This window comes from Modestobacter sp. VKM Ac-2979, assembly GCF_026967995.1.
In the GTDB taxonomy this organism is placed as follows: Bacteria; Actinomycetota; Actinomycetes; order Mycobacteriales; family Geodermatophilaceae; genus Modestobacter.
This window is the reverse complement of the sequence record NZ_JAPVBO010000005.1, coordinates 425,280-480,768: the sequence shown is the minus strand read 5'-3', so window position 1 is coordinate 480,768 and position 55,489 is coordinate 425,280. Positions and strand designations below refer to the sequence as shown.

Here is a 55,489-nt window from a genome sequence, read left to right as displayed (position 1 = left end):
TGTGATCTATGATCCGACGAACCCGACTGAAGTAATGTCATCCTTCAGCGCCAGATTGGACGATTTAGGTATTGAGCCCTCGGGTGCAGTCGTACTCGCACGGGCGAATAGGGTTGTAGACCTTCTGAACGGTAGGGCGTCTCTTGATGAGGTGGGGGAGCGCGTGGCAGCCCTAGGGCGAGTCCTCACTGGTCACGTCGGAGGGCGGACCTTGTCGCTACAGGATGTCCGGACGATCGAAAAGGTGCTTGTCTACTGCGCTTGGGGGGAAGACTTGGGGCACATAGAGCCAGAGCGGCGCTGGCAGCTGCGGCAGGCGTGCATGCACGTGCTCGACGGAGTGCCAGCCCCGAGTCTCCCAGCCAAGGCCTGGAATGTTCGAGTCCGGACGAAAGTCGCGTCTGCGGTGGCAACTCTTACCAGTCAGCCGGCTCATGCTGCGGGCCCCAGTCTAAGGAGCACCGGACTACCCGAGTCGATCGCAGCCAGCGAGTTCTTCGGGTCGCCCAGCTCATCAGTACTGGTCGCTCAAACCGTCCACGATGTAAAGGGTGAGAGCCGGGAGGCAGTCATCGTCGTCGCGGACCCCCTCAAGGGTAACCGGCGGAATCCGGCACAAGGTGACGTGTGGAGTCAGCCGCTTATGGCCGAAGGTGGGTCCACGCCCACTGATCCGGAGGAGCTGAGGATTGTCTTCGTGGCACTCAGTAGGGCTCAGCGGTACTGCGCGCTCGCGCTGCCGTCGCATACGCCTCAGGAGGTCATTGATCGCTTCGTCGGCGGAGGCTTCCAGCTCGCTTAGTCGGTGCTAGCCGGACGCCTGCTCGGATGGGTCGGCGGCGCACGTCGTGGAGACGATTCCGAATGCTCCTGCGAATAGCAGCGCCAACGGCACATGGCCGGCCAACCTCGCACTTCGTGCGGCAGGCGCGGGGCTGAGCCCGGGGATTGGGCTACTCGATCGACATGCGGTGGCACGCACCCATCGGGTGGACCCGCCCACGGCACTTTTCGAGCCCGATCGTGCGATTAATCGTGCCGGCCAAGCATCGTTTACTCATCGAAAACGTGTCAAGACGAGCTCATGCAGCCAGCGTCGGCCAACGGACATCTGCTGGTCAACTCGCCTTTCCATGGTTTGTCATCGTTGATCAACTAGGTCAAGATCAAATCGCAGGGTTGCAGTGGCAGTCTTGATCACGGAGCAAGCAGAGGCTCTGGCCGGCGGAGATGCTGCTCGGTGGCCGTCGCGATGTCGAGGGGTGACCATTCACGTCCCGGTCTGCTTGGTGAAGTCGCCACCATGCCGTTCTCATCAGGCCTGCCGCGACTCCAGCGCCGCCAGGTCCCGCTCGGCGAACAGTCGGTGATGCCACTCCTCGTTCAGAACGATTTGCAGGCACTCGCGAACGAGGTAGCCCTGCGGCTCCGGCCAGCCAGGTGCCTCGACAGGTTCGGTCGTCGCCGCCAGTGACGAGTCCGTGAGGTCGTCGAGGACCCGGCGGACCGTGGAAATCCGCTGGCGGCGGAGCTCGAGCACCACCTCCAACGACGGCTGGACTTCGCGGGCGCGAGGGATTCCCGGCATGTCCGGCATCTCGTCCCAGGGCAGATCCAGCGGATCCCACGGGGCAGGGTCACCGAGCAGGACGCGGCCGATCCAGGCGTCCGTCGCGAACACGAGGTGGCGCAGCGTCTCGATGAACGACCACTCCCCGTCGACCGACTCGTGGAGCAGCGGCAGATCGAGTTGGCGGGCCCGCTCGACGGTCTCCGTCCAGCGCCGTTCCACGACAGCCCAGGCCGTGCGGAAGCCGGCGGGGTCGGTGGGCCGCATCACGGCGCGCTCGGGGTCCCGCCGGTCCAGTTCTGCATCCACCAAGGGCGCGACGTCGACGCCGTTGATCGTCAGGTTGGCGATCTCTCCCTGGATGTCGACGTTGACCAGTTCGACGCCTCGCAACACCATCCCGTTCATGGTGGCCCCGCGGAACTCGGCCCCGGTCAGGTCGACGGCGCGGAACTCGGTGCCACCGAGATCGACCCTGGTGAAGTGGGAGCCGCGGAGATCCAGCCGTTCGAAGTCAGCCACACAGCGACGCTAGCGCCGCGGGTGGACGAAGTGGCGGTTGAGTACGCCGGCGGCTGACGGTCAGCCGGCGAGAGGGACGCAGTCCTCGCTGATCCAGGCGGCGGTGTTCGCCGGCAGCGCCACGCTGCCCGGCGACTGGCGCGCCAACGTCGACGACGCCAGCAGCACCTTCCCGGTCGTCCGCACCAGCACGGTCTCGGCCTTACGCTCGGAAGATGCCGTCCAATCGCAAGCCACTGGACGACCTCCGCGAGACCGTCGGCCGCCTGGGCGAGCAGCTCCCGCGGCCCGGTCTCCGCGGCGTGGACGACCTGATGAACGACCTCTTCGGCGGCCGCCCCGGCCCGGCCCGACCCCTGCCGGTGATCCAGGCGGAGCTCGACGGGCTCATCGGGCTGGTCGCGGTGAAGGAGCAGGTGCAGGCGCTCGTCGCCTTCCTGCAGGTGCAGGCCCGCCGCAAGGCGCACGGCCTGCCCGAGGCGGCGACGTCCCAGCACCTCGTGTTCCTCGGGAACCCGGGCACGGGCAAGACCACGGTGGCGCGGCTGCTGGCCGAGATGTACCGGGCGGTCGGCTTGCTGCAGAAGGGCCACCTGGTGGAGGTCGATCGGGCCGCTCTGGTCGGGCAGTACGTCGGTGCGACTGCGATCAAGACCGACCGCGTGATCCGCCGGGCACTCGACGGCGTCCTGTTCATCGACGAGGCGTACTCGCTGTCCCCGGAGGGCGACGGCCGGATGGACTTCGGGCCGGAGGCGATCGAGGTCCTGCTCAAGCGCATGGAGGACCACCGCCACCGCCTGGTGGTGATCGTGGCCGGCTATCCCCGGCTGATGGAGCAGTTCCTGCTTTCGAACCCCGGCCTCCGCTCACGGTTCGCCCGCGAGATCGAGTTCCCCGACTACTCGACGGACGAGCTCGAAGCGATCTTCACCAACGTCCTGGCCCAGCACGAGTACGTGCTGGAGGCTGGCGCCGAGGTGACCCTCCGCCGCACCCTTGGCGGCCTCACCTCGGATCAGGAGTCAGGTAACGCCCGCTTCGCTCGCACGCTGTTCGAGCAGGCGCTCAACCGCCAGGCGCTGCGGCTGACGCGCAACGCGGGCCGGAGTGTGGATGCGCTCGACCGTGCCGACGTGTCGACGCTCACCGCGAGCGACATCGCCGAGGCTGCGCACACGCTGGGCGAGTAGCCGACGCGCGAAGCCTGAGCGCATCGGTGCCGGTGCCCCGCGCGCGGCCCCAGCGGGAGCCGGCGTCAGGCTGGTGACCGTGATCGACGAGCCCGGCCCGCCCGCCGCCCTGCCGGTGGACTTCTGCGTCCGGGTCCGCGGCGCACGCGAGCACAACCTGCGCAACGTCGACGTCGAGGTGCCTCGGGACGCGATGGTCGTCTTCACCGGCGTCTCCGGCTCCGGGAAGTCGTCGCTGGCGTTCGGCACGATCTACGCGGAGGCGCAGCGCCGGTACTTCGAGTCCGTCGCCCCGTACGCCCGCCGGCTCATCCAGCAGGTCGGCGCTCCGGCCGTCGACGAGATCACCGGGCTGCCGCCCGCCGTGGCGTTGCAGCAGAGCCGGGGCGCGCCCAGCAGCCGCTCCACCGTCGGCACCGTGACGACGCTGTCCAACTCGCTGCGCATGCTGTTCTCCCGCGCGGGCACGTACCCGCCCGGGACGACCGAGCGGTTGGACTCCGACGCCTTCTCGCCGAACACGTCCGCGGGGGCCTGCCGCGAGTGCTCGGGCCTCGGCCGGGTCCACCTGGTCACCGAGGACTCCCTCGTGCCCGACCCGTCGCTGAGCATCCGGGACGGCGCGATCGCCTCCTGGCCGGGCGCCTGGCACGGCAAGAACCTGCGCGACATCCTGGTCGAGCTCGGGCACGACATCGACCGGCCGTGGCGGGACCTGCCGCAGGCCGAGCGCGACTGGATCCTGTTCACCGACGAGCAGCCCGAGGTCACCGTGCACCCGGTCCGCGGGGTGGGCCAGGTGCAGCGGAACTACCAGGGCAGGTACACCGGAGCGCGGGCCCTGGTGCTGCACACCCTGGCGAACTCCAAAAGCGCGACCTTGCGCCAGCGGGTGCTGCGCTACGTCCGCACCTCACCCTGTCCGGCGTGCGGGGGCAGCCGGCTCCGGCCCGAGTCGCTGGCCGTCACCTTCGCCGGCAAGAGCATCGCCGAGCTGGCCGGGCTGCCACTGTCCGCGCTCGTCGAGACCTTCCGGGCGGCCGCGCAGGCGCCCGGCACCACCGCCGCATGGGCGGCGGCGGACTCGGGGGAGACCACCGACGTCGCGGTGCGCATCGCCGCCGACCTCGTCGCCCGGATCAAAGTGCTCACCCGCCTGGGCCTGGGCTATCTCAGCCTGGACCGGACCACCCCGACGCTCTCCCCGGGCGAGCTGCAGCGGCTGCGTATCGCCACCCAGCTGCGGTCCGGCCTGTTCGGCGTGGTCTACGTGCTGGACGAGCCGTCGGCGGGGCTGCACCCGGCCGACGCCGAACCGCTGCTGGAGGTGCTCGACCAGCTCACCGCGGCCGGCAACTCGTTGTTCGTGATCGAGCACGACATGGGGCTGGCCCGGAGGGCGGACTGGATCGTCGACGTCGGTCCGCACGCCGGTGAGCGGGGCGGTCGGGTGCTGTACAGCGGTCCAGTCGCCGGCCTGGGCGAGGTCGAGGAGTCGGTGACCCGGCGCTTCCTCTTCGATCGGGGACCCGTGCCGAGCCGGCCGCGGCGGCAGCCCTCCGGACAGCTGCTGCTGCGCGGCATCGACCGGCACAACCTGCGCGACGTGGACGCCGACGTCCCGCTGGGCGTCTTCACCGCGGTCACCGGCGTCTCCGGCTCGGGCAAGTCCACCCTCGTCAGCCAGGTGCTCACCGACGTCGTCGCCCGGCGGGTCGGCTCACCTGCGACGTCTCCGGCCGACCCCGACGACCCTGCCGCCGACTCCGACGACGACGTCCAGGACACCGACGGGACGGCGATGCAGGCCGAGGGGCTGGACGCCGTCGACCGGCTGGTACGGGTCGACCAGAAGCCGATCGGGCGCACGCCGCGGTCGAACCTGGCCACCTACACCGGGCTCTTCGACGCGGTGCGCAAGCTGTTCGCCGGCACCGACGAGGCGCGGGCACGCGGCTACAGCGCCGGGCGGTTCTCCTTCAACGTGGCCGAGGGGCGCTGCCCGACCTGCCAGGGCGAGGGGTTCGTCACCGTCGAGCTGCTGTTCCTGCCCAGCACCTACTCGCCCTGCCCGACGTGCTCCGGCGCGCGGTACGACCCGGAGACGCTGCAGGTGACCCACCGCGGCAAGAACATCGCCGAGGTGCTCGACCTGACCGTCGAGGCGGCGGCGGACTTTCTCACCGATCTGCCCTCGGTGGCCACCAGCCTGCGGGTGCTGCAGGAGGTGGGCCTGGGCTACCTGCGCCTCGGCCAGCCGGCGACGGAGCTGTCCGGTGGTGAGGCGCAGCGGGTGAAACTGGCCAGCGAGCTGCAGCGGGCCCGCCGCGGGCACACCCTCTACGTCCTGGACGAACCGACCACCGGGCTGCACCCCGCCGACGTGGAGCTGCTGGTGCGCCACCTGCACCAGCTCGTCGACGCAGGCAACACCGTGGTGGTGGTCGAGCACGACATGGACGTCGTCGCGGGCGCCGACTGGGTCATCGACCTGGGCCCCGGGGCGGGCGACCAGGGCGGTCGCATCGTTGCCGCCGGTCCGCCCGAGCTGGTGGCCGTTGCGGCGGACAGCCGGACGGCCCGCTTCCTGGCTCCCCGGCTGCCGGCGTCCTGACCCCCGCCGTCAGCTCCTCGTCGTGCGGGCCACGACCGTCCTGGCGACTCGCTGGTGAAGATGCTCAGCCCCGTCTGGTCGTAGAAGTCCAGTCGCACGCTATGACCGTTGAGTGCAAGTGATCTTTTGTCGGGCCAAAGGTGAACAGGTCGCTGAACTGCGGTAACAGCTTTCCACCAACGCCAGCCAACGGACCAAGATCGAATCGTAGATCGTAGATCGAGTCTTGTCGGAGAGGGCCAGTCGGATGATGATCATCGATGCATTGCATCGCCGCGGGATGGGTGTACTTCGTCATGTTCCGATTAGCATCAGCGGCGACATGCCGTCAATCCGGCAAATGGCTAATCGGAGCGTTTGTGCAGGTCACGCGCACGATCTTCATCGTCATGGCGTGTCGCCGCCGCGGTTCTCAAAATTCCCGAAGTAAGTCTTTCGGCCTGATGAGTGCGCTGTTAGCGTCTGCGCACCGGCTGGGTGTTCACCCGCCGATTCCTGGGCACAAAGGAGTGCTGGAATGAAGCGATCAGCTTCCCGGGTTGGCGTACTTCTCACCGGCGCCGTGACCGCCGCCCTGGTCGTCCCGGGCGCCACGGCCTCGCCGCCCGAACCCGAGTCCACCGTGTCGGGTGCCGAAGCGGCTGGTCGAGGCCACCACGGGCCGGGGAGGACGTCGTGGGTGGGCAGTTGGGCCGCCGCGATGACCCCGGCCGGTGCGGCGGACACCGTCTCCGGTCAGGGCTTCACCGACACGACGCTGCGCCAGGTCGCGCACCTGTCCGTGGGTGGCGACAGCGTGCGCATCCGGATCAGCAACGACTACGGCACGACCCCCCTGGTGGTCAGCCAGGTCACCGTCGGTCCCGGTGCGGCCGGCGCTGCGGTCGACCCGCAGCAGTTGCAGACGGTGACCTTCGAAGGCAGTCCGTCGGTGACCATCCCGGCCGGTGCCGAGTGGGTCTCCGACCCGGTGCCGCTCGACGTGGCTGATGACTCCGACCTGGTGGTCAGCATGTACCTGCCGGGCCCGACCGGGCCGGCGACCGTGCACTCGTTGGGCCGGGCGACCTCCTACCAGGCGAGTGGGGATGCGACGTCCTCGGCTACTGAGGCGTTCGCGCCGCTCGACACCTCGCGGTACTTCCTGGAGGGGGTGGACGTCACCACTGCCGCCCTGGGCTCGGTGGTGTTCTTCGGAGACTCCATCACCGACGGTTACGCCTCCAGCATCGACGAGAACCTGCGCTACCCGGACCAGGTGGCCGACCGCCTGCTGGCTCGACCGGAGCGGCGCGAGTGTGGGGTGCTCAACGCCGGGATCAGCGGCAACCGAGTCCTCACCGATGCCGGTACGGCCGGGGTCTCGGCGTTGGCGAGGTTCGAGGACGACGTGATCGACCAGACGGCGGTCCGCAGCGTGGTGCTGCTGGAGGGCATCAACGACATCGGCAGGACCGCAGGCGCGCTGGAACCCGAGGAGCTCATCGCGGTGTACCAGCAGTTCATCGAGCGGGCGCACGACCACGGGATCCGCGTCATCGGCGCAACCATCACCCCCTACGAAGGTGCTGGTTACTACTCCGAGGACGGGGAGGCCGACCGTCAAGCCGTCAACGAGTGGATCCGCACCTCGGGTGAGTTCGATGACGTCGTGGACTTCGACGCCGCCGTCCGCGACCCCCAGAACCCGAGCCAGATCCGGCCCGACTTCGACCCGGGCGACCACCTGCACCCCAATGACGCGGGTTACGCGGCGATGGCAGCCACCGTCGACCTGAAGGAGATCTGCAGCCGCTGAGCACACACCGGTCCGCTCCCGTCGCGGACCACGGGTCAGCACACCGCCTCATCGCGCCACGGCGCGGTGAGGCGGTGTGCATCCCGCCCCGCACGTCACGGCAGGCGAGGGGGCCGGAGTAGTGCCACGGAGACGGGCGTGGCCCCCGGGGCGGACGCAGGAGCCGTACCGGGAGGACGACGGTGCTCGACGGCACATTGTGGTGCGTGACACAGTTCGGCCGAGTCGCTGCGACGAACGACCACGCGGCCGGCTGCCGTCCGCATCAGAGAGGAACTCGATGACCCTGTCGACACCGCAGGCCTCGACCCCTGCTGAGCCCGCCGTCACCACCGACGTCCTGGTCGTCGGCTCCGGCCCGGCCGGGGCGGCCGCGGCGCTGCTCCTCGCGACCTACGGGACGTCGACGCTGCTGGTCACCAAGTACGGCCGGTTGTCCGACACCCCCCGCGCGCACATCACCAACCAGCGCACGATGGAGGTGTTGCGGGACATGGGCCTGGAGGAGCGGCTCATGCGGGAGGCGACGCCCTGGGACCACATGGGGAACACGACCTTCTGCACGAGCCTCGCGGGGGAGGAGCTCGGCCGGATCCCCTCCTGGGGCACCGACACGGTGCGGCACGCCGACTACGAGCTGCAGAGCCCGTGCGCGATGGTGGACGCCCCGCAGACGATCACCGAGCCGATCCTGGTCCAGGCCGCGCAGGAGCGCGGGGCGCAGGTCCGGTTCGACACGAGCTACGTCTCGCACGTCCAGGACGACGACGGCGTCACGACGACGCTGCAGGACCGGCTGACCGGCGCCGAGTACACCGTCCGGTCCAAGTACCTGATCGGCGCCGACGGCGCGCGCAGCCAGGTGGCCGCGGACCTCGACCTGCCCTACGAGGGCCCCGGCGCCGTCGGTGGCGCGCTGAGCATCGTCTTCGAGGCGGACCTCTCCCGCTTCGTCGCGCACCGGCCGTCGGTCCTCTACTGGATGCTGCAGCCGGGTGCGGAGCGCGAGGGCGTCGGGCTGGGTGTGCTCCGCATGATCAAGCCCTGGAACGAGTGGATGCTCATGTGGGGCTACGAGGTCGCCGGCGGTCCGCCCGACCTCAGCGACGACGTCGTCCGGGAGCTCGCGGTCGCACTGGTCGGCAGCGACGACTTCGATATGCAGGTGAAGTCTCGTTCCCCGTGGACGGTGAACCACCACTTCGCCACCACGATCGCCCGTGGGCGGGTCTTCTGCGCCGGCGACGCGATCCACCGGCACCCGCCGACCAACGGCCTGGGCTCCAACACCTCGATCCAGGACGCCTACAACCTGGCCTGGAAGCTGGCCCACGTGGTGGCCGGGACGGCGGACCCCTCACTGCTGGACAGCTACGACGCCGAGCGGGCGCCGATCGCCCGGCAGGTCGTCGAGCGGGCCAACCAGAGCATCGCGGACACCGGGAGGATCCTCAGCGCACTCGACCTCGAGCACACCGAGGCGGAGGCACTGGAGCGTCAGCTCGCGCTGTGGAAGGCGCCCGGACCGGAGGGGGAGAAGATCCGCACCGCCCTCCGGGAGGCGATCGCCTACAAGGCGCACGAGTTCGACGCCCACGGGGTCGAGCACAACCAGCGCTACGCCAGCTCCGCGGTCGTCGGCGACGGGACGCCCATGCCGGAGTACCGCCGGGACCCGGTGCTCTACGCCCAGCCGACCACCTGGCCCGGCGCCAAGCTCCCGCACACCTGGGTGACGCAGGACGGGCACCGCGTGTCCACCCTCGACCTGGTCGGCCGCGGCCGGTTCAGCGTGGTGACCGGCATCGGCGGGGAGGCGTGGCTGACGGCGGCCCGCGCCCTCGGCGAGGAGCTCGGCCTGTCGATCACCTCGGTGTCGATCGGGCCGGGGCAGCCCGTCGAGGACCCGTACGGCACCTGGGCCGAACTCCGGGAGATCGAGGACGGCGGCGTGCTGCTCGTCCGACCGGACCTGTACGTCGCCGCCCGGCACGCGTCGTCCCCGGCGTCGGAGCAGGACGCGGCCGACTGGCTGTCCGGTGCCCTGCGCGCCGTCCTCGGCCGCCAGGAGAGCTGACCGCAGGCACCGGGCCCGCTCGTCCGCAGGTGGAAGAGCCTGCGCACGGCCGGGACCGGTGCACGTGCCGTGTCAGGGTGCGACGGGCACCCGGGCCGGACCGGGGAGTGCGCCGAACAGCGGCGTGCGCCGGAGGTCCGCCGTCCGGGGCGGGAGGTGCACCCCGGCGATCATGCAGCGCACGGACCCGCCCGCCAGCTCGATGGTCGGCACGGCCACCGGCAGGAGCCGGGTCGTCGCCTCGATCCGCCGGCGCTGGTCTGCGGTGAGGCTGGCGGCGGCCCGCGCGGAGAGCGCCAGCACCGGTCCGTCGCGGCCGGTCAGCTCGATGGCGTTGCCGGCGAACTGGCGGACCTGGTGCTCGGAGAGATCGACGACGTCCCGGCCGGTCGCAGCCAGCCGGTCGGTCACCCGGGCTCGATCGGCGGCCGTGCTGATCAGCCCGAGTCCGACGAGCGCCACTGCGCTGCCCACCGTCATCAGCACGTTGGTGTGGTAGACCGCCCGGCCCTCGGCGTCGGCCGTGTCGAACAGCACCGCCTCGTAGCCGAACGTCGCACAGAACCGCTCCAGCGCCTCGGGGTGGGCCCGGTGGGAGCGGGAGACGTAGGCGATCCGCTCCTGGTGGTCGAGCACCATCGCCCCGGTCGACTCGAGGAACAGCCCGTCCCGCTCCATGCCGGAGAAGTCCACGACCTGGTCCACGCGGTACCGCTCCTGGAGCAGCTGGACGACGTCGGCTCGCCGCTCGCTGCGCCGGTTGACGGCGAACATCGGGTAGAGCGCCACCCGGCCGTCGGGGTGGGTCGACAGCCAGTTGTTCGGGAAGACGCTGTCCGGGCGGTCGTGCGCGTGGTCCTCGAAGAGGTGCACGACCACCCCCGCCGACTCCAGCGCCTCGGCCAGCCGGGTCACCTCGTCGCGGGCCTGCGCGGCGACGGCGGCGGGGTCCGGCCCGGCGGGCAGTGACTGGAAGGCGTTGTCGACCCGGGTCAGCTCGTTGGGCCGGAACCGGTGCGGGCGGATGAGCACGACGGCTCCCGGCGCCTGCACGGGCACGGCCATCAGGCTCCGACCGGGTCGACGGTGATCCGACGGGCGGCGGCCCAGCGGTGCGGGACGTCGACGAGCGAGGTCATCCGAGCCTTCCTGTCAGGGTTGATCTCCAGGCTAGGAACGTACGATGTGCACGCGCAACGAACATCCAGTCCGATTCTCGGCGGCCAGCTGAGCAGAAGTTGCGGCCCGATTAGGCTTTCTGCATGAACGCGTTGACCGAGCTCGACCGTCGACTGCTCGCTGTGCTGCGCGAGGACGGCCGTGCACCCGTCGCTGAGATCGCCCGCCGGCTCGGGATCTCCCGGGCGACGGTCACCAGCCGGATGGACCGCCTGGTCGCGCAGGGCGTCATCGTCGGCTTCACCGTGCGGGCGCGGGAGGACGCGGTCGCCGGTGAGGTGCGCGCGGTCACGCTGATCGAGGTGGAGGGTCGCTCGACGGATGCGGTGATCCGCCGGCTGCGGGGCTTCACCGAGATCGACGCGCTGCACTCCACCAACGGGGGCTGGGACCTCGTCGCGGAGGTCCGCACCCGTGACCTGATGGAGTTCGACCGGCTGCTCGGCCGCATCCGCTCGATCGACGGCGTCGTGAACAGCGAGACCAGCCTGCTGCTGTCCTCCGTGCTGCGCTGACCACTGGCCGGCCCCGCCCCGGCGCAGCCGGAACCAGGAGCCGGCTGCGACGGGGCGGGGCCGGTGCATCAGTCCTCGGTGAGCCAGACGGCGGTGTTCGGCGGCAGCGCGATGCTGCCGGCCGAGGCGTGCACCCGCGACGTCGAGGCAAGCAGCACCTCACCGCGGGCACGGACCAGCACCGTGGCCGAGCCCATGTTCACCACGCAGCGCACGGTCTCCTCGTCCCCGACACAGCGGACGGTGAGGACGTCGCCGTCCGTGCGGACCGTGGCGTCCCCGGAGCCCAGGGCCGGGTGCGCCGCGCGGAGGGCGAGTGCCCGCCGGTAGAGGGTCAGCATCGAGCCGCCGTCCCGGGTCTGAGCGGAGACGGCGTAACCGCTCCACTCGGCCGGGATCGGCAGCCACGGCTCGGCCGCGCCGTCCGGGGAGAAGCCGACACCGGCGGAGTCGTTCCACGGCATCGGCACTCGGCAGCCGTCCCGGCCGGCGCGCTCGCCGCCGCTGCGGAAGAAGATCGGGTCGGTCTTCGCCTCGTCCGGCACCACGGCCTGGGGCAGTCCCAGCTCGTCGCCGGCGTACAGGTACGCCGACCCGGGCAGCGCCAGCATCAGCAGGGCGGCGGCCCGGGCGCGGGCGGTGCCGAGGTCGCCGCCGCCGAAGCGGGTGACCTGCCGGTCCTTGTCGTGGTTGCCCAGCACCCAGGACACCGGGGCGTCCACCCGCCCGAAGGCGTCGAGCGCGGTCTGCACGCCGTCGGCGAAGGCGGCGGTGTCCCACGGCGACTTGAGCAGCCGGAAGGAGAAGGACTGGTGCATCTCGTCGGGCCGCGAGTACAGCGCGACCTCCTCGAGGTCGGCCAGGCAGACCTCGCCGACCAGCATGGTGTCGGGGTACTCGTCGCAGACCGACCGCCACCGGCGCCACACGTCGTGCACCTCGGGCTGGTTCCAGGTCATCGCCTGTTCCGGCCCGTGGCCGAACAGGGTGGGGGAGTAGGCGCCCGGGTTGTCCCGCAGGTCGGCGTCCTTGAACAGGCCGTAGGCGACGTCCACCCGGAAGCCGCTGACCCCGCGGTCCAGCCAGAACCGCAGCGTCTTCTCGAAGTCGGCGGCGACCGCCGGGTCCCGCCAGTTCAGGTCGGGTTGCTCGGGGGCGAACAGGTGCAGGTACCACCGGCCGTCGGGGGTGCGCGACCAGGCCGGGCCGCCGAACAGCGAGCGCCAGTTGTTCGGCGGCTCCTCCGACGGCGGGGCGAAGTGGTAGCGGGCGGCCTCGGGGGAGTCCGGGGCGGCCAGCGCGGCCTGGAACCAGGGGTGCTGGTCGGAGGTGTGGTTCGGGACGACGTCCAGGACGACGCGCAGGCCGAGCTGGCGGGCGTCGGCGACCAGGGCCTCCAGGTCGGCGACGTCGCCGTAGTCCGGGTCGACCGCGCGGTAGTCACAGATGTCGTAGCCGCCGTCGGCCCCGCCGGAGGGGTAGTGCGGGTTGATCCAGAGGGCGTCGACGCCCAGCCAGGACAGGTAGGGCAACCGCGAGCGCAGCCCGGCCAGGTCACCGATCCCGTCGCCGTTGCTGTCGGCGAAGGAGCGCAGGTAGACCTGGTAGACCACGGCTGACCGCCACCAGGGCGACGGGGACCGCTGGGCCGCGACCTGCTGCTCGGTCGAGGTCCGCATCGTTGCGAGCCGACGTGACATGTCGCCATCATCGGCAGCCGACGGGCACGGCATGTGTTGCACGTCTCACGAACGAGGATCCCGCCGTTGGCTGATGTCGCCAAATCGCCCCCGGCGGTGGACGTGAGAAGGCTCGCCCGACGGCCGCCCGGCGAGCATCGCATGATTGGCTGGCTGTGGCGTGGGGCACAGTTGAGGCGTGGACAGCTACGCCGTCGGATTCGCCCGGCCGGATCGCCGATCCTGGGCCCAGCCGGTCGATCAGCCCAAGTCCTGGCACGCCGTCGAGGCGCACCGGCCAGCCGACGAGCTCGACGGGGAGGTGGAGCTCGCCGTGTGTGGGGCGATCGTGCAGATCTGGGGCGCGCAACGGTGGGGCCGGATGAGCAGTGGCCGCGACACCTGCGCCGAGTGCCGGCGCCGCACCGCGCCCGCTCTCCGCCAGGTGGGCTGAGCCGGCCGGTCAGTCCGCCGGCACCAGGACCACCGCCTCGGCGTCACCGCCACAGTCGGTCTGTCGAGTGCCGACCGGTCGGTACTCCACCAGCAGGCGGTCGTGCAGGAGGACGGCGCCGCCGGTCCGCTCCGTCACCACGACGTCCACCTCGGGTGGGCGGAGCACGGTGGTGATCATCACCGACGAGTCTGCCGAACCCGTCGCCGGACCGTCCAGGAAGCCGCACTCCGCTGCGGCCGGGCAGCTGACGGTGACGAGCATGTCCACGGCGGACGCCGGGACCGGCTGCAGGCTGACGTAGATCGCTGCTGGGAACGTGGTCGAGGGGCACAGCGTCCCGCCGCACCCGCTGCACGCGGCTGCTGTCGCGCAGAGACAGGCAAGGGCGCACGCCCAGCCGGGACGCCGGTGCGCAGTCGTCGGCATGACGCTCTCCGGTCGACGGGGCTCCGAGCATGACGCCGTTGCGGCGTCCGCGGAACCGGGGAGCGCCCCCGGCAGGGGCAGGGCGGGGGCGTTCCCGTGGATCAGCAGGCGCTGACCGGCATCGCACCGGCGCAGGTGTCGTAGAAGTACGGCACGCTCGGCGCCGCCGGGGTGGCGGCGGTCGAGTCGCGGACGACCAGGACGACGGTCAGGACGAGGGCGGCGATGAGGGCCATCGCCACGGCGAGGACCAGCGCGAGGTGGGTGGCTGCCCAGGCGCTGCCCGGGACGTGTGCGATGGCGGACATGGGGGGTCCTTCCGGCCGCCGGGAGCGGCCACGGTGAGTGGGGCGGACGCTCCGGTCCGGAGGGACCGACGCACCACCAGGCTGGCGCCGGCGCCGGCGCAGCGATATGCGTCTTCAGACGTATGTCGACGGCGCTCTGCCGGGCCTACCGTCGTCCGGACCGGCCCCGGTGCGGCCGCGAGGAGGGCCGATGACGACGAGCGAGCTGTACGCCGCTGATGTCGAGGCGCTGGTGGGCGTGCTGGACGACGCCCGCTCCGACGACCCCGGCCCGGCGATGCCCTGGGCGCTTCTCGAGGACCTGCAGCGGTTGGTCCCCTCCGACCTCGGAGTCAGCTTCCAGCACCACGAGCCGTCGGCGAGCAGGAGCCTGCTCGTCCAGGGCGTGGAGATCGGCGGGCAGCGGGCCGACATCGCGGGGCCGACCCCGGAGGAGCCCGACGACCCGTTCTGGCGGTACTGGTGGCAGGGGCTGTGCTCGTGGCCACAGCGCACCGGCGACCTGCGGCGCGTCATCCAGACCCGGGACTTCCTGCCGACCGAGCGTGACCGGCTGGCCGACCCGGTGTCGGAGCTCCTGCCGGAGCTCCGGGAGACCATGATCATCTCGCTGCCTGCCGCGCCGGGGGAGGCGCGGCGGGTCTGCTTCATGCGGCACGACGGGCCGTCGTTCACCGAGCGGGACCGGCAGCTCGCCACGCTCCTCCGGCCACACCTGCAGGAGATCTGGCTCGACGCCGAGCGGCGTCGGGCCGGGGTGCCGAAGCTGACCGCGCGCGAGTGGGAGGTGCTCGCACTCGCTGCGGCCGGGATGCCCTACGCCGTCATCGCCGCCCAGCTGTTCATCTCCGTCGGCACCGTCCGCAAGCACATGGAGCACGTGCGGGAACGGCTGGGTGTGCACAGCATCCCGGCCGCCGCGGCCCGGGCGATGCCGCACGCACCCGGCCGCCTGCGGACTAGATCGACTGCGGGGTGTCCGCCGGCTTCTCCTGGGCGCGGGGGGTCCGGCGGCCGGTGATGGCCGAGATGCCGGTGATGTCCCGGCCCACGATGAGCGCCTGCACGTGGTCGGTGCCCTCGAACGTGTAGATCGCCTCGATGTCGGCGTGGTGGCGGGCGATGTGGTGCTCGAGCAGGATGCCGTCACCGCCGAAGAGGTCCCGGGCGTCGGCCACGATCGCCCGGGCCTTCTTGCAGTTGTTCATCTTCGCCATGGAGGCCATCGCCGCGGTCATCCGGCCCTCGTCGGCCAGCTTGCTCAACCGCCAGCTCAGCAGCCGCATGCTGGTGATCTCGGCCAGCATCCGGGCCAGCTTCTCCTGCACCAGCTGGTAGCCGGCGATCGGCTGGCCGAACTGCTCCCGCTGCATCGTGTGCTTCAGCGCCAGGTCGTAGGCGGCCTCGGCGATGCCCAGCGCGCGCCAGGCCACGGTGTACCGGGTGCGGTCCAGCACCACCGACACGTCCTTGAACGAGCGGCAGTTGGCCAGCTTGTTCTCCGCCGGCACCCGCACCTCGTCCAGGGTGATCTCGGCCTGCCACACCGCCCGCAGCGCGGTCTTGCCGGTCATCCGGGTCGCGGTCCAGCCGATCGACCCCTTGGGGACGACGTAGCCGCCGACCGCGCCCTCCTCGTCCCGGGCCCAGATGAGCACCAGGTCGGCGATCGTGCCGTTGCCGATCCACTTCTTGGCGCCCTTGAGCACCCACTCGTCGCCGTCCCGGCGGGCGCTGGTCTCCAGGGCGACGGCGTCCGAGCCGTGCGCGGGCTCGGTCAGGCCGAACGCGCCGATCAGCTCCATCTTGGCCATCGCCGGCAGCCAGCGCTCGCGCTGCTCCTCGTCGCCCAGCAGCTCGATCGACTGCATGGCCAGGAAGCTGTGCACCCCGTAGAAGGTGCCCAGGCTGCCGTCGGCGCGGGCCCACTCGGCGGCGACCAGCCCGGCGGCGACGGCGCTCATGCCGGGGGAGCCGTACCCGGCGACGGTGCCGCCGGCGATGCCCAGCTCGGCGATCTTGGGGATCAGCTCGAACGGGAACTCCGCCCGCTCCCAGTAGTCGTTGATGATCGGCGTGACCTCGCGCGCGCAGAAGTCGCGCACCCGGTCGCGCAGCTCGATCTCCTCCGGCTCCAGGAGGTCGTCGAGGGCGTAGAAGTCAGGGGAAGCGTCGTTGCTCACCGTTCCGAAGCTACTCGCGGGTGGCACTCGGTGCCGTGTGCTCAGCGCCGCTCCAGGGAGCCGCGCAGGAGGGCTGCCTGCCCAGCGTGCTGGAGGTCGTCGCCGACGACGCTGAGCAGCCGGACGCCGAGGGTCACCGGCGGGTCCCAGCGCTCGTCGACCACCCGGTCGAGGTCCGCGGCGGAGAGCGTGCGCAGGAACTCGGAGGTCCTGGCGTGCACGTCGGCGTGGTACCCGATCAGCAGCTGCGGGTCGCTGACCTGCGTCCGGCCGACGTCGGTGCTGCTGAAGCCGAAACCGATGGCGGTGGGGTCGAAGGGCAGGCCGAACCGGTCGGCCCAGCCGTTGGCCGTGTAGGCCTGCTCGACCCCGGCGACCTCGGACACGTGGTCGTCCTGCACCCGGGTCAGGTGCCACACCAGCCAGGCGATGGTGTTCGCCTCCGGGTCGACGCGGGCGTTCAGCAGCTCCGGGTCGATCCCCTCGACCGCCCCGCGGACGGCCTCCTCGACGTTGTCGAACGCGGTCAGCAACAGGTCCCGGCTCTCCATGATCGCCGGGCTACCCGAGCCCACGCTCGCTCACTCGCCGGGCGGCTCGCTGGCCTCTTCGAGCTGTTCGACCTGCTCGGGGGTGGCCTGCTCCAGGGCGATGTCCCGGGGCTCGGGGAGGTCGTCGTCGGTCGGCGTCGTCATGTCGACACCCTGCCTGTCCCGCCCGGGGCCACGCTAGGTTGCCCCGAACACCCGTCCTGGCAGGAGTTCCGTGTTCTTCTTCTTCTCCCGGCTGTCCCGCGTCGTGGGCCCCCGCCTGCGCGGGTGGCGGCTGCCGCTCGTCGTCCTGCTGCTGGTGTTCCTGACCAGCTGGCCGGCGATGGCGCTGGTGGAGGGGGCCGAGAGCGACATCGCGGCCCCGGGCAACTACTGGTGGTACTTCGTCGTCACCGCCGCCACCGTCGGCTACGGCGACTTCTTCCCCGTCACCGCTGCCGGCCACGTGGTCGGCAGCTACGTCATCGTCGGTGGCATCGTCACGCTGACGTTGCTGTTCACACGGCTGTCCGACTACCTCGCGTCGGTCCGCAGCAAGCGCCTGAAGGGTGTGGAGGAACTGGAGCTGACCGACCACGTCGTCGTGCTGGGGTACTTCCCGGGACGCACCGAGCGGATCCTCGCCGAGCTCGCGGCCGAGGGACGCAACCGGGTCGCGCTGTGCGCCTGGGAGGACGTGATGGAGGACCCGTTGCCGGAGCGGACCGAGGTCTCCTTCGTCCGCGGCGACCTCAGCCACGTCGACGTCATGACCCGGGCCAACGTGGCGGCCGCCCGCGCGGTGGTGATCGACGGGCGGGACGACAACGAGACGCTGGCCATCGCGGTGGCGGTCCACCACGCCGGCCCGGACGTGCACAAGGTCGCCGCGCTGCGCGACCTGGACCGTCGGGACAACCTGCGCTACGTCGACCCCCGGATCGCCTGCGTGCAGTGGCACATGCCGTTCCTGATCACCGAGGAGGCGCTGGACCCCGGGCTCACCGAGGTCTACGGCGACCTCATGAGCAGCCACGGCCACGGCAACACCTACTCCGTCCAGCTGCCCTCCGGGCACCGGCTGGGCACCTTCGGCGACTGCCAGGTGCGCTTCGGTCAGGCCTTCGGGGCGACGGTGCTGGCGCTGCGCGGGCCCGCCGGCCTGACGGTCAGCCCCGCCTGGGACACCCCGGTGGGCGACGGGACGACGCTCTACTACGTCGGTCGCCGACGGATCGAGGCCGGCGAGGTGCTCTCCGCCCGCTGAACCGGCCGTTGCGTCGGCCGACCACCTCGTCGATGCTGGCCGCCGCGGACCCACCACGAGCGAGGAGCGGGCTCGATGCAGCAGTCGGCGACGCAGCGCAGCGGCAGCCGGGCAGTGCGGTGGCAGGCCCGGATGACGGCCGGCGTCGTCGGCTACCTGGTGTTCGTCGAGTTCACCAGCGGGGTCCTGCAGGGGTACTACATCCCGCTGCTCACCGACATCGCCCGGCACCTCGGCATCAACGACGCCGACGTCAACTGGCTCGAGGCCGGCCAGCTGATGCTGTCGGCGATCGCCGTCCCGGTGCTGGCCAAGCTCGGTGACCTGCACGGGCACCGCCGGATGCTGCTCTGGTCGGCGGTCGTCGTCGCGGTGGCCACCATCGTGCTGGCGTTCGCCCAGACCTTCCCGGTGTTCCTGCTGGCCTGGGCCGTGCAGGGCGTCTACGCGGCCTGGCTGCCGCTGCAGGTGGCGCTGATCTACAGCCGGTCCCGCGGGCTGCCGGACACCGCGGCCCGCACCCGGCGAGCCACCGGCCTCATCGTCGCCGCGCTGCAGCTGGGCGCCATCGTGGGCGCGCTCAGCGGCGGGGTGATCGGCGACCTGCTGGGCGACGCGCTCTGGCTGGTGCTGCTGGCCCCCGGCGTGCTGGTCGTCGGGGTGGTCGTGGTCGTCTGGAGGCTCGTGCCCGAGGGGACCGACCGGATGCAGGGGGTGGTCGACTCCGGCGGCGCCGCGCTGCTGACCGCCGTCCTGCTGGTGGTCACCGGGGGGCTGACGTTCGTCCGGCTCAACGGGGCGGAGCAGGCCTGGCCGTGGCTGGTGGTGGCGGCCGGCCTGCTCCTCGTCTGGCCGTTCGTGCGCTACGAGCTGCGGCAGCCCGACCCGCTGGTCGACTTCCGGGTGCTGCGCAGCTCGGCGATGTGGCCGGTGCAGCTGACCGCGGGGCTGTTCGGGGTCAGCGTGCTGGGCGCGCAGGGGCCGCTGTCCACGTTCGCCCGCACCGACCCGGACGTCTACGGCTACGGCCTCGGGCTGTCGACCAGCTCGGTGTCCCTGGTCATCGGGGCCTACGTGATCTCGATGCTGGTCGGGGCCAGCCAGTTCGCCCGGGTCTCGCGGCTCACCACCCCGCGGCTGACCCTGATCGGGGCCGCGGCCCTGGTCGCCACCGGCTACCTGCTGCTGGTGCCCTTCCACGACCAGCTCGGCCAGGTGCTGGCCGGCATGACGGTCGCCGGAGTCGGTTCCGGTGCGCTGGTCGCGGCTCTGCCCGCCGCGGCGGCCGCCGCCGCTCCGGCCGGCCGGACCGCCGTTGCCACCGGGCTCACCAACACCACCAAGGTCATCGGCGGCATGTTCGCCTCGTCGGTGTTCGCCCTCGCCCTCGCCGCCGGCGCCCCGCTGCTGGCCGGCGGGGTGGTGGGCACGGCCGGATCGCTCACCGGGTACGTGACGGTCTGGACCATCTGCGGCACCACGGCGCTGATCGCCGCCGTCGCGCTGGTGTTCGTCCCGCGGCTGGCCTTCGCCGACCCCGAGCAGACCGAGGACCGCGCCGCCGCGGTCCGGGAGGAGACAGCTGGATGAACCGGACGCTGCTGACCACCGGAGCCGCCGTGGGGGCCGGCGCCGCCCTCACCCGGGTGCGCCGCTTCCGGCCGCCGGCCCGACCGGATGTGCCGCACGCGGACGTCGGGGCGATCGACGCCACCCGGGCCGCCGACCACCTGGCACAGCTGATCCGCATCCCGACGGTGTCCCGGCGCGACCCCGAGCAGGTCGACCAGGCCGTCTTCAGCAGCTTCCGGGAGCGGCTGGCCGAGCTCTACCCGCGCACGCACCGGGAGCTCGAGCTGGAGCTTCTGGGCACCGGCGCGATGCTGTTCCACTGGCGCAGCGGGAACGGCGCGCAGCCCCTGGTGCTGATGGCGCACTACGACGTCGTGCCGGCCGACGGGCAGGCGTGGACCCGCGACCCGTTCGCGGGCGAGGTCGTCGACGGCGTGGTGCACGGCCGCGGGGCGATCGACGACAAGGGCGCCCTGGTCGCCGTCCTGGAGGCGGTGGAGTCACTGCTGCACGAGGGATTCCGCCCGGCCCGGGACGTCTACCTCTCCTTCGGCAACGACGAGGAGGTGGCCGGCACCGGGGCGCGGACGGCGGCCCAGACGCTCGCCGCGCGCGGCATCACGCCCTGGGCGGTCGTCGACGAGGGCGGCGCCGTGGTCACCGGGGTCTTCCCCGGCGTCCCCGGGCCGATCGCCGTCGTCGGCATCGCCGAGAAGGGGGTCGTGGACCTGGAGCTGACCACCGAGGACGCCGGCGGGCACGCGTCGTCACCGGTCCGCGGCGGCGCGACCGCACGGCTGGCCCGCGCGCTGGTCCGGCTGGACGAGCAGCCCTTCCCGGCCCGGGTGAGCGACGTGGTGCTGGCGCTCGTCGACACCGTCGGCCGGCACGCCCCGGCCGGGCACCGGGCGCTGTACGCGCACGCCGCGCTGCTGCGGCCGGCGCTCGCCGGCCTGCTGTCCCGCGCCGGTCGGGAGGCCAGCGCCCTGGTGCGGACGACGGTGGCGATCACCCAGCTGGAGGGCAGCCGGGCACCCAACGTGCTCGCGACCCGGGCCCGGGCGATGGCCAACGTGCGGGTGGTGCTCGGGGAGACGGCCGAGTCGGCGATCGAGCGCATCCGCGGGGTGATCGACGACCCGAGCGTGCGGCTGGAGGCGACCCGCGCCGACGACCCGTCGCCGGTGTCCCGGACGGACAACGAGGCCTGGGCGACGCTGACCGCGGCGATCCAGGCGGCCCACCCGGCGGCGACGGTCACCCCGTACCTGATGGTGCAGGCCAGCGACGCGCGCCACTTCGCCCAGATCAGCGACAGCGTCTACCGGTTCATGCCCTTCGACCTCAGCTCGGCGCAGCTGGCGTCCCTGCACGCCGCCGACGAGCACCTCACCGTGGCGGCGCTGGCCCGCGGGGTGGCGTTCTACCGGGAGCTGCTGCAGCGGTCGTGAGCTCGGCCGTCACCGCGGCGACCGCGGCAGCGGGGGAGGGCAGCCGGCCCGAGGCCAGCACTGCCCCGTCGACGATCAGCGACTCCACCGCGATCCCGGCCCGCACCGAGCGCCGCAGCGCCGCGCCGCGCAGCCCGCGGCGGCGCCCGTCGGTGACCAGGGCCGGGACCAGCCAGAGCCAGTTCGTCGGCGCGACGACCTCCACGGCGACGTCGTCGGGGAGTGCTGTGCGCAGCGCCCGATAGACCGCGCCGACCTCGTCGGCCGGGGCGGCGTGCCGGTGGCCGCCGCCCTCGTCGAAGGGGCGGGCGGCCCCGCTGCAGCAGCCGCCCGACCCCGCGGCGGCGCGGGGCCCGCGCACCAGGACGACGCGGTGCCTCACTGCCGGTCGTCGCGGGACGTCTGGCCCAGCTCCGCGTCGTCGGTGGGGGACGTCGGGTTCGCCCGGGCGACCGCCGGGTCGGACGTGCCCCGCGCCTCGGCGCCGGGCTGGGAACGCTCGCGGAACGCCGTCCGCAGCGCCAGGGCGGCCTCCACCATCAGCCAGATCGCCAGGAAGAAGATCAGCGCGTCCAGCGGGGCGAGCACCCAGTTGTCGGCCTCGACGAAGTTCCGCAGGTTGGCGATGAGCGCCCAGGAGGTCATCGCCAGCAGGAACACCAGCGGGATCAGCACGGCCAGCGGGTTGCGGCCCTGGCGGGTCACCCACACCGCGATGACCGAGAGCGCCAGCCCCGCGGTCAGCTGGTTCGTCGTCCCGAACAGCTGCCAGAGGACGCCGAAGGTGTAGCCGGCCTCGCCGCCGCCGGGCAGCAGCGCCATCGCCAGCGGGATGAGCACCGCGACCGTGGTGGCGAGGGTGAGGTTCCGGGCCAGCGCCCGCACCTTGATGATCTCGCCGATCTCCTGCACGACGTAGCGCTGCAGCCGCACGCCGGTGTCCATCGTGGTCGCGGCGAAGCTGATCACCACCACGGCGGCGAAGATGGTGGCGAGGTCCAGCGGGATGCCGATGTTGTTGGCGAACACCGCGACGCCGTCGACGAAGTTGCTGGTGGCGCCCCCGGAGGCGGTGGCGAAGTCGGGGTAGAGCGCCTGCCAGTCCGCCTGCGAGGCGGCCACGCCCGCGGTGGCGGCGAGCACGGCGCCGGTGGCCAGCGAGCCCTCGCCGACCGCGCCCATGTAGCCCACGTAGCGGGCGTCCGGTTCGGTGTCCAGCTGCTTGGACGTCGTCCCCGAGGAGACCAGGGAGTGGAACCCGGAGATGGCGCCGCAGGCGATGGTGATGAACAGGAACGGGAAGAAGCTGGGCGAGCCCTCCGGGACGTCGTTGACCATCGGGGCCTGGATGGTGTTCATCCCGACGATGACGCCGACCGCGATGACGGCCAGGGCGATGAAGAGCTGGTGGCTGTTGATGTAGTCGCGGGGCTGCAGCAGCACCCAGACCGGGATGCGGGAGGCGATCCAGGTGTAGGCGAACAGCAGCACGACCCAGACGTTGCGGGTCTGCTCGACGCCGAGGGCCTCGGCCAGGCCGTCGAGCTCGATCGGGAAGGCGTTGCCGACCAGGATCAGCGCGTACAGCACGATGACGCCGGCGATCGAGGGGATCAGCGCCGAGGAGCGGGTCCGGTAGATGTACTGGCCGATCAGCATGGCCAGCGGGATCTCGACCACGATCGGGATGACCGCGCCCGGGTTGGCCACGAACAGGTTGCCGATGACCACCGCGAAGACGGCGTTCACCAGGGTCAGCAGGAAGAAGATGATCGCCAGGAACAGCATCCGGGCCCGGCCGTTGACCACCTCGCCGGCCAGCGTCCCGATGCTCTTGGCCTTGTGCCGCACCGACACCACCAGCGACCCGAGGTCGTGCACGCCGGCGGCGAAGATGGTGCCGAGCACGATCCAGGCCAGCGCCGGGCCCCAGCCCCAGAACACCGCGATGGCCGGGCCGACGATCGGGGCGGCTCCGGCCACGGAGGTGAAGTGGTGGCCGAACAGCACGTGCTTGTTCGTCGGCACATAGTCGACGCCGTCGTTGAACTCGTGCGCGGGCGTGCGGAACGCCGGGTCCAGGACGTAGACCTTGCGGGCCAGGTAGCTCGAGTAGTACCGGTAGCCGAGGAAGAACAGCACCCCGACCACGGCGGCCACGGCGAATGCGGGCACGGACAACCCCCCACGTCCTGGGCGGCCGAGCGGCCACCGCAGGGCGAAGAGTAGACAGTTGCTGTGACCGGCACCACGACCCTGGGCGCGGCGGTCCGCTCCGCCGGCGTCGCCGAGCTGGTGTGGCGGCGCAGCGAGCAGCCACCCGGCGCACTGGGCGTGGTGCCGCTGTGGCTGGGGGACCGGCCCGCGGTGGCACTGCCCTGGGCCCAGGTCGAGGCGGCGCGCGCGGCCGCCGCGGGTGGCGAGGCGGCGCTGGTGCTCTCCGACCCGCGGCTGACCGGCCCGGGCTGGGAGCCGCTGGTGGCCACCGGGCGGCTCACCCTGGTCGAGGACGGCGACGGCAGCCTGTTCACCGAGCAGCTGCTGGACCAGGAGCTGCGCAAGCACCCGCCGTCCCGGGCGCTGGCGGACTCACCGATGCTGCGCCGGGAGCACTGGTGGTACCTGCCGCGGCTGGTCCTGCTGCTCGACCCGGTCGACGTCGTCCCGGGCGGGCGCCGGGACGGCCCGGCCGACGCGGTGCTCGCGGTCGACGACGACGGGCTGCACGTGCGCACCGTCCGGGTCATCGACTGGGACGCCGACCCGCTGTCGTTGACCGGGGCACCGCCCGACGTCCGCGGACCGGCCGTGCTCGTCGGTCAGGAGCTGTCGGTGCCCGACGTCGAGCGGTGGACCGTGCACGTGACCAGCGGCCACGCCGCGGACGGCCGGCTCACCGAGGTGCAGCCGGCCGAGGACCGGGCCCTGGAGCCGGTGCCGGGCCTGCGCGCGCGGGTGCGGCGACAACGGGCGCTGGAACGTGGGTGCGTCCAGGCACTGCGGGCGGCCGGCCACCGCTGAACGGCCCCGGGGTCAGTCGGGCGGGCCCTCGGCTGTGGGGTCGGGCAGCAGGCTGCTGAGCATCCGGGCGGTCATCTCGACCAGGGGCAGGTGCCGGGTCAGCGTGCGGGGCTGGGCGCGGGAGGCCACGCCGCAGAGGGTGCCGAACACCGCGCCCTCGCGGGTGACCAGCGGGACGCCGATGTAGGCGGCCACCCGTTCGGCGTGCCCGGTCATCAGGTCGCGGTAGGCCGGGGTCGCGGCCGCGACCGTGGCGACCCGGGGCCCGACCCCGCTGACCATCGAGTGGCAGAAGCTCTGCTGCCAGGGCACCACCGTGCCCTGCGGGATGACCTCCTGCGGGTGGGCGTACAGCACCACCTGCGAGGGCTCCTGGAGGTGGGTGACCATCCAGACGTCCAGGCCGACGGTGCGATGCAGGAACGCGAGCGAGGCCCGTGCGGCCGCCCTCCAGTCCTCGAAGGGGACGACGTCGTCCACGACGAGCGGGACCATGCTCCCGATGATCCGCCTCCTCCGGCAGTCGTCAACGTCCGCGGACGGGGGCGATCCGGTACCGGCGGGAACTCACCGTACCGTGGTCTTCCGCTCACCCTCGGCGACGGCTGGGGTGGCCGACCGTCGGTACCGTGCAGGGCATGGCCACGAGCAGGTCCGCGGGACAGGGGCCCACCGGTGAACCGGTCCGGCCCGGCGTCCTGCGCTGGCTCTGGTACGCGATGGGCGGCGGTCTGCCCGAGCGGCACGCCAGCTGGGTGCTGCACGACACCACGACCGCCACGTGGGGCTGGCGGCACGTGCTCCGGGCGGTGGTGCAGATGGCGGTGCCGATCGCGCTGGTCCTGCTGCTCGTCCCGGGCCCGTTCTGGATCCGCGGGATGACCGCGCTCGGCGGCCTGCTGCTCGGGCTGATCTTCTCCTTCGCCTACATGACCGAGACGACCGAGAACCGGGTGAAGAAGGCCGGCTACCCGGTCGGCACCGCCCAGACGGTCCGCGACCGGGCGCAGGCCGGCCGGGACGCCGAGCAGACCGCCAGGCGGCGGGCGGCAGCGGACAAGCGGGCCGCCCGCTACCGGGAGCGTCAGGGGCGCTGAGCCCCCGGGGCGTCGAACCAGGTGACCTGGTCGGGCGCGGCGGTGAACGGGTTGGCCCACTCCGACGAGGCGCCGGTGATCGGCTGGGCGTCGGTGACGACGACGAACGGCGTCCCCGGGTAGACGGCGAGCACCCGGGTGGGGGAGGAGAGCTCCTCGGTGCGCTCGATCAGCTCGCCGCGGCGCAGTTGCTGGGTCGTGCGGCGGCCGGACAGCTGCTCGCCCACCTCGGCGACCCACTGGGCGCCCTCCTGCCCGAAGGCGATCGAGTGCACCCGCTGCCCGGGCGGTGCGGGCTCGCAGCCGGCGAACTCGGCCAGGGCCTCGTAGAGCCGTTCGGCCTGCTCGTCGTCGCTGGCTCGCGGGAGGAAGAAGGCCACCATGGCCGCCATCCTCGCCGAGGCGACCGACACTCCTGCCGGAGAGCGGGCTCGGTCAGCTGCCGCCGACGCCTCGGAGGACGTCGAGGTCCCCGGCCCGGGCCGCTTCGAGCCGCAGCCGCTCGATCTCGGCCTGCACCGCCGACAGGTCCCCGGACGAGCGCAGCAGGTGCGCGAGCGCGCCTGCGCTGTCGGCTCGCGCGGCGCGGGCGAGGGAGTCGATGAGCTCCCGCAGCGAGCCGCTCTGCTCGCCGTGGCTCACCAGGCGCGCGACGCCGTTGACCGTGCTGCGCACGTCTTGGATCAGGAACGGGAGTTGGCGCACCGTGTAGCCGATCAGGACGAGCAGGTCGAAGGGCAGGCGCACCAGTGCGACGACGGCCGGGACCAGGCCGAACGTCGGGGGAGGAGGCGGGCTGGCCGGGCCGAGGTCGTCGCTGGACGTCATGGGCTCACTCTCGCTCTAGAGGTCGTGGTCTGCACCTCTCCGCCGTGCGAACTACCCCAGTCGGCGGCGGAGCAGCTCGTCCTCCTTGCGCAGCACCACCGTGACCAGCTCCCGCACCGCGCCCTCCGCCTGTCGGCCGATCAGCGGGGCGTCGACGGTGGCGTCGCCGGTGACCGTCGACGTGGTGCCCGTGGGGTCCGGGACCAGCCGCCGCTCACCGGTGACCTGGACGACCCGGCCGAACACCTCGGCCCGCACGTCGAGCTCGCTGCGGTGGCCGCCGGCGCCGTCCGGGCTCCAGGCGCTGCGTTCCACGACCGCCACGGACGAGCCGACGAAGCGGGCGAACACCGGCGGGATGCCGGCGGTGGGGGCGGCGAGCCGGGTGGTGGTGCTGGTCCCGGCCACGGTCACCTCCTGGACCTGCGCGCCCAGCGTCGCGGCGCGGTCGCGCAGGAACTGCTCGTCGGTCAGGAGCGCGAGGACGGCGTCCGGGGTGGCGGGGTAGCTGCTGGTGGAGTCGATGGGCACCACCCCATCGTCGGCGGTGCGCGCCGTCCGCGCCGGGTCGACCGCACTGTGACCAGCTCGTGATCGACAACTGGGCAAGCGCACCCTAAGTTGCGTTAGGCAAACCTCAGTTGCTCGTCTCGCCGGCCACGCGTCGTGCCGCACGGGCGCTGTACCACCACCCGGAAGGACCCCATGCGTCGCGCCCCGAGACTGGTCACGGTCTCCACAGCAGCACTGCTCGTCGGCGGCCTCGCCGCCTGCTCGTCGGACTCGTCGACCGTCGAGACCGACGCCGCCGCGGACTTCACCCCGATCACCGTCGAGCACGCCTTCGGGACGACGACCATCGAGTCCGAGCCCGAGCGGGTGGCCACGGTGAACTGGGCGAACCACGAGGTGCCGCTGGCCCTCGGCGTCGTCCCGGTCGGCATGGCCGCCGCCAACTTCGGTGACGACGACGGCGACGGCATGCTGCCGTGGGTCTCCGAGCGGCTCGAGGAGCTCGGCGGCGAGACCCCGGTGCTGTTCGACGAGACCGACGGCATCGACTTCGAGGCGGTCGCCGACACCGACCCCGACGTCATCCTCGCCGCCTACTCGGGGCTGACCCAGGAGGACTACGACACGCTGAGCGAGATCGCGCCGGTCGTGGCCTACCCGGAGGCGCCGTGGGCGACCCCGTGGCGGGAGATGATCGAGGTCAACGCCGCCGGCATGGGCATGGCCGGGGAGGGTGACGAGCTCATCGCCGACATCGAGCAGGACATCGCCGACACCGTCGCCGAGCACCCCGAGCTGGAGGGCAAGTCGACGATGTTCCTCACCCACGTGGACACCGCCGACCTCAGCGAGGTCAGCTACTACACGCCCTACGACACCCGCAGCGCCTTCTTCGAAGACCTCGGTCTGTCCACCCCGTCCAGCGTGGCCGAGGCCTCCACCGACAGCGAGCAGTTCTCCGGGACGGTCAGCGCCGAGCAGGTCGACGTGTTCGACGACGTCGACATCATCGTGACCTACGGCGGCCAGGAGCTCGTCGACGCGCTGAACGCCGACCCGCTGCTGTCGCAGATCCCGGCGGTCGCCAACGGGTCGATCGTGCTGCTCCCCGACACCCCGCTGGGCACGGCGGCGAACCCGACGCCGCTGGCCATCTCCTGGGTGCTCGAGGACTACGTCGCCATGCTCGCCGAGGCTGCTGACAAGGCAGCATGACCTCGGTCCTGGCCACCCCGGCCCCGGACGCCGCCGTCGTGCGGCGCCCGGGGCCGGTCCGGTTCCTCTGGCTGCTGGTCGTGGTCGGACTGCTGGTCGCCCTGATGGCCCTCTCGGTCGCCGTGGGCTCCCGCGGGGTCGGCTGGTCCGACATCGTCGCCGCGCTCGGTGGGTCGACGGAGAACATCGGGCAGGCGGCGGTGACCAAGCGGATCCCGCGCACGGTCCTGGCGGTCGTCGTCGGTGCTGCGCTGGGCCTGTCCGGTGCGGTCATGCAGGGCGTCACCCGCAACCCGCTGGCCGACCCCGGGGTGCTCGGGATCAACATGGGCGCCTCACTGGCGGTGGTCGCCGGGATCGCCTGGTTCGGCCTGTTCTCGGCGACCAGCATCGTCTGGACGGCGATCGTCGGCGCCGGCGTCGCGGCGGTCTTCGTCTACGCCGTCGGCTCGCTGGGCCGGGGTGGGGCGACCCCGCTCAAGCTCGCCCTGGCCGGCGCGGCCACCTCGGCCGCGCTCACCTCGTTCATCACCGCGGTCGCCCTGCCTCGCGGCGACATCGTGGAGAACGTCGTGTCCTGGGAGATCGGCGGTGTCGGCGGTGCCACCTTCTCCGGCATCGGCACCGTGGCTCCGTTCCTCCTCGTGGGGCTGGTCGTCAGCCTGCTGTCCGCGCGCAGCCTGAACTCCCTGGCGCTGGGCGACGAGCTCGCCGCCGGCCTCGGGGAACGGGTCGCCCTCGCCCGGGGCGTTGCCGCGCTCGGGTCGGTCCTGCTGTGCGGCGCCGCCACCGCGGCCGCCGGGCCGATCGGGTTCGTGGGGCTCGTCGTCCCGCACCTGTGCCGGCTGCTGGTGGGCGTCGACCACCGCTGGCTGCTGCCCTTCTCCGCGATCGCCGGCGCGTGCCTGCTGACCGGCGCCGACGTGCTCGGCCGGATCGTGGCCCGCCCGACCGAACTGGACGTCGGCATCCTCACCGCGATCATCGGCGCCCCGTTCTTCATCGCGATCGTCCGCCGGCAGAAGGTGCGCGAGCTGTGACCGCCGTCGTCACCCCAGCGCCCTCGACCGTCGACACCGTCGCCCGCGGGCGCGTCCGCCGTGCTGCGCGCCGGCGGCTGGTGATCACCCTGCTCGCGCTCGCCGTCCTGGTGGCCTTCGTGGTGACGCTGATGGTGGGGCGCACCTTCTACCCGCCCGGCGACGTGCTCCGCGTCGTCCTGGGCTCCGACGTCCCCGGGGCGTCCTTCACGGTCGGGACGCTGCGGCTGCCGCGCGCCGTCCTCGCGGTCGTGGCCGGGCTCAGCTTCGGTCTGGCCGGCGTCACGTTCCAGACGATGCTGCGCAACCCGCTGGCCAGCCCCGACGTCATCGGCATCACCTCGGGGGCCAGCGCCGCGGCGGCCTTCGCGATCGTCATCCTGGGCTGGTCCGGCACGGCGGTGTCGGTCACCGCGATCGTGTCGGCGCTCGGGGTGGCCCTGCTGATCTACACGCTGGCGTTCAAGGACGGCGTGGCCGGCACCCGGCTGATCCTGATCGGCATCGGCGTCGCCGCCATGGGCAAGAGCGTCACCTCCTACGTGTTGTCGAAGGCCGGGGCCTGGGACTTCGCGGAGGCGCTGCGCTGGCTGACCGGCAGCCTCAACGGCAGCACCTGGGAGGCCACCGTGCCGGCCCTGGTGGCGCTGCTGGTCTTCGGCCCGGTCCTGCTCGGGCAGACGCGGAACCTCTCCGCGTTGCAGCTGGGCGACGACACCGCCTCCGCGCTGGGCGTCCGGGTGGAGCGCACCCGAGTCATCGCGATCGTCGCCGCGGTCGCCCTGCTCGCGTTCGCGACCGCCGCGTGTGGTCCGATCGCGTTCGTGTCGTTCCTGGCAGGTCCGATCGCGGCGCGGCTCGTGGGGCCGAACGGCTCGCTGCTGGTGCCCGCCGCGCTGGTCGGGGCGCTGCTCGTGCTCGTGGCCGACCTGTGCGGCCAGTACGCGTTCGGCACCCGCTACCCGGTCGGCGTGATCACCGGCGTGCTCGGGGCGCCGTACCTCATCTACCTGATCGTCCGCAGCAACCGCACCGGAGGCTCCCTGTGACCGCCACCCACTCGCTGGCAGCCGAGGACCTCACGCTGGCCTACGGCGAGCGCACCGTCATCGAGGGCCTGGACCTGCTGGTGCCGCCGGGGCGGATCACCGCGGTGGTCGGGGCGAACGCCTGCGGGAAGTCGACGCTGCTGCGCTCGATGTCGCGGCTGCTGGCCCCGCGCAGCGGTCGGGTGCTGCTCGACGGCAAGGCGGTGCACCGGCTGCCGGCCAAGGAGCTGGCCCGCACGCTCGGTCTGCTGCCGCAGTCGCCGATCGCGCCGGAGGGGATCACGGTCGCCGACCTCGTCGGCCGGGGGCGGCACCCGCACCAGCGGGTGTTCTCCCGGTGGAGCAAGGAGGACGACGCCGCGGTGGCGGCCGCCCTCGACGCGACCGAGACGACACCGCTGGCCGACCGGGCCGTCGACGAGCTCTCCGGCGGGCAGCGCCAGCGGGTGTGGATCGCGATGGCGCTGGCCCAGCAGACCGACCTGCTGCTGCTGGACGAGCCGACCACGTTTCTCGACGTCGCCCACCAGATCGAGGTTCTCGACCTGCTGACCGACCTGAACCGGACCCGCGGGACGACGATCGTGATGGTGCTGCACGACCTGAACCTGGCCGCCCGCTACTCCGACCACCTGGTCGCACTGTCGGGTGGACAGATCCACGCGGCCGGCACCCCGGAGGCCGTGCTCACCGAGGAGTGCGTGCGCGCGGTGTTCGGCCTCGACAGCCAGGTGATCGTCGACCCGACCTCGGGCAAGCCGCTGATGCTGCCGATGGGCCGCCATCACACCGCCCCGCGCGCCGACGTCCTGCAGGGCACACCCGGGAGCTGACCGGGCTGACGCCTGTCCGGGCGGGACGAGATGTGGCGCCGGGGGAGGAGCTAGGCGACGTCGTCGCCATCTCGCAGGGAGCGGACCATCTTCTGCAGGACCCGGAAGGCGTCGGACTGCTCGCGATCGGTCAGGCCGGTGAGCATCCGGACCTCGACGGACCGGACCGCTGCGGTCGCCTCCTCGAGGCTCCGCCGGCCGCGAGGCGTGAGCCGGGTGGGCAGGGCCTTCCCGACGGGTGGTTCCGCGGGCCTGGTCACGTAGCCCTCTCGTTCCAGGGCTTGGAGCAGCACGTTCATCGACTGCCGGGTCACGAACGCGCCGCGCGCGAGCTCGGAGTTCGACGAGCCCGGTCGTTGGGCCAGCAGTTCGAGGCAGGCGTAGCGCGTCACGTTCATCCCGAGCGGCCGGAGCACGTCCTCCATGGCCACACGGAGAGCACTGGATGCCTCTTTGAGCAGGTAGCCCAGCGACGTCTCCAGGTCGACGCCGACACCGTCTTGACTCATGTCAGCATCCTGACATACGTTCCTTCATGTCAGGAACCTGACACATACGAAGGAGCGACACCATGCCCGTCACCGGCCCCGACTTCATCTCGCTCCAGGCGCGCGACCTCGACGCGTCACAGGCGTTTTACGAGCAGTACCTCGGCCTCGTCCGCTCGCCGGCCGGACCTCCGCACGCCGTCGTCTTCGACACGAAGCCGATCGCTTTCGCACTCCGCGACGTCGTCCCCGGCACCGATCTCGCCTCCGTCGCCCAGCCCGGGATCGGTGCCGCGATCTGGCTGCACGCCACCGACGTCCAGGCCATCCACGATGAGCTCGTCGCCGACGGCCACGCCATCGTCTCCGCGCCGATCGACGGGCCCTTCGGCCGGACGTTCACCTTCGCCGACCCCGACGGCTACCAGGTCACCCTCCACGACCGCGCCTGATCGATGAGTGCTCACCTCGCTCGGCAGCTGCGCTGACCAGCGCCTCACGTACGGCGATGGTCAGCGGTTGGTGGAGAGCACGACGTCGTCGACGTAGGTGATCCCGGTGGCGGCCTGCGAGTCGCGGTACTGGCCGATCTTCAGGTAGGACCCGGAGTCCATCATCGTGCGGCCGTACTGCCAGCCGGCCCGCTGCACTCCGTCGACCCAGGCCTCGGCCCCGCCCGTTTCCGGGTCGTTGGACATCACGAAGTGCACGTTCACGTCGAACCACTCGCCGAGCACGAACTCACCGGCGGGCACCAGGACCTGGCTCTTGCCCTCCATGCCGACGCGGAGCAGCAGGTCGTTGTCGTCGGACAGGCCCAGGGTGATCGCGGGGGAGGAGATCCCGGTGTGCCACTGGGTCAGGATGTAGAACCGGCCGTTCTGCTCCTGCTGCATGGACGGGTCGACCATGAGCCGCTGCTGGAACCAGCCCTCGAAGCCCTCGGTGAGGGCGGTGGCCGACCTGTCGGCGGAGGAGGGGGACAGCTCGGAACGCTCTCCGCCAGCCGACCGGTCGCCCTGGCGCAGCTCGAAGCGGGCGACCCGGCTCCCGTCGATGGTGGGGAACGTCGTGCGGGTGGGCGAACCCTCCGCCGCCCACCCGGGGCACAGGCTGGACGACGCGGCGGTCTCGTGGTTCTGGACGTGCACCCACACGCCGCAGTCCAGGCCGCTCTCGAAGTCGTCGGACCACAGCACGGTGTTCCCGGCCGGGCCACGGCCGGCGGCGACCGGCTGCGGTTCCGCGGTCGGCTCGGTTGTCGGCGTGGGTGTCGGCTCGGGCGCCGGTGTCGGTGCCGGCTCCGGTGCCGCGGTGGGTGCGGCGGTGGGCGCCGGGGCCGTCGTGGCGGGAGGCGGCTCCTCCACGGGTGCGCTGGTGGTGGGCGCGGCCGGCTCGGTGGCCTTGGGCTTCTTGTTGGCTTGGCCCCGCGGACCCTCGGTGGTGACCTGGACGTCGGACCCAGCGCTGGTGACGGCGGTCGGGCGGTCCTCGCGGGCGGCGTTCGCGACGGTGGAGCCGGTGAGGAGGGTGGCCAGTGCGAGCGCGCCGACGGCGGCAGCTCGGCGGGTGGGGGAGAGCAGCATCGGGGTCCTGTTCAGGCATGGGGGTGAGCCACGCCCGGACGGGTGGCGATGTAGGTATCGGCTGGGTCCGGGAGGAAGCGGAGCGCCCGTCAGCCGTCCGGGGGAGACCTCCGGCAACCCGTCCGACGAGTGGGCAGTCGCCGAGTGCACGGGGTGTGCCACGTCGTCCGCGGCTTCTGCAGCGTCGGAGCGCTCGCGGAGGACGGCGAAGCCAGGCCGTCGCGCGTTCGACGGTTCAGCTGGGCGGGCCCCCGACACCACGGACGCGAGGCAAGATGTCAGACCTGTCTTGTATGAGTGGCGACCGGGATCTCAGACCTCTCCGTCGAGGAGGCAGGACGAGTGGCACGAACGGCATGTCGTCCCACACCGGAGGAGCACGCGCCATGAAGCACATCAACTCGATCGAAATCGCCCTGCCGCGGGAGGGCGTGGCCCAGCTGCTCGCCGACCCGGCACACTTCCCGAAGTGGCTGCGGGGCCTGGTGCTGCACGAGCCGCTGAGTGGGACCCACGGGCAGCTCGGAACCAGGTCGCGGGTCGTGATGCAGTCGGGGCAGCGGGAGATGGAAGTCACCGAGACGATCACACGCCGGGAGCCGGCAGACCTGCAGAGGATCCCCGAAGGGATCGTCGTCCACTTCGACCGCGAGATCGTCGGCGCGGGCATGTGGAGCGTCGTGCGCGATCGGCTGACCGAAGCCGGTCCAGAGACGACGCTCTGGGAGAGCGAGAGCGAGTACCGGTTCAGCGGTCTGCTGATGCGACTGATGGGGCTTCTCATGCCCGGCGTCTTCCGCAAGCAGTCGCAACAGCACATGCAGGACTTCAAGGAGTTCGCCGAACAGGGGAAGGACGTCCGCGAAGGGCAGAGCTGATCTGCCGCGATCAGCACCGACGATCGTCAACGGAGATCGGCAGCTGCTCGGCGCACCCGGTCACGGGATCCAGAACCCGCGTACTGCCTGGTGGTGGGGCGGGTGGGGCCCGAACCCACGACCCAGGGATTGTGAGACCGGTCGACCGGGTGTCGGCGGTGGTCGATCGTGACCGATCCCGAACGTTCTAGCAGGTCAGAGCGTTGTCCTAGTTCGCTGCCGGTCGCGGCTGAGCGGGGGTGTCCTGCGCGATCGTGCCCACCAGGTGCCCACCTGTCGTACCCATCCGCCAGCCTGCCTCGTATGTCGACAACCCCGACCAGCGCCTCCGGGCGCCGGCACATGGTGCTGACCGTCGCGGAAGCGGCCGAGGAGCTACGCATCTCCGACAAGTCGGTGTACCGGCTGATCTCGGCCGGGGAGCTGCAGACCTGCGATGTCGGGACCGGCAGGGAACGAGCGCGCACCCGTGTCACTCGGGAGGCACTCGAGGACTTCATCGCCTCACGCACAAGCGATCGGCCTCGGAGGAAGTCATGATCCGCCCGACCCGCGAGGAGTGCATCGCCGCCGCCGGTGCCGCATGGGCCGCCGGTTGCGCCGCAGAGGACGCGATGACCCCGCGCCAGCTAGCCGAGGCCGCGTGCCGCCCCGGTGGCCCACCCGTGGACGAGCTGGAACGCCTCATCACTGCACAGCGCGAATCCGGGCACGCGGCCACTGAGCCGCCCACAGACACGTCTCCGCCGACTGGCTGAGATGAGGCGGGCCCGCCGGCAGTTGGCGCTGACGACGGGCCCTAGATCCACAACCACTGGAGGTTGAGGACCATGACGAAGAACGCTATCGGCACCGACCGAAAGACTCTTCAGCCGAAGACCGACATGTGCCCCACGTGGTGCGTCAAGCACGACGGGTACGACCAGGGCACCCCGGACGAGGGGCTCATCCACTACGGCCAGGAGCGCAAGGCCGCGGGGTACCACGTGCGCCTGCGCCGAGATGACCTCGTCCGCGTCCGTCGCCCTGGGCGGGCCCGTGTGTGGCTGCAGGACGAGGAGCTCACCCGGCAGCAGGCTGCCGGGCTGGCCACGCTCCTGGCCACGGCTGCCACAGACCTGGCTGGCTGAGCTCGACTGACGTGCTGCACCCCCTGCCGACCATGCCCCGGCAGGGGGCGCAGAGCGGTCTTGTCGGCAGGGTCGCGTAGAAGTCTGGGGGTGCCATCCGACCTAGATGCGGCGACCTTCGTTCTCGCCCTGCTGGCGTTCCTGATGTCGGGTACCGCTCTGGCCTGGCAAGCGGTGACGTTCTTCCTCTCGGGGAGTCGGCTCGAATGCGAGCTACTCATGGGCGCAGCCAATCCGTTCACTCGCCAGTACATGACCCAGCCAGCTGGGAAGTGGGAGGGCTTGACGCAGGGCATCACTGGTCAGGGATTCAGTCAGGAGCGCGTCTTCATCGTCGCCCGCAACAAGGGTCGACTCCCCATGTCGGTGGATGGCTATCGCCTGGTTACCAACACGGGACAGTCGTTCGGACAGACAACTACCGAGCCGTGGGAGGACAAGGTCCCTAAGCGACTGGAACCTGGCGAGTCGGCCATGTGGAGCTTCCCGGCGGACCTGATGACGGATGGAGTTGCGCTGATCGAAAGTCAGCCGCACATCGCCAAGACTGCTAAGGGCGGTGTGATAGAGGTGCGTGGCGAAGTGGAGAGTGGCACCGGCAAGAAGGCCCAGTCCAAGGAAGCGCGCAGGTTCTCCGTCTCCACAGAGAGCGACTAGCTGGCTTCTATCCCCCAGAGCACTGTCTGAGTGCGCCAGCCGCTCTCCGCCGCACTCCGTGCTTGTCGAGGATGTTGCGGACCGCAGAGAACGACCGGTCGGTGAGCTCGGCGATCTCCCGCAGCGACCGGCCGCCGGCGTACCGCTCGAGCACGAACGCCTCGACCCGCGTCGGCATGCTGCGGATGACGCGTACGTTCCTGGTCAGCCAGTGGTTGTTCAAGCAGACGGGCCCACGGTGAGGCTCCATCGGCTGAGCCTGGCCGGTGGGGCCGGCCGTGCTGCCGCGTCGCCGCCGCAGATGTGGCGGTAGCGTGGAGCGGTCTTGGGATCGCATCCCAACGGCCTTGGTGCGTCAGACAACGGCGCATCCCAGCTGGACACCTAAGGGTGTTGATGCCGCGGGGACTTGCCCCCCGGTGACCACCGGAAGTGACCACTGTGCCCAGCACCGGCAACTCGTTGCCTTCAGACACCGACTCCGCTGTCGATCGGATCAGTTCGTTGCTCCTCAGCGAGCACTCGATGGACACGCTGTTGCAGGCGGTCGTCGACGAGACGAAGACGACCCTGCCCCGGTACGTGGACGCCTCGATCTCTGTCCTGATCGGCAGCCGGCCGGCGACCGCCGTCTACACCGGGCAGATCGCCCTGGACCTCGACGAGACCCAGTACGAGCGTGGCCACGGCCCGTGCCTGCACGCCGCGACTACCGGTGAGCTGGTCGAGATCGCCGACGCCCGGACCGAAACCCGGTGGCCCGACTACATGGTCCGGGCGGTCGAACGGGGCAGCCTCAGCTCTCTGTCCGTGCCGATGCCACTGGAGGGCCTGAAGGGGGGACTGAACATCTACGCCACCGAGGCGCAGGTGTTCGATGAGAGTGTCCGGACGGCCGCCACCAAGTTCGCCCGCGCCGCGTCTGTTGCGGTCAACAACATGCACGCGTACCAGAGTGCTCGCGACGTCGCGGACAACCTGGAGGTGGCGCTGCAGTCCCGGGCGGTCATCGACCAGGCCAAGGGCATCCTCATGGAACGGCACAAGTTCACCGCAGACCAGGCCTTCCAGTTCCTCGCCCACACCTCGCAGGGGCTCAACCGGAAGCTGCGCGACGTTGCTGAGCACCTCGTCCAGACCGGTGAGGTCCTGCAGCCGCGACGCCGCAACTGACCGCCTCGGTGAGCGTTAGCTAGCACCCCTTCTGGGCCAGGGGGGTTTCGCCTGCCCCCGGGCAGGCAGGCGTCACGGAATCTAGCGCTCTCGCTACGACTAGTCCCGCATGTCGTCTTCATCCGGCATCGGCACGTTGGCCATCAGCCGCAGCTTTAGCTTGAATGTTCACCAAGGCCGACGGGGCTGCCCTGGTGCCCGACAGTGTGTCTCAAGGGTTCGACCGACTGGTGATCCGCACCGGGCTGCCGCCGGTCCGCCTGCACGACCTCCGTCACCTGGCGGCGTCCCTGACCTACCGGGCGACTCGGGACCTGAAGCTCACCAGCCAGTTGTTCGGCCACGCGTCTACGGGGATCACTGAGCAGGTCTACACGTCGGTATTCGAGGACGTGGAGCGCGAGGCCGCGGAGCAGTCCGCAGCGCTCGTGCCGCGTGCCCACCGGCGCTCGGTGGACTCGCGTGTGCCCACGGTGTGCCCACCAGGGTCCACCGAGGGCCGGGAGGCCGGGGGAGTGGTGGACAAAACCGCAGGTCAGCCTGGGTGGGGCGGGTGGGGCTCGAACCCACGACCCAGGGATTATGAGTCCCATGCTCTGACCGGCTGAGCTACCGCCCCAGGGCCTTCACGCTAGCGGTCGCCCTCAGTCGCTCGGCACGGTGCTGCCCAGCACGCGCCCGTCGGCGTCCAGCGCCTCGACGGCCAGGTACGCCGGGTCGCCGTCCACCGGCAGCCGGGTCTCGAACCCGGACCGGGCGACCGGCTCCCCGGCCTCGGCTGCCACCTCGTCCTCCCCGGCGACCAGTCGCCAGGAGGCGACCTCGGTCGCACCGTTCCAGCTGACGTACACGGCGCCGTCCTCCAGTACCGCGTCCGGCGGGTCCGCCGGCGTCGCGCTCCACTCGGCTCGGTACGCGCGGTAGTTGTCGCCGCTGCCCAGCGCGGCGTCCCAGAGCAGCGTGCCGTCGGCGGCGAACTCCGAGTAGTACGGCCGCGACCCCCACCCGATGAACACGTTGCCGTTCGGCAGCACCTCCAGGCTGCCCTGGCTGCCGGCCAACCGGTCGGGGTCGGGCGGCAGGTACTCGGTCACCAGCGTCGCGGTCCGGGCCTGCTCGTCCACGTCGAGCCGGAGACCCCGCGAGGTGGGGCCGATGTCCGGCTCGGACTGGTTGTCGAACAGCGTCAGCGTGCCGTCGGTCTGCCGCTCCGCGTCGTGCTGCCAGGCGAACTCGACCCCGTCACCGAGCTCGAAGTCGCTCTCCTCGCCGCCCAGGGTCCACAGCACCTCGCCGGACTCCCGGTCGACGTCGTAGACCCCCCAGGTGTTCCGCGCCGAGATGAGCAGCGACCCGTCCGCGTCCTCGGCGACCGAGTTGACGTGGAAGTAGTCGAACGGCTGGTCCTCGGTGCCGCCGTCGTCGGAGAACTCGCTCTTGGTCGCCTCCAGCGGCACGTGGTCCAGCGACCGCCAGGAGAACAGCACCTCACCGGTGTCGACGTCGACCTCTTGGACGACGTTGTCCCACACCCAGCCGTCCTCGGGGCCGCCGACCGGGGTGAGGTCGATTTGCTCCTTGACGTAGGCGGCGATCAGCGCGGTGCCGTCGGAGGTGAGCCGCCCCTCGTGGATGTCGGCCTGCCCCGGCTCGACCTCGCCGCCGGTGGTGATCGTGGCGATCTCCCGGTAGGAGTCGTCGACGACGACGAACTCCCCGAGCCCCATCCCGACCACCGGGCTGGTGCCCTGCCACCAGGTCAGCACCGGTTCGCCGTCGAGCTCCTGCACCCGGACGTCGTAGCTGCGGCTCTCGGTCGGGTGGATCCAGATCGGCTCGCCCGTCTCGTCGACGATCAGCACGCCGTTGAGCGGCGCGCCGTCGCTCTTCGGTCCGAGCAGGACGACCGACCCGTCCGCCTCGGGTGCGGCGGCCGCCGGGGTGATCTCGATGTCGGGGGCGGTCAGGTCGGGGCGGCTGACGTACGCCGGCACCGCGGGCCCGACCGTGGCCTCGGCCTCTTCCTCCGCCGCGCCGCCGTCCGTGCCGCAGCCGGCGACGAGCGCCAGTGATGAGATGCTGGCGCACAGCGCGAGGGGCACGGACCGGGTTCGCGGCATGCGGGGATCCTCGCAGGGGCCGGAGATCCGCGCAGGCGCCGTCGACACCATGGACAATTTCTGCCCAGAATGTCCACGTGTCGCGCCGATCGACCCCCTGACCTGCTGGATCATCCGCCTCGTTGGACCACTCCAGTCCCAGACGTCTCATCTGCGCCGCTCCGCACTGGCGCAGCAAGGTCACGATCAGGCAAACTGTCGACCGGTTGCTCCGGGAGCCGCCGAGGTACGAATGCAGTCATCGCGCGACAGGTCCGTTGGGGAAGACGAACCAGTCGAGTCGATGGAGGTGCGCCGTGCAGCGACGGTCAACCCAGGGTGTCGTCTTCGTGCACGCGTGCCCGAAGGCGCTCTGCCAGCACGTCGGATGGGCGCTCGAGAGCGTTCTGGGCGCGCCGGTGTCTTTGTCATGGGCTGACCAGCCCGTGGCGCACGGGGCCTACCGTGCCGAGATCGCCTGGACAGGCGCGCCCGGCACGGGGGCCAAGCTCGTCGCCGCCCTCAAGCAGTGGCCGATGCTGCGCTTCGAGGTCACCGAAGAGGCCAGCCACGGCAACGACGGCGAGCGCATGTCCTACGTGCCCGGGCACGGCGTGCACCGGTCGCCGGTCAGCGCCAACGGTGACCTGGTCATCAGCGAGCAGCAGCTGCGGCACCTGGCCGCGACCGCCACCTCGGTGGAGGCCTTCCGGCACGGCGTCGACGCCCTGCTCGGTTCAGCGTGGGACGCCGACCTGGAGGCCTACCGGTACGCCGGCGACGCCACCCCGGCCACCTGGCTGCACCAGGTCGTCTGAAAAGGGGCCCCGCTGCCCCCCACGCCTCGCATGCTCGGCGCGGGCCCCTGCAGCGGGGCCGAGCCGCACTCGCGGTACCGCCGCCGTCCTCACGCTGCAGAGGAGGGTCGGCGACTGCGCGGTGAGGCCGGCGGTCGGCCCGCACATGCACAACGGCCCGGCACCCTCCACGGAGGGTGCCGGGCCGTCGTGCGTCAGGCCCCGTCCGGAGGCTCGCCCCGAGCGCGCGAGGGGTGAGTGGGACGGGGTCCTTCGTCAGAGCGGGATGTTGCCGTGCGCTCCCCGGCCGGAGGGCGCCTCCGCCAGCGCGGCGACCAGCCGGCGCTTGGTCTGCGTCGGCTCCACGACCTCGTCGACGACGCCGATCTCCCGGGCGCGGTTGACCCCGCCGGCGATCCGCTCGTGCTCGGCGGCCAGCTGGGCGTGCAGCGCCTCCCGCTCCCCGGGCGGGGCGGCGGCGAGCTTCTTGCGGTGCAGGATGCCGACGGCGGCCTTCGCGCCCATCACGGCGACCTCGGCGCCCGGCCAGGCGAACACGGCGGTGGCGCCCAGCGAGCGGGCGTTCATGGCGATGTAGGCGCCGCCGTAGGACTTGCGGGTCACCAGCGTCACCCGCGGCACGACGGCCTCGGCGAAGGCGTGCAGCAGCTTGGCGCCTCGGCGCACCACGCCGTCCCACTCCTGGCCGACGCCGGGCAGGTAGCCGGGGACGTCGACCAGCACGACCAGCGGCACCCCGAAGGCGTCGCACATCCGCACGAACCGGGCCGCCTTCTCCGCCGACGCGGAGTCCAGGCAGCCACCCAGCCGCAGCGGGTTGTTGGCGATCACGCCCACCGTCCGGCCGGCCAGCCGGCCCAACGTCGTCACCACGTTGGGCGCGAAGCGCGGGTGCAGCTCCAGCCCGGGGGAGTCCAGCAGCGAGGCGACCAGCGGCTTGACGTCGTAGGCCCGGTTGCGCTGCTCGGGGAGGAGGGTCATCAGGTCGACGGCGGGCTCCTCGGCGGCCGGGGCGAAGGTGCCCTGGGCGGCGAGCAGGTCGACGGCCTGGCGCGCGGTCTCCAGCGCCTCGGCCTCGGTGTCGGTGACCACGTGCACGACACCGGAGCGCCGGCCGTGGGTGTCCGGGCCGCCGAGCTGCTCCTGGTCGACGACCTCACCGGTGACCGAGCGGACGACGTCCGGGCCGGTCACGAAGACCCGCCCGGCCGGGCCCATGATCACCAGGTCGGTCAGCGCCGGCCCGTAGGCTGCCCCACCCGCGGCCGGGCCGAGGACGACGGAGACCTGCGGCACCCGCCCCGAGGCGCGCACCATCGCGGCGAACACCTCACCGACCGCGTGCAGGGCGGTGACGCCCTCGGCCAGCCGCGCCCCACCCGAGTGCCAGATCCCGACGACCGGCACCCGCTCCCGCAGGGCGGTGTCGATCGCGTCGACGATGTGCCGGCAGCCGTCCAGCCCCATGGCACCGCCCATGATCGTGGCGTCGGTGCAGTAGGCCACGGCGGGGGAGCCGGCCACCGTGCCCCGGGCGGCGAGCGCCCCCGAGGTGTCCCGGGCCGACAGCAACTGCATCGAGCCGGGGTCGAAGAACCGGGCGAGCCGGTCCTCGGGGTCCCGCGGGTCGACGGTGGGAGTGGTCGGCGGTGCGGCGGAGACGGTGGTCATGAGCAACTCCTCGAAGCGCGGGTCGGGAGGGTGCGGCCGCGCTGCAGGGTCCCGCTGCGAGGTCGCGCCTGGTGGAGGGCAGCGGGGTCCTGCGTCACGCCGTCGTGAAGACCAGGGCCATGTTGTGGCCGCCGAAGCCGAACGAGTCGTTCAGCGCGGCGGAGAACGTCGCCTTCCGCGGTTCGCGGCGGACGATGTCGAGGGCCTGGACGGCGGCGTTGTCGTCGGGGTCGTCGAGGTTGGCGGTCGCCGGCACGATCTGCTCGCGCAGCGCCAGGATCGAGAACACCGACTCCAGCGCACCGGCCGCGCCGAGCAGGTGCCCGGTCTGGCTCTTGGTGGCGGTGACCAGCGTGTGGTCACCGATGGCGTCGTGGATCGCGGAGGCCTCGGCGGTGTCGCCGATCGGGGTGGAGGTGGCGTGGGCGTTGACGTGGCCGATGTCGGCCGGGGTCAGCCCGGCGTCCCGGATGGCGGCGGCGATCGCCCGCCCGGCACCCTCACCCTCGGGGTGCGGGGCGACGAGGTCGTAGCCGTCGGCGGTGCCGCCGGCACCGGCCAGCCGGGCGTGGATCCTGGCGCCGCGCGCCTTGGCCGCGTCGGCGCGCTCGAGGACGAGGGCGGCAGCGCCCTCGCCGAGCACGAACCCGTCCCGGCCCTTGTCGAACGGCCGGGAGGCACGCTCGGGCTCGTGGTTGCGGGTGCTCATCGCGCGCATGGCGGAGAAGCCGGCCATCGGCAGCGGGTGCACGCAGGCCTCGGTGCCGCCGACGACGACCATGTCGGCGCGGCCCAGGCGGAGCAGGTCCAGCCCCCAGCGGATGGCCTCGGCGCCGGATGCGCAGGCGCTGACCGGGGCGTGCACCCCGGCCTTGGCGCCGACCGCGAGCCCGACCGCAGCGGCGGGGCCGTTGGGCATGAGCATCGGGATGGTGAAGGGGGAGACCCGCTTGGGGCCCTTGGCCTCGAGGATGTCGTCCTGGTCGAGCAGGGTGACCGCGCCGCCGATGCCGGTGCCGAAGACGACGGCGATCCGTTCGGGTGCGACGCCGGAGTCGGCGCCGGCAGCGTCGCGCCAGGCCTCCTCGGCGGCGATCACGGCGACCTGCTGGCTGCGGTCCAGTCGCCGGATCCGCACCCGGTCCAGCACCTCGGCAGGCTCGGTGGACAGCCGGGCGACGAGCTGGGCCGAGAAGTCCTTGGCCCAGTCGTCGGTGATCCGGCTGACCCCGGACCGGCCGGCCAGCAGCGCCTCCCAGGTGGAGGCCACGTCGCCACCGAGGGGCGTGGTGGCGCCGAGCCCGGTGACGACGACGTCAGCGGTGGGGGTGCTCATGGACGTTCCTCCTGGGAGTAGCTGGGTCTGGCCGGACGGCCGGGTGGTGGAGCTGGTCGGCCACCCTTCAGGCGCCCGCGTGGGGGGAAGGGTGGTCCTTCCTCAGCCCTGGTTCTTCTCGATGAAGGAGATCGCGTCGCCGACGGTCTTGATGTTGGCGAGCTCGTCGTCCGGGATCGCGACGCCGAACTTGTCCTCGACGGCGGTGGCGATCTCCACCATCGACAGCGAGTCGACGTCGAGGTCGTCGGTGAAGGACTTCTCGGGGGTGGCGTCGGCGGGGGCGACCCCGGCCACCTCCTCCAGGATCTCGGCGAGACCGGCCTGGATGTCTGCGGTGCTGGGCACGCGGGGTCCTCTCTCTGGCGTCGGTGGCGGGAGCCCGGAAGGGTCCCCACCTCGTCCGGGACGGGTGTCCCGGGGGTCTGTGGTCGGTCGGGCGGGCGCCTCAGGGGAGGCGCAGCACCTGGCCGGCGAAGGTGAGCCCGGCGCCGTACCCGAGCACCAGGGCCAGGTCGCCGGACTTGGCCTCGCCGGACTCCATCAGCGCGGTGAGCGCCAGCGGGACGGAGGCGGCCGAGGTGTTGCCCGACTGGACGACGTCGCGGGCGATCACGGTGTCCTCGCTGAAGCCGAGCTTCTTGGCCATCGACTCGATGATCCGCAGGTTCGCCTGGTGCGGGGCGAAGACGTCGATGTCGGCGGCGGTGACGCCGGCCTTCTCCATCGCCTCGATCAGCGTCTGGGTCAGCTTCGTGGTGGCCCAGCGGTAGACGGTCTGACCGGCCATCGTCATGGTCGAGCGGCCGGCGGCGATCTCGATGGCGGTGTACTGGTCGCCGTCGCTGCCCCAGGCGACCGGGCCGATGCCGGGCTCGTCGGTCGGGCCCAGGACGGCGGCCCCGGCCCCGTCGGCGAAGATCACCGCGGTGCTGCGGTCGGTCTGGTCGGTGACGTCGCTGAGCCGCTCGACCCCGACCACCAGCACGTTGGTGGCCTCGCCGGTGCGGATCGCGTCGGCGGCCACGCTGAGCGCATAGCAGAACCCGGCGCAGCCGGCGTTGAGGTCGAACGCGCCGGGGCGGGGGATGCCCAGCCGGTGCGCGACCTGCGGGCCGATGCCCGGGATCGGGGCGGTCAGGCTGGCGCTGGCCACGATGACCAGGTCGATCTGGTCCGGCGCCAGCCCGCTCGCCGCCAGCGCCTTGCCGCCGGCGGCGATGGACATGTCGACCAGCGTCTCGTCCTCGGAGGCCCAGCGGCGCTCGGCGATGCCGACGCGGGACTGGATCCACTCGTCGTTGGTGTCCATCACCTGGGCGAGCTCGTCGTTGGTCACCCGGCGGCGGGGGCGGTAGGAGCCCAGGCCGAGGATGCTCGCGCCGGGGGCTCCTTCCCGCAGCTTGATGGTGGTCACGCGGACACCTCCGGGTAGAGACGGGCGATCGGGTCACCGGCGTCGACGAGGTCGCCGTCGTGCACGAGCCACTCGGCGAGGACGCCGTCGTAGCCGGTGGAGACGTTGACCTCCTCGCGCCGGCTCTGCACGGAGCCCAGCGGGCTCCCGGCAGGGAGGCGGGTGCCCTCGGGGACCTCGGCCGGGCGCACGGTGCCCCGGACGGGGGAGACCACGACGCGCCAGTCGGGGGAGTGCTCGGCCTCGGCCCGACCGCGCTCGGCGTCGATCAGCTCGCGGGCGCGGTCCAGGTCGGCGGGGCTGGTCAGCGCCAGCACCTCGATGTCCGAGCCCTTCCACTCGCGCTTGGCCAGGCCAGCCAGTGCGCCGGCGGGCGGCAGCTCCAGCACGGCGGTGACGCCGAGGTCGCGCAGGGTGGCCAGGCAGGCGTCGAAGCGGACCGGGCTGGTGACCTGGCTGACCAGCCGGGAGAGCACCTCGGCGCCGTTGTCGACCGCGGCGCCGTCGGCGTTGGAGAGCAGGAGCCGGCTCGGGTCGGCCGGGCGGAGCCCGCCGATCAGCGCCTCGAGCTCCGCGCGGGCGGAGCCCATGTGGTGGGTGTGAAACGCACCCGCCACCGACAGCGGCATGATCCGCGCCTTGGCCGGCGGGTCGGCCTTGAGGGCGGCCAGGCCGTCGAGCGGGCCGGCGGCGACGATCTGCCCACCGCCGTTGCGGTTGGCCGGCACCAGGCCGTGCTGCTCGAGGGCAGCGAGCACCTCGTCGGGGTCACCACCGAGGACGGCGGACATCCCGGTGGGGGTCTGCGCACAGGAGCGGGCCATGGCCCGGCCGCGGACGGCGGTCAGCGCGATCGCCGCCTCGACGGAGAGGACACCGGCCAGTGCAGCGGCGGTCAGCTCGCCGACGCTGTGCCCGGTGATCACGACGTCCCGCCCGGCGTGCGGGGAGTGCACCACCGGACCGGGCATCCCGCCGAGCTCGCGGGCGATGAACAGGCTCATCGCGACGACCAGCGGCTGGGTGACCGCGGTGTCCTTGATGGCCTCGGCGTCACCGGTGGTGCCGAGCTCCAGGAGGTCGGCGTCGGCGATCGCACCGGCCCAGCGGAAGAAGGACTCGGCGCCGGGGAGCTCGAGCCAGTCGGTGAGCATCCCGGGCTTCTGTGCACCCTGTCCGGGGGCGAGTACGGCCAACACGCGTCCACCGTGCCAGCCCGGCAGCCTCCGCGGGCTGGCATCGCCCACGAAGATCTACAGCCTCTTCTTGGAGGATCCCTCCAAATGAGGGCCCGGCAACCCGACTCCGACGCCGCGTGTCGGGCCGAGAGACCACAACGGGCGGCCGCTCAGTGCCAGAGGGAGCGGCCACCCTCGAGCTGCGCGAGGGCCAGTGCCAGCTGCAGCGTCCAGGCTCCCCGGGGGTCGGTGGCCGAGTAACCGGTGAGCTCGGCAGCCCGCTTGAGCCGGTACCGCACGGTGTTGGTGTGCACGAACAGCGCGCGGGCGGTGGCCTCCAGGTTGCCCCCGTTGCCCAGCACGGTGCGCACGGTCTCCAGCACCTCGGTGCCGGCCGCCTGCAACGGCGCCACCACCCGGTCGGCCAGCGCGGACCGTGCCAGCGGGTCGCCGTCCAGCGCCCGCTCGGGCAGCAGGTCCTCGGCCTCGACCGGCCGGGGCGCGCCGGGCCACGCCGCGGCGGCGCGCAGCCCGGCCAGGGCCACGGTCGCGGACTCCCCGGCGTGGGCCAGCGAGTCGACCCGCGGGCCGAGCACCACCGGGCCGGGCCCGAACTCGCGGCACACCCGGGAGGTGATCTGGGCCAGGTCGGCGGCACCGCCGAGGACGACGACCAGCTCGTCGGCGTGCACCCCGACGAGCACCTCGCAGCCCAGCGACCGGGCCGCCCGGCGGACGGCGGCGCGGGCGTCGTCCTCACCCGGCGGGGCCGAACCGACCAGGACGACGACCGGCTCGGTCTCCGTCCAGCCCAGGGCCGCGGCCCGGCCGGGCAGCTCGTCGGCGCGGTCACCGCGGACCAGGGCGTCGACGACCAGTGCCTCCAGCCGGGCGTCCCAGGCGCCGCGGTTCTCGGCGAAGCTCGCGTAGACGTGGGCCGCGGCGAAGGCGATCTCCCGGCTGAACTGCAGCACGGTCAGCCGCAGCCGGTCGGCGTCGCCGGGCTCGGCCACCTGCTCGACCCGGTCCTCGACCACCTCGACGGTCACCTTGATCAGGTCGACCGAACGCTTCAGCGGCACGGCCTGCATCAGCTCGCGGGGGGCGGCGCCGAAGACCTCTCCGGTCAGCCGCGGCGGCCGGCCGGGGTTGCGGCACCACTCGACCAGTGACGCGATGCCGGCCTGCGCGACCAGGGTGACCCAGGACCGCTGGCTGGCGGGCATCGCCCGGAACCAGGACAGCTCCTCGTCCATCCGGGCCACCGCCTGGGTGGCCAGGGCGCCCGAGGAGCGCTCGAGCCGGCGCAACGTCGCCTCCGAGGGCTGCGTGCGCACCGGACCTGCTCCCATCCCACCAGCGTGTCACGGCGCACCCAGCATCAGGGATCGTGGAGCGGTGCACACCGCTCCTCCGGGTCATCCCGTCCCCGCCGCCCGTCCGGGGGCCCGCCGATGAGCGGGCTGGAGTCCCGGGTGCTGCTGGCCCCCCAGGACGGGTCGCTGGGCCCGCTGCTGCGGATGGCCGACGACCGGCTCGGCGCCGCCACCGGGTACGGGCGGCACGCCCACGCCGACGTCGACGTGGTGGCGGTCGTGCTCGCCGGCTCGCTGCGGCACGCCTGGGGGCGCGAGGCCGTGCTGGGGGCCGGCGACGTCGCCGTCCTGCGCGCGGGCCGGGGGCTGGAGCACGACGAGGTCGCCGGCGTCGGGGGAGCGCACGTCGTCCAGACGTACCTGCGGGCCGCCGACCCCGGGGCGCAGCCGGCGCACGACGTCCTGCTCCGGCCGACCGGGTGGGTCGACCTCGGCCGGCCCGACGCCCGGCTCTGGGTGGGCGAGGCCGGCGCCGAGGTGCCACCCGGGCTGCGGGTGCTCGCCCGCGACGGCCAGGTGACCGTGGAACCGGGGGACGGGCCGGTCGAGGGCCCGGCGACCGTCCTGGTCTGGCAGCTGGACGCCGCCCGGCCGGCCTGGGCCGACTGACCTGGTGCAGGTGCTGAGCCCTGCTACAGACTGGCCGCATGCCTGCCGACGCATCCCTCGCCGCTGACCTGCTCGCCGCCGCCCGCGCCGACGCCGACCGCACCGTGGACCTGCGCCGCCGGCTGCACCGTCAGCCCGAGGTCGGCCTGCAGCTCCCGGCGACCCAGGCGATGGTGCTGGCCGCGCTCGGGGACCTGCCCATCGAGCTGACCACCGGCACCAGCACGACCTCGGTGGTCGGGGTGCTGCGCGGCGGTCGCCCCGGCCCCACGTACCTGCTGCGCGGGGACATGGACGCGCTCCCGCTGACCGAGTCCACCGGCCTGCCGTTCGCCTCCGAGGTGCCCGGGGCGATGCACGCCTGCGGTCACGACACCCACGTGGCGATGCTGGCCGGCGCCGCGCGGCTGCTCGCCGAGCGGCGGGACAGCCTGGCCGGGCAGGTGGTGTTCATGTTCCAGCCGGGCGAGGAGGGCCACCACGGCGCCCGTTTCATGCTGGAGGAGGGGCTGCTCGGCGTCGTCCCCGATGCCCCGGTCAGCGGCGCGTTCGCGCTGCACATCTCCACGGTGTTCCCGACCGGCACGATCAACGTGCGGGCCGGCGCCATGATGGCCTCGGCCGACCAGTTCCGGATCACCGTGCACGGTCGCGGCGGGCACGCCTCCACCCCGCACCTGGCCGCCGACCCGGTGCCGGTCGCCGCCGAGATCGTGCTGGCGCTGCAGGCGATGGTCACCCGCCGGGTCGACGTCTTCGACCCGGCCGTGGTCACCGTCGGGCACCTGGAGGCGGGCACCAAGGACAACATCATCCCGCCGTTCGCGGTCATGGACGGCACGATCCGCACCCTCTCGCCGGAGCGGCGGGCCGACGTCCTGGCCTCGGTGCAGCGGGTCGCCGAGCACGTCGCCGCCGCCCACGACCTGCGCGCGGAGTTCGTCCGGGTCGAGGGCTACCCGGTGACCGTCAACGACGCCGAGGTGGCCGCCCAGGTGACCGCGGTGGCCGCGCAGCTGCTGGGCGAGCAGGCCAGTGCCGTCATGGCGGCGCCGCTGATGGGCGCCGAGGACTTCTCCTACGTGCTGGAGCAGGTGCCCGGCGCGATGGCCTTCCTGGGCGCCTGCCCGCCGGACCTCGACCCGGCGACCGCACCGGGCAACCACTCCGACCTGGTCGTCTTCGACGAGGACGCCCTCCCGGCCGGGGTGGCCATGTACGCCCTGATGGCGGCCCGGGCCCTCGCCGGCTGACCGGTCACCTCGGGCCCAGCAGTGATCAGGTCACCTGATCACCGGCTGTCCCCCCGCACCAACGTTGCCGCGGGGGGACAGTTGCTGGTGCGGGCGGAGGGACGGGTCAGCTCGCGGCGGTCCGGGGCGCCGTCCGCAGTCCCTCGTGCCAAGGCGCCGTCCGGTACCGCGGTGGTGATGTCCGCCCGCGGTCCAGCAGCACCCCCAGCCTGGCGAGCTTCCCGTCCCCGCGGTCCAGCAGGTCCTCCGGCGCGATCCGCACCCCGTGCAGGTCGAGGTCGAGCAGCGCGTCCTGGCGCCGCTTCTCGTCCCACATCACCTCGGCCGGCGTGCGACCCCGCCACGGGTCCGTGTACTTGACCATGCCGTCGCACTCGACGAAGACGCCGTGGTCGGGCCAGTACATGTCCAGGACGGCGACCAGGCGGGAACCGACGAGGACGGCGCACTGCAGCAACGGCTCGGGCAGGCCGGCGCCGAGCAGGGCCAGCCGGGTCCGGGTCTCGTGCGGTGAGTGCGCGCCCACGCGCGCCAGCGAGACCGCCCGCGCGGCGTTGCCGCAGCCGACCCAGTGGGTCTGGGCGAGCGCGGCACCCCTCAGCGCCGCCAGGGAGGTCCGGCCATCGGCGAGCGCGTCGTCGGCGGCGACCACGGCATCGAGCAGCGCCCACTCCCGGCCGACGTCGGCGAGGGTGCGGGTGACCGTGGTGACCGGCAGCCCCTCGTGGACGACGACGTCCTCGGGTGGCAGGGCCCCGTCGCTGATCCGGTAGCCCCGGCCGACGCGGAACTGTGCGGGATCGGTCAGCCGGACCTCGGTGCCGGCGACTCGAGGGACGACGAGGCGGTGCAGCCGGGCGGCCGAGGTGTGGCTGACCGCGACGGTGGCGTGATCGAGACGGCGGAGAACGGCGGCGCACTCGAGCCGGTGAGTGCGCCCTTCGGCCTCGTGTCGGCGCCAGGCCTCGCCGGTCGTGTAGACGCCGTACCGCACCCGCCGCCAGACCCCGGACCGGACGAGGGGGCCGATGGCGTTGCGGTCGAGGCCGGTGGCCAGCGCATCAGCGGTGCTGAAGACGCCGGCCTGGCGGGCCATGGCGTCGGCCAGGAGAGGATCCACGGCGGCACCGTCTCAACTCCGGAGACGCGGTGGACCGGGCGATGCGCATCTGTGGACCTGACCCGTCGGTGTGGAGGTCCGGCCGCGTGCCCGCCCGCTCGCGTGGCAGGACGCTGTCCGCCCCGGCGTCCGCCTGCACCTACGACTGTCCCCCCGCACCAACGCTGGTGCGGGGGGACAGTCGGTGATCAGGTGACCTGATCAGTGCTGGGCAGTCGGCGCTCGTCGGCGACTACGCCTCGGGCTGCTGCTCCGGGGAGGTGCTGGTGTCGGCGGGGGCCGCCTGCACCTCGCCGATCTGGTACTTCTCGACCGCCTGCCGGACGACGTCGCGCTCGACCTCACCGCGCTGGGCGAGCGAGGCCAGCGTGCGCACGACGATCGACTCGGCGTCGACCCGGAAGTGCCGGCGCAGCGCCGGGCGGGTGTCGGACAGGCCGAACCCGTCGGTGCCCAGCGACGTCATGCCACCCGGGACGAACGGGGCCAGCAGGTCCGGCACCGCCTTCATCCAGTCCGACACCGCGACGACCGGGCCGGGGACGTCGGTGAGCTGCTGGGTGACGTAGGGGATCTTGGGCTCCTCCGCCGGGTTCAGCAGGTTCCACTCCTCGGCCTGGACCGCCTCGCGACGCAGCTCGTTCCAGGAGGTCACCGACCAGACGTCGGCCGAGACGTTCCAGTCCTGCGCCAGCAGCTCCTGCGCCCGCAGCGCCCACGGCACGGCCACGCCGGAGGCGAGCACCTGCGCCTTGGGGCCGTCGACCTGCGGGCCCTCGGCGTAGCGGTACATCCCGGCCAACAGCCCGGTGACGTCCAGGCCCTCCGGCTCGGCCGGCTGGACGTACGGCTCGTTGTAGACCGTCAGGTAGTACATGACGTCGGGGCTGCGGTGCCCGCCCAGCGGGGCACCCGGGTCCTCCCCGTACATGCGCCGCAGGGCGTCCTTGATGATGTGCCCGAGCTCGTAGCCGAACGCCGGGTCGTAGGAGACGACCGCCGGGTTCGTCTCCGCGAGCAGCAGCGAGTGCCCGTCCTCGTGCTGCAGGCCCTCCCCGTTCAGCGTGGTGCGCCCGGCGGTGGCGCCCAGCAGGAACCCGCGGGTCATCTGGTCACCGGCGGCCCAGAACGAGTCGCCGGTGCGCTGGAACCCGAACATCGAGTAGAAGATGTAGATCGGGATCATCGGCTCGCCGTGCGTCGAGTACGACGTCCCGGCGGCGATGAACGACGCCGTGGAACCGGCCTCGTTGATCCCCTCGTGCAGGATCTGCCCGGTCACGGACTCCTTGTAGGCCAGCATCAGCTCGCGGTCGACCGAGGTGTAGTTCTGGCCGTGCGGGTTGTAGATCTTCTTCGTCGGGAACAGCGAGTCCAGCCCGAAGGTGCGGGCCTCGTCGGGGATCACCGGGACGAAGCGGGGGCCGAGCTCCGGGTCCTTGATGAGCTCCTTGAGCAGCCGGACGAACGCCATCGTGGTGGCGACCTCCTGCTTGCCCGAGCCCCGACGGACGACCTCGAAGGCCTTGTCGTCGGGCGCCTTGAGGGGCTTGGCCGCGTAGCTGCGCCGGGGGATCGAGCCACCCAGCTGGCGACGCCGCTCCATCATGTACTGCATCTCGTCGGAGTCGGCTGCCGGCTTGTAGTAGGGCGGCAGCGTCTTGTCCAGCTCCTCGTCCGGGATCGGCAGGTACAGCCGGTCCCGGAAGTTCGCCAGGTCCTCCGCGGTCAGCTTCTTCATCTGGTGCGTGGAGTTGCGGCCCTCGAAGTGGTTGCCGAGCGTCCAGCCCTTGATGGTCTTGGCCAGGATGACCGTCGGCTGGCCCTTGTGGTCCTGCGCCGCCTTGAACGCCGCGTAGACCTTGCGGTAGTCGTGCCCGCCGCGCTGGAGGTCCCAGACCTCCTTGTCGCTCATGCCCTCGACGAGCTTGCGGGTGCGCGGGTCGCGGCCGAAGAAGTGCTCCCGGACGTAGGCGCCGTCCTCGGCCTTGTAGGTCTGGTAGTCGCCGTCCGGCGTCTGGTTCATCAGGTTGACCAGGGCGCCGTCGCGGTCGGCGGCCAGCAGCTTGTCCCAGCCGCGGCCCCACACCACCTTGATGACGTTCCAGCCGGCGCCGCGGAAGAAGGACTCCAGCTCCTGGATGACCTTGCCGTTGCCGCGGACCGGACCGTCGAGCCGCTGCAGGTTGCAGTTGACGACGAAGGTGAGGTTGTCCAGCTCCTCACGGGCGGCCAGGCCGATCGGGCCCAGCGACTCGGGCTCGTCCATCTCCCCGTCGCCGAGGAACGCCCACACGTGCTGGTCGGAGGTGTCGGCGATGCCGCGGTCGCGCAGGTAGCGGTTGAACCGCGCCTGGTAGATCGCGTTCATCGGGCCGAGCCCCATCGAGACGGTGGGGAACTCCCAGAAGTCGGGCATCAGCCGCGGGTGCGGGTAGGACGACAGCCCGCCGCCGGGGTGGCTGACCTCCTGCCGGAAGCCGTCGAGCTGGTGCTCGTCGAGCCGGCCCTCGAGGTAGGCGCGGGCGTAGATGCCGGGGGAGGCGTGCCCCTGGAAGTAGATCTGGTCGCCGCCGCCGGGGTGGTCCTTGCCGCGGAAGAAGTGGTTGAAGCCGACCTCGTACAGCGACGCGGACGACGCGTAGGAGGAGATGTGGCCGCCCACGGCGACGCCCGGGCGCTGCGCCCGGTGGACCATGATCGCGGCGTTCCAGCGGATGTAGGCGCGGATCCGGCGCTCGGCGTCCTCGTCGCCGGGGAACCACGGCTCCTGCTCCGGCCCGATCGTGTTGATGTAGTCGGTGCTGCGCAACGCGGGGACGCCGACCTGCTGCTCCCGGCTGCGCTCCAGCATGCGGAGCATCAGGTAGCGGGCCCGGCCGCGGCCGGCATGGTCGACGACCGCGTCGAGGGACTCCAGCCACTCCTGGGTCTCGTCCGGGTCGGTGTCGGGGAGTTGGCTGGCCCGCCCGTCGGTGATGACCGCACGGGGGCTGCCGATGGTGCGGGCGGGGTCTCCGTCCGACTGCTGCGTTGCGCTCATGCCCCCATCGTCTCCTGCCGGGGCGGCGCGCGTCACGTCTGCCCCGTGTCGCGTCCCGAGGGGCGGGACACGGGGCGCGGCCGTGCAGCCCGGTCGAGGCCTTGCGCCTGCCCCCCGATGCCCTACGCTCCGCTGCAACGGTGGCCCGGACAGCGTGGGCCCGCACCCCGGCGACGTCGGGGGGACGGGGGCACGCCAGGGGCCACCCTCCACCCGGGCGGAGGGGGTCGGGTCGAGCTGTTCAGAGGTCCCGACCAGGCAGCGCGGGCCGGGACAGGGCACGATCCCTCCAGGACCACCGCACCGGCGCACCACGCGACGGGGCGCGCCAGACCACACAGCAGCACACCGCACACGAGACAGCCCGGGAGACCGGGCGGCCGAGCACACGGAGGAACAGCAGGGATGAGCGTCGACTCGGGCAGCACCAGCATGGCTGCCCGGCTGGGGATCAAGCCGGGCATGGTCGTGCAGGAGCTCGGCTGGGACGAGGACGCCGACGAGGACCTGCGCGACTCCGTCGTCGAGCTCTCGGGCGGCGAGATGGTCGACGAGGACTCGGACGAGGTGGCCGACGTCGTCCTGCTGTGGTGGCGCGACGAGGACGGCGACCTGATCGACGCCCTCGTCGACTCGATCGCCTCGCTCGCCGAGGACGGCGTCGTGTGGCTGCTGGTCCCGAAGTCCGGGCGCCCCGGCCACGTCGAGCCCGGTGACGTCACTGAGGCCGCCCCCACCGCCGGGCTCGCACAGACCTCCAGCATCTCCGCGGCCAAGGACTGGTCGGGCATCCGGCTGGTCACCCCGAAGGCAGCCCGCTCCCGCCGATGAGCTCGACCCGGCGCCCGCGCCGGACGTGGGGCACGATCGCGGGATGACCCTCTCCGTCGGCGACGCCGCCCCCGAGTTCAACCTGCCCGACCAGGACAAGCAGGTGGTCTCCCTGGCCGGGCTGCGGGGAGCACCGGTGCTCGTGGTCTTCTACCCGTTCGCCTTCTCCGGCATCTGCACCGGCGAGCTGTGCCAGTTGCGCGACGAGCTGGGCACCTACACCGACGCCGGGGTCCAGGTGGTCGCCATCTCCACCGACCCCACCTTCAGCCTCAAGGCGTTCCGGGCCGAGCAGCAGCTGCCGTTCCCGCTGCTCTCGGACTTCTGGCCCCACGGCGCGGCCGCCCAGGCCTACGGGGTGTTCAACGAGCGGGCCGGGATGGCGCTGCGCGGCACGTTCCTGGTGGACGGCGAGGGCACGCTCGTCTTCGCCGAGGTCAACCAGCCCGGTGACGCGCGGGCGCAGTCGGGCTGGAAGGACGCAGTCGGGCAGCTCGTCGCGGCCTGAGCCGCCGTCCCACCGCAGTCCGTCGGGCGGCCAGGGCCCGGGCAGCCTCCCGCTACCCTGGCCGCACGGGCGCGTAGCTCAGCGGGAGAGCTCTCGCCTTACAAGCGAGCGGTCGCAGGTTCGATCCCTGCCGCGCCCACCCCTCCCCGCGCCGCCGCCCGGGGGCGGCTGCGGTGCCGCCTCACCCGGACGGGTGCCCGTGGCTCGTCCGCCGTCGGCCGTGGACCGATGCCCATCTGGTGCAACGGAGATCCCGGCCTTCGGGCAGACAGCGACGCCGCGGCGTCCCCTTGTGGGCGTACCTCGTGGCCATCGTGCTGCTGCCACTGATGGGGGTGGTCGCGCTGACGGCGGCGATCGTGCGATCGGCTGTGTCCGAGGCGGCCACCGCCGAGCGCGCCGAGGCAGCGGTGCAGGCGGTGGCGCAGCTGGACGCGGCCCGCAGCGGGGTGGAGCACGAGATCGTCCCGGTGCTGTCCGCGACGGTCCTGCTCGACCCGGCCCTGAGCGCCATGACCGGGCTCTCCCCGGAGATGGTGCAGGCCCAGCTGGCGCAGGCCGAGCAGGCCATCGCCCAGGCGCAGCAGGTCACCGACCGGGCGCTGGCCTCGGTGCCCGCCGCCTCCGTGGGCGCCTGGGCCGCCGTACGGGCCACCGCCCGGCTCGTCGACGTCCGGGCCGGCGCGCACTACCGGACGAGCTCGCTGCAGGACACCTACCGGGACTACCTGGACGTCTCCGCTCAGCTCATGGCGGCTCAGCAGGAGGCGGCTACGGAGGCCAGTGCCCAGGAGGTGACGATCGGGACCTATCGGGCCACCCGCGACGTCGAGCTGGTCGCCGAGCTGACCCAGGCCTCCAGTCGCGTGGTCCCGCTGTTCCTCGGCTCCCAGTTCCGTCTCTCCGGCACCCGCGGCAGCGACCTGGACTGGCGCGCCGCCTGGACCGCCTATACCGACGCCCAGCGCCAGCTGGACGACCTGTCCCAGCCGGCTCTGGCCGCCGCCTGGGACGGTGTCCGCGCGTCCGAAGCGGTGACCGCGGTGGACGACGTGCTCGCCGCACAGGCCGATCAGGACACCGCTGCCTCCCTCCCCATCGAGGAGGTCGCGGCCCTGGTCAACGGGAGCACCACGCGTGATGCCACCTTCACCGAGCTGCTGGACATCGCGGTCGCCGGCGCCCAGGCGAGCTCAGCCGCCGACCGGGACGCGGCGGACGGCCGCCGGACGACCACGCTGCTGGCCGGCCTCGGTCTGTTGCTGACCGCGGCGGTCGGTGGCGTCGTCCTGGGCCGCAGCGTGTCCCGCTCGCTCGGCGTGCTGGCCGGGCAGGCCGACCAGGTCAGTCGCGGCGAGCTCGTGGAGGTCGAGGGCGGGGG

General features: G+C 72.3%; 55 protein-coding genes, 2 tRNA genes and 1 pseudogene (2 of these 58 only partly in view). 31 read left to right on the top strand and 27 right to left on the bottom strand.

The features are described 5' to 3' along the window. Positions 1-802: the 3' portion of an ATP-dependent helicase gene (locus O2W15_RS17110; protein ID WP_331253878.1), read on the top strand. The gene continues 935 nt to the left of window position 1, outside the view; the window shows 802 of its 1,737 coding nt (coding positions 936-1,737); its start codon lies off the left edge, out of view; it ends in the stop codon at positions 800-802. 513 nt (positions 803-1,315) lie between these two features. On the opposite strand, the gene O2W15_RS17105 is transcribed toward O2W15_RS17110, so the two are convergent. Beyond that, positions 1,316-2,092 (bottom strand): DinB family protein, encoded by a 777-nt coding sequence (locus tag O2W15_RS17105; protein WP_269180240.1) that lies wholly within the window; start codon positions 2,090-2,092, stop codon positions 1,316-1,318. 60 nt (positions 2,093-2,152) lie between these two features. Next, entirely contained in the window at positions 2,153-2,284 is a 132-nt protein-coding gene (locus tag O2W15_RS17100; RefSeq protein ID WP_269180239.1) for a hypothetical protein, read from the bottom strand. 23 nt (positions 2,285-2,307) lie between these two features. Between O2W15_RS17100 and O2W15_RS17095 the strand changes: the two genes are divergently transcribed. The 4 genes from O2W15_RS17095 (at position 2,308) to O2W15_RS17080 (ending at position 9,774) form a co-directional block, all read left to right on the top strand. Further along, positions 2,308-3,285, top strand: coding sequence for an AAA family ATPase (locus O2W15_RS17095; RefSeq protein WP_269180238.1), 978 nt, complete (start codon positions 2,308-2,310; stop codon positions 3,283-3,285). A 79-nt stretch (positions 3,286-3,364) separates the two neighbouring features. Further along, entirely contained in the window at positions 3,365-5,899 is a 2,535-nt protein-coding gene (locus tag O2W15_RS17090; RefSeq protein WP_269180237.1) for an excinuclease ABC subunit UvrA, read from the top strand. A gap of 679 nt (positions 5,900-6,578) precedes the next feature. Beyond that, complete coding sequence (locus O2W15_RS17085) at positions 6,579-7,697, top strand: SGNH/GDSL hydrolase family protein (RefSeq protein WP_269180236.1); 1,119 nt, start codon at positions 6,579-6,581, stop codon at positions 7,695-7,697. A gap of 280 nt (positions 7,698-7,977) precedes the next feature. Next, positions 7,978-9,774: an FAD-dependent oxidoreductase gene (locus O2W15_RS17080; RefSeq protein WP_269180235.1), complete on the top strand. Its 1,797-nt coding sequence runs from the start codon at positions 7,978-7,980 to the stop codon at positions 9,772-9,774. Between the two features lie 72 nt (positions 9,775-9,846). Here O2W15_RS17080 and ctlX read toward each other — a convergent pair whose 3' ends face one another. Beyond that, on the bottom strand, positions 9,847-10,839 hold the full coding sequence (gene ctlX, locus O2W15_RS17075; RefSeq protein WP_269180234.1) for a citrulline utilization hydrolase CtlX: 993 nt from the start codon (positions 10,837-10,839) through the stop codon (positions 9,847-9,849). Positions 10,840-11,036: 197 nt separating this feature from the next. On the opposite strand from ctlX, the gene O2W15_RS17070 reads away from it, so the two are divergent. Then, positions 11,037-11,468 carry an Lrp/AsnC family transcriptional regulator gene (locus tag O2W15_RS17070; RefSeq protein ID WP_269180233.1) on the top strand — a complete coding sequence of 144 codons (432 nt, stop codon included), beginning with the start codon at positions 11,037-11,039 and terminating at the stop codon, positions 11,466-11,468. Between the two features lie 68 nt (positions 11,469-11,536). Here O2W15_RS17070 and O2W15_RS17065 read toward each other — a convergent pair whose 3' ends face one another. Further along, positions 11,537-13,147 (bottom strand): glycoside hydrolase family 13 protein, encoded by a 1,611-nt coding sequence (locus O2W15_RS17065; RefSeq protein WP_269180232.1) that lies wholly within the window; start codon positions 13,145-13,147, stop codon positions 11,537-11,539. A 199-nt stretch (positions 13,148-13,346) separates the two neighbouring features. Here O2W15_RS17065 and O2W15_RS17060 point away from each other — a divergent pair, with 199 nt between their 5' ends. Further along, positions 13,347-13,601 (top strand): hypothetical protein, encoded by a 255-nt coding sequence (locus O2W15_RS17060; RefSeq protein ID WP_036341512.1) that lies wholly within the window; start codon positions 13,347-13,349, stop codon positions 13,599-13,601. A gap of 9 nt (positions 13,602-13,610) precedes the next feature. On the opposite strand, the gene O2W15_RS17055 is transcribed toward O2W15_RS17060, so the two are convergent. Both O2W15_RS17055 and O2W15_RS17050 read right to left on the bottom strand, forming a co-directional pair. Further along, the gene (locus tag O2W15_RS17055) at positions 13,611-13,781 is read right to left on the bottom strand and encodes a hypothetical protein (RefSeq protein WP_269162012.1); all 171 of its coding nucleotides are present in this window, start codon (positions 13,779-13,781) and stop codon (positions 13,611-13,613) included. A 350-nt stretch (positions 13,782-14,131) separates the two neighbouring features. After that, the gene (locus O2W15_RS17050) at positions 14,132-14,338 is read right to left on the bottom strand and encodes a hypothetical protein (RefSeq protein WP_269180231.1); all 207 of its coding nucleotides are present in this window, start codon (positions 14,336-14,338) and stop codon (positions 14,132-14,134) included. Positions 14,339-14,528: 190 nt separating this feature from the next. On the opposite strand from O2W15_RS17050, the gene O2W15_RS17045 reads away from it, so the two are divergent. Beyond that, the gene (locus O2W15_RS17045; RefSeq protein ID WP_269162014.1) at positions 14,529-15,359 is read left to right on the top strand and encodes a helix-turn-helix transcriptional regulator; all 831 of its coding nucleotides are present in this window, start codon (positions 14,529-14,531) and stop codon (positions 15,357-15,359) included. On the opposite strand, the gene O2W15_RS17040 is transcribed toward O2W15_RS17045, so the two are convergent. Further along, the gene (locus O2W15_RS17040) at positions 15,298-16,521 is read right to left on the bottom strand and encodes an acyl-CoA dehydrogenase family protein (protein ID WP_269180230.1); all 1,224 of its coding nucleotides are present in this window, start codon (positions 16,519-16,521) and stop codon (positions 15,298-15,300) included. The two genes, O2W15_RS17045 and O2W15_RS17040, sit on opposite strands and share 62 nt — an antisense overlap. 41 nt (positions 16,522-16,562) lie before the next feature. Continuing rightward, a complete protein-coding gene (locus O2W15_RS17035) occupies positions 16,563-17,096 on the bottom strand; it encodes a mycothiol transferase (protein WP_269180229.1) in 534 nt (177 codons plus the stop codon). Positions 17,097-17,286: 190 nt separating this feature from the next. On the opposite strand from O2W15_RS17035, the gene O2W15_RS17030 reads away from it, so the two are divergent. From O2W15_RS17030 to O2W15_RS17020, 3 genes are all read left to right on the top strand, one after another. Beyond that, positions 17,287-18,318, top strand: a complete 1,032-nt coding sequence (locus O2W15_RS17030; protein ID WP_269180228.1) for a potassium channel family protein — start codon at positions 17,287-17,289, stop codon at positions 18,316-18,318. A gap of 75 nt (positions 18,319-18,393) precedes the next feature. Then, a complete protein-coding gene (locus O2W15_RS17025) occupies positions 18,394-19,908 on the top strand; it encodes an MFS transporter (protein ID WP_269180227.1) in 1,515 nt (504 codons plus the stop codon). Continuing rightward, complete coding sequence (locus O2W15_RS17020) at positions 19,905-21,341, top strand: M20/M25/M40 family metallo-hydrolase (protein WP_269180226.1); 1,437 nt, start codon at positions 19,905-19,907, stop codon at positions 21,339-21,341. Before O2W15_RS17025 ends, O2W15_RS17020 begins: the two co-directional genes overlap by 4 nt. On the opposite strand, the gene O2W15_RS17015 is transcribed toward O2W15_RS17020, so the two are convergent. Together O2W15_RS17015 and O2W15_RS17010 are read right to left on the bottom strand one after the other, a co-directional pair. After that, a complete protein-coding gene (locus O2W15_RS17015; protein WP_164700009.1) occupies positions 21,280-21,723 on the bottom strand; it encodes a hypothetical protein in 444 nt (147 codons plus the stop codon). The genes O2W15_RS17020 and O2W15_RS17015 overlap by 62 nt on opposite strands. After that, positions 21,720-23,516, bottom strand: coding sequence for a carbon starvation CstA family protein (locus tag O2W15_RS17010; RefSeq protein WP_269180276.1), 1,797 nt, complete (start codon positions 23,514-23,516; stop codon positions 21,720-21,722). Before O2W15_RS17010 ends, O2W15_RS17015 begins: the two co-directional genes overlap by 4 nt. Before the next feature lie 63 nt (positions 23,517-23,579). On the opposite strand from O2W15_RS17010, the gene O2W15_RS17005 reads away from it, so the two are divergent. Continuing rightward, positions 23,580-24,362, top strand: a complete 783-nt coding sequence (locus O2W15_RS17005) for a hypothetical protein (protein WP_269180225.1) — start codon at positions 23,580-23,582, stop codon at positions 24,360-24,362. A gap of 12 nt (positions 24,363-24,374) precedes the next feature. Here O2W15_RS17005 and O2W15_RS17000 read toward each other — a convergent pair whose 3' ends face one another. Then, positions 24,375-24,857, bottom strand: coding sequence for a histidine kinase (locus tag O2W15_RS17000; protein WP_269162022.1), 483 nt, complete (start codon positions 24,855-24,857; stop codon positions 24,375-24,377). A gap of 143 nt (positions 24,858-25,000) precedes the next feature. On the opposite strand from O2W15_RS17000, the gene O2W15_RS16995 reads away from it, so the two are divergent. Further along, positions 25,001-25,459, top strand: a complete 459-nt coding sequence (locus tag O2W15_RS16995; RefSeq protein ID WP_269162023.1) for a DUF5313 family protein — start codon at positions 25,001-25,003, stop codon at positions 25,457-25,459. Here O2W15_RS16995 and O2W15_RS16990 read toward each other — a convergent pair. From O2W15_RS16990 to O2W15_RS16980, 3 genes are read right to left on the bottom strand one after another with little or no spacing between them, the layout of a single operon-like run. Next, entirely contained in the window at positions 25,447-25,842 is a 396-nt protein-coding gene (locus O2W15_RS16990) for a hypothetical protein (protein ID WP_269180224.1), read from the bottom strand. The genes O2W15_RS16995 and O2W15_RS16990 overlap by 13 nt on opposite strands. 52 nt (positions 25,843-25,894) lie before the next feature. Further along, the gene (locus O2W15_RS16985; RefSeq protein WP_269180223.1) at positions 25,895-26,287 is read right to left on the bottom strand and encodes a hypothetical protein; all 393 of its coding nucleotides are present in this window, start codon (positions 26,285-26,287) and stop codon (positions 25,895-25,897) included. Positions 26,288-26,338: 51 nt separating this feature from the next. Beyond that, on the bottom strand, positions 26,339-26,818 hold the full coding sequence (locus tag O2W15_RS16980; RefSeq protein ID WP_269180222.1) for a DUF2505 domain-containing protein: 480 nt from the start codon (positions 26,816-26,818) through the stop codon (positions 26,339-26,341). A 174-nt stretch (positions 26,819-26,992) separates the two neighbouring features. Here O2W15_RS16980 and O2W15_RS16975 point away from each other — a divergent pair, with 174 nt between their 5' ends. From O2W15_RS16975 to O2W15_RS16960, 4 genes are read left to right on the top strand one after another with little or no spacing between them, the layout of a single operon-like run. Continuing rightward, positions 26,993-28,015 carry an iron-siderophore ABC transporter substrate-binding protein gene (locus O2W15_RS16975; RefSeq protein WP_269180221.1) on the top strand — a complete coding sequence of 341 codons (1,023 nt, stop codon included), beginning with the start codon at positions 26,993-26,995 and terminating at the stop codon, positions 28,013-28,015. Next, positions 28,012-29,055: a FecCD family ABC transporter permease gene (locus O2W15_RS16970; RefSeq protein WP_269180220.1), complete on the top strand. Its 1,044-nt coding sequence runs from the start codon at positions 28,012-28,014 to the stop codon at positions 29,053-29,055. Before O2W15_RS16975 ends, O2W15_RS16970 begins: the two co-directional genes overlap by 4 nt. After that, positions 29,052-30,104 carry a FecCD family ABC transporter permease gene (locus tag O2W15_RS16965; RefSeq protein ID WP_269180219.1) on the top strand — a complete coding sequence of 351 codons (1,053 nt, stop codon included), beginning with the start codon at positions 29,052-29,054 and terminating at the stop codon, positions 30,102-30,104. The genes O2W15_RS16970 and O2W15_RS16965 overlap by 4 nt, the downstream gene beginning before the upstream one ends. Beyond that, entirely contained in the window at positions 30,101-30,937 is an 837-nt protein-coding gene (locus tag O2W15_RS16960; protein ID WP_269180218.1) for an ABC transporter ATP-binding protein, read from the top strand. Before O2W15_RS16965 ends, O2W15_RS16960 begins: the two co-directional genes overlap by 4 nt. 50 nt (positions 30,938-30,987) lie before the next feature. Here O2W15_RS16960 and O2W15_RS16955 read toward each other — a convergent pair whose 3' ends face one another. After that, positions 30,988-31,446, bottom strand: coding sequence for a MarR family winged helix-turn-helix transcriptional regulator (locus tag O2W15_RS16955; RefSeq protein ID WP_269162031.1), 459 nt, complete (start codon positions 31,444-31,446; stop codon positions 30,988-30,990). A 62-nt stretch (positions 31,447-31,508) separates the two neighbouring features. Between O2W15_RS16955 and O2W15_RS16950 the strand changes: the two genes are divergently transcribed. Then, a complete protein-coding gene (locus O2W15_RS16950; protein WP_269180217.1) occupies positions 31,509-31,877 on the top strand; it encodes a VOC family protein in 369 nt (122 codons plus the stop codon). Between the two features lie 60 nt (positions 31,878-31,937). On the opposite strand, the gene O2W15_RS16945 is transcribed toward O2W15_RS16950, so the two are convergent. Beyond that, positions 31,938-33,011 carry a heparin lyase I family protein gene (locus O2W15_RS16945; protein WP_269180216.1) on the bottom strand — a complete coding sequence of 358 codons (1,074 nt, stop codon included), beginning with the start codon at positions 33,009-33,011 and terminating at the stop codon, positions 31,938-31,940. Between the two features lie 386 nt (positions 33,012-33,397). Here O2W15_RS16945 and O2W15_RS16940 point away from each other — a divergent pair, with 386 nt between their 5' ends. The 4 genes from O2W15_RS16940 (at position 33,398) to O2W15_RS16930 (ending at position 35,676) form a co-directional block, all read left to right on the top strand. Further along, positions 33,398-33,889, top strand: coding sequence for an SRPBCC family protein (locus tag O2W15_RS16940; protein WP_269162034.1), 492 nt, complete (start codon positions 33,398-33,400; stop codon positions 33,887-33,889). Positions 33,890-34,192: 303 nt separating this feature from the next. Next, on the top strand, positions 34,193-34,429 hold the full coding sequence (locus O2W15_RS24085) for a helix-turn-helix domain-containing protein (protein WP_442929950.1): 237 nt from the start codon (positions 34,193-34,195) through the stop codon (positions 34,427-34,429). 290 nt (positions 34,430-34,719) lie between these two features. Beyond that, complete coding sequence (locus tag O2W15_RS16935) at positions 34,720-35,019, top strand: hypothetical protein (RefSeq protein ID WP_269180215.1); 300 nt, start codon at positions 34,720-34,722, stop codon at positions 35,017-35,019. A gap of 90 nt (positions 35,020-35,109) precedes the next feature. Beyond that, complete coding sequence (locus O2W15_RS16930) at positions 35,110-35,676, top strand: hypothetical protein (protein WP_269180214.1); 567 nt, start codon at positions 35,110-35,112, stop codon at positions 35,674-35,676. Between the two features lie 7 nt (positions 35,677-35,683). On the opposite strand, the gene O2W15_RS24080 is transcribed toward O2W15_RS16930, so the two are convergent. Next, positions 35,684-35,854, bottom strand: coding sequence for a helix-turn-helix domain-containing protein (locus tag O2W15_RS24080; RefSeq protein ID WP_442929949.1), 171 nt, complete (start codon positions 35,852-35,854; stop codon positions 35,684-35,686). Positions 35,855-36,201: 347 nt separating this feature from the next. Here O2W15_RS24080 and O2W15_RS16920 point away from each other — a divergent pair, with 347 nt between their 5' ends. Both O2W15_RS16920 and O2W15_RS24075 read left to right on the top strand, forming a co-directional pair. Next, positions 36,202-36,849 carry a GAF and ANTAR domain-containing protein gene (locus tag O2W15_RS16920; RefSeq protein WP_269180212.1) on the top strand — a complete coding sequence of 216 codons (648 nt, stop codon included), beginning with the start codon at positions 36,202-36,204 and terminating at the stop codon, positions 36,847-36,849. Between the two features lie 164 nt (positions 36,850-37,013). Continuing rightward, a pseudogene (locus O2W15_RS24075) lies at positions 37,014-37,223 on the top strand (tyrosine-type recombinase/integrase); the annotation flags it as partial. A 171-nt stretch (positions 37,224-37,394) separates the two neighbouring features. On the opposite strand, the gene O2W15_RS16915 reads toward O2W15_RS24075, so the two are convergent. Further along, positions 37,395-37,468 (bottom strand) — tRNA-Ile (locus O2W15_RS16915). Positions 37,469-37,493: 25 nt separating this feature from the next. After that, complete coding sequence (locus O2W15_RS16910) at positions 37,494-38,969, bottom strand: arylsulfotransferase family protein (RefSeq protein ID WP_269180211.1); 1,476 nt, start codon at positions 38,967-38,969, stop codon at positions 37,494-37,496. Positions 38,970-39,265: 296 nt separating this feature from the next. Between O2W15_RS16910 and O2W15_RS16905 the strand changes: the two genes are divergently transcribed. Further along, positions 39,266-39,766, top strand: a complete 501-nt coding sequence (locus O2W15_RS16905) for a DUF3145 domain-containing protein (RefSeq protein WP_331253877.1) — start codon at positions 39,266-39,268, stop codon at positions 39,764-39,766. Positions 39,767-40,021: 255 nt separating this feature from the next. On the opposite strand, the gene O2W15_RS16900 is transcribed toward O2W15_RS16905, so the two are convergent. The 6 genes from O2W15_RS16900 to O2W15_RS16875 form a co-directional block, all read right to left on the bottom strand. Further along, the gene (locus O2W15_RS16900; protein ID WP_269162043.1) at positions 40,022-41,437 is read right to left on the bottom strand and encodes an acyl-CoA carboxylase subunit beta; all 1,416 of its coding nucleotides are present in this window, start codon (positions 41,435-41,437) and stop codon (positions 40,022-40,024) included. A 94-nt stretch (positions 41,438-41,531) separates the two neighbouring features. After that, positions 41,532-42,773, bottom strand: a complete 1,242-nt coding sequence (locus tag O2W15_RS16895) for a beta-ketoacyl-[acyl-carrier-protein] synthase family protein (RefSeq protein WP_269180210.1) — start codon at positions 42,771-42,773, stop codon at positions 41,532-41,534. Between the two features lie 102 nt (positions 42,774-42,875). Further along, positions 42,876-43,121 (bottom strand): acyl carrier protein, encoded by a 246-nt coding sequence (locus O2W15_RS16890; protein WP_166757665.1) that lies wholly within the window; start codon positions 43,119-43,121, stop codon positions 42,876-42,878. Between the two features lie 100 nt (positions 43,122-43,221). Continuing rightward, positions 43,222-44,190, bottom strand: a complete 969-nt coding sequence (locus O2W15_RS16885; RefSeq protein WP_269162045.1) for a beta-ketoacyl-ACP synthase III — start codon at positions 44,188-44,190, stop codon at positions 43,222-43,224. Next, complete coding sequence (locus O2W15_RS16880; RefSeq protein WP_269180209.1) at positions 44,187-45,389, bottom strand: acyltransferase domain-containing protein; 1,203 nt, start codon at positions 45,387-45,389, stop codon at positions 44,187-44,189. The genes O2W15_RS16885 and O2W15_RS16880 overlap by 4 nt, the downstream gene beginning before the upstream one ends. 149 nt (positions 45,390-45,538) lie before the next feature. Continuing rightward, positions 45,539-46,705, bottom strand: a complete 1,167-nt coding sequence (locus tag O2W15_RS16875; RefSeq protein ID WP_269162047.1) for a PucR family transcriptional regulator — start codon at positions 46,703-46,705, stop codon at positions 45,539-45,541. 117 nt (positions 46,706-46,822) lie between these two features. On the opposite strand from O2W15_RS16875, the gene O2W15_RS16870 reads away from it, so the two are divergent. Both O2W15_RS16870 and O2W15_RS16865 read left to right on the top strand, forming a co-directional pair. Beyond that, positions 46,823-47,353, top strand: a complete 531-nt coding sequence (locus tag O2W15_RS16870) for a pirin family protein (RefSeq protein WP_269180208.1) — start codon at positions 46,823-46,825, stop codon at positions 47,351-47,353. A 38-nt stretch (positions 47,354-47,391) separates the two neighbouring features. Next, the gene (locus O2W15_RS16865; RefSeq protein ID WP_269180207.1) at positions 47,392-48,606 is read left to right on the top strand and encodes a M20 metallopeptidase family protein; all 1,215 of its coding nucleotides are present in this window, start codon (positions 47,392-47,394) and stop codon (positions 48,604-48,606) included. 106 nt (positions 48,607-48,712) lie between these two features. Here O2W15_RS16865 and O2W15_RS16860 read toward each other — a convergent pair whose 3' ends face one another. Together O2W15_RS16860 and aceE are read right to left on the bottom strand one after the other, a co-directional pair. Continuing rightward, on the bottom strand, positions 48,713-49,726 hold the full coding sequence (locus tag O2W15_RS16860) for a type IV toxin-antitoxin system AbiEi family antitoxin domain-containing protein (protein ID WP_269180206.1): 1,014 nt from the start codon (positions 49,724-49,726) through the stop codon (positions 48,713-48,715). 232 nt (positions 49,727-49,958) lie between these two features. Beyond that, positions 49,959-52,769 carry a pyruvate dehydrogenase (acetyl-transferring), homodimeric type gene (aceE, locus tag O2W15_RS16855; RefSeq protein ID WP_269180205.1) on the bottom strand — a complete coding sequence of 937 codons (2,811 nt, stop codon included), beginning with the start codon at positions 52,767-52,769 and terminating at the stop codon, positions 49,959-49,961. Between the two features lie 405 nt (positions 52,770-53,174). Here aceE and O2W15_RS16850 point away from each other — a divergent pair, with 405 nt between their 5' ends. From O2W15_RS16850 to O2W15_RS16835, 4 genes are all read left to right on the top strand, one after another. After that, the gene (locus tag O2W15_RS16850; protein WP_164699990.1) at positions 53,175-53,600 is read left to right on the top strand and encodes a DUF3052 domain-containing protein; all 426 of its coding nucleotides are present in this window, start codon (positions 53,175-53,177) and stop codon (positions 53,598-53,600) included. 43 nt (positions 53,601-53,643) lie between these two features. Beyond that, a complete protein-coding gene (locus O2W15_RS16845) occupies positions 53,644-54,108 on the top strand; it encodes a peroxiredoxin (protein WP_269180204.1) in 465 nt (154 codons plus the stop codon). 67 nt (positions 54,109-54,175) lie between these two features. Continuing rightward, positions 54,176-54,247 (top strand) — tRNA-Val (locus O2W15_RS16840). Between the two features lie 166 nt (positions 54,248-54,413). Then, positions 54,414-55,489, top strand: the 5' end (the start) of a protein-coding gene (locus O2W15_RS16835; protein ID WP_269180203.1) for a putative bifunctional diguanylate cyclase/phosphodiesterase. 1,525 nt of this gene lie beyond the right edge of the window; only the first 1,076 of its 2,601 coding nucleotides appear in the window; the start codon lies at positions 54,414-54,416; the stop codon falls past the right edge of the window.

Bases quoted from the DNA above. Each gene is read 5' to 3' on its own strand.
- O2W15_RS17095 (WP_269180238.1), top strand. From the start codon at position 2,308: ATGCCGTCCAATCGCAAGCCACTGGACGACCTCCGCGAGACCGTCGGC.
- O2W15_RS17080 (WP_269180235.1), top strand. From the start codon at position 7,978: ATGACCCTGTCGACACCGCAGGCCTCGACCCCTGCTGAGCCCGCCGTC.
- ctlX (WP_269180234.1), bottom strand. From the start codon at position 10,839: ATGGCCGTGCCCGTGCAGGCGCCGGGAGCCGTCGTGCTCATCCGCCCG.
- O2W15_RS17070 (WP_269180233.1), top strand. From the start codon at position 11,037: ATGAACGCGTTGACCGAGCTCGACCGTCGACTGCTCGCTGTGCTGCGC.
- O2W15_RS17065 (WP_269180232.1), bottom strand. From the start codon at position 13,147: ATGCGGACCTCGACCGAGCAGCAGGTCGCGGCCCAGCGGTCCCCGTCG.
- O2W15_RS17055 (WP_269162012.1), bottom strand. From the start codon at position 13,781: ATGATCACCACCGTGCTCCGCCCACCCGAGGTGGACGTCGTGGTGACG.
- O2W15_RS17050 (WP_269180231.1), bottom strand. From the start codon at position 14,338: ATGTCCGCCATCGCACACGTCCCGGGCAGCGCCTGGGCAGCCACCCAC.
- O2W15_RS17045 (WP_269162014.1), top strand. From the start codon at position 14,529: ATGACGACGAGCGAGCTGTACGCCGCTGATGTCGAGGCGCTGGTGGGC.
- O2W15_RS17025 (WP_269180227.1), top strand. From the start codon at position 18,394: ATGCAGCAGTCGGCGACGCAGCGCAGCGGCAGCCGGGCAGTGCGGTGG.
- O2W15_RS17020 (WP_269180226.1), top strand. From the start codon at position 19,905: ATGAACCGGACGCTGCTGACCACCGGAGCCGCCGTGGGGGCCGGCGCC.
- O2W15_RS17000 (WP_269162022.1), bottom strand. From the start codon at position 24,857: ATGGTCCCGCTCGTCGTGGACGACGTCGTCCCCTTCGAGGACTGGAGG.
- O2W15_RS16995 (WP_269162023.1), top strand. From the start codon at position 25,001: ATGGCCACGAGCAGGTCCGCGGGACAGGGGCCCACCGGTGAACCGGTC.
- O2W15_RS16990 (WP_269180224.1), bottom strand. From the start codon at position 25,842: ATGGTGGCCTTCTTCCTCCCGCGAGCCAGCGACGACGAGCAGGCCGAA.
- O2W15_RS16985 (WP_269180223.1), bottom strand. From the start codon at position 26,287: ATGACGTCCAGCGACGACCTCGGCCCGGCCAGCCCGCCTCCTCCCCCG.
- O2W15_RS16975 (WP_269180221.1), top strand. From the start codon at position 26,993: ATGCGTCGCGCCCCGAGACTGGTCACGGTCTCCACAGCAGCACTGCTC.
- O2W15_RS16970 (WP_269180220.1), top strand. From the start codon at position 28,012: ATGACCTCGGTCCTGGCCACCCCGGCCCCGGACGCCGCCGTCGTGCGG.
- O2W15_RS16955 (WP_269162031.1), bottom strand. From the start codon at position 31,446: ATGAGTCAAGACGGTGTCGGCGTCGACCTGGAGACGTCGCTGGGCTAC.
- O2W15_RS16950 (WP_269180217.1), top strand. From the start codon at position 31,509: ATGCCCGTCACCGGCCCCGACTTCATCTCGCTCCAGGCGCGCGACCTC.
- O2W15_RS16945 (WP_269180216.1), bottom strand. From the start codon at position 33,011: ATGCTGCTCTCCCCCACCCGCCGAGCTGCCGCCGTCGGCGCGCTCGCA.
- O2W15_RS16940 (WP_269162034.1), top strand. From the start codon at position 33,398: ATGAAGCACATCAACTCGATCGAAATCGCCCTGCCGCGGGAGGGCGTG.
- O2W15_RS24085 (WP_442929950.1), top strand. From the start codon at position 34,193: ATGTCGACAACCCCGACCAGCGCCTCCGGGCGCCGGCACATGGTGCTG.
- O2W15_RS16935 (WP_269180215.1), top strand. From the start codon at position 34,720: ATGACGAAGAACGCTATCGGCACCGACCGAAAGACTCTTCAGCCGAAG.
- O2W15_RS24080 (WP_442929949.1), bottom strand. From the start codon at position 35,854: ATGCCGACGCGGGTCGAGGCGTTCGTGCTCGAGCGGTACGCCGGCGGC.
- O2W15_RS16920 (WP_269180212.1), top strand. From the start codon at position 36,202: ATGGACACGCTGTTGCAGGCGGTCGTCGACGAGACGAAGACGACCCTG.
- O2W15_RS16910 (WP_269180211.1), bottom strand. From the start codon at position 38,969: ATGCCGCGAACCCGGTCCGTGCCCCTCGCGCTGTGCGCCAGCATCTCA.
- O2W15_RS16900 (WP_269162043.1), bottom strand. From the start codon at position 41,437: ATGACCACCGTCTCCGCCGCACCGCCGACCACTCCCACCGTCGACCCG.
- O2W15_RS16895 (WP_269180210.1), bottom strand. From the start codon at position 42,773: ATGAGCACCCCCACCGCTGACGTCGTCGTCACCGGGCTCGGCGCCACC.
- O2W15_RS16870 (WP_269180208.1), top strand. From the start codon at position 46,823: ATGAGCGGGCTGGAGTCCCGGGTGCTGCTGGCCCCCCAGGACGGGTCG.
- O2W15_RS16865 (WP_269180207.1), top strand. From the start codon at position 47,392: ATGCCTGCCGACGCATCCCTCGCCGCTGACCTGCTCGCCGCCGCCCGC.
- aceE (WP_269180205.1), bottom strand. From the start codon at position 52,769: ATGAGCGCAACGCAGCAGTCGGACGGAGACCCCGCCCGCACCATCGGC.
- O2W15_RS16850 (WP_164699990.1), top strand. From the start codon at position 53,175: ATGAGCGTCGACTCGGGCAGCACCAGCATGGCTGCCCGGCTGGGGATC.
- O2W15_RS16845 (WP_269180204.1), top strand. From the start codon at position 53,644: ATGACCCTCTCCGTCGGCGACGCCGCCCCCGAGTTCAACCTGCCCGAC.